55 protein-coding genes (2 of these 55 cut by a window edge) are annotated in these 57,671 nt (G+C 29.6%); 43 read left to right on the plus strand and 12 right to left on the minus strand.

Going from position 1 to position 57,671, the window contains the following annotated elements; genetic code table 11:
• From B3B03_RS01205 to B3B03_RS01215, 3 genes are all read left to right on the plus strand, one after another.
• On the plus strand, positions 1-703 hold the 3' portion of the coding sequence (locus tag B3B03_RS01205) for an FRG domain-containing protein (RefSeq protein ID WP_346876270.1). The gene continues 251 nt to the left of window position 1, outside the view; 703 of the gene's 954 nt are visible here — the last part of the coding sequence; the start codon falls outside the window, past its left edge; it ends in the stop codon at positions 701-703.
• A gap of 349 nt (positions 704-1,052) precedes the next feature.
• On the plus strand, positions 1,053-2,621 hold the full coding sequence (locus B3B03_RS01210; RefSeq protein WP_346876271.1) for a hypothetical protein: 1,569 nt from the start codon (positions 1,053-1,055) through the stop codon (positions 2,619-2,621).
• 560 nt (positions 2,622-3,181) lie between these two features.
• Positions 3,182-3,496, plus strand: coding sequence for a TfoX/Sxy family protein (locus B3B03_RS01215; protein WP_346876272.1), 315 nt, complete (start codon positions 3,182-3,184; stop codon positions 3,494-3,496).
• Positions 3,497-3,744: 248 nt separating this feature from the next.
• On the opposite strand, the gene B3B03_RS01220 is transcribed toward B3B03_RS01215, so the two are convergent.
• Positions 3,745-3,906: a hypothetical protein gene (locus B3B03_RS01220; protein ID WP_346876273.1), complete on the minus strand. Its 162-nt coding sequence runs from the start codon at positions 3,904-3,906 to the stop codon at positions 3,745-3,747.
• A 458-nt stretch (positions 3,907-4,364) separates the two neighbouring features.
• Between B3B03_RS01220 and B3B03_RS01225 the strand changes: the two genes are divergently transcribed.
• The 16 genes from B3B03_RS01225 (at position 4,365) to B3B03_RS01300 (ending at position 18,324) form a co-directional block, all read left to right on the plus strand.
• A complete protein-coding gene (locus tag B3B03_RS01225; RefSeq protein ID WP_346876274.1) occupies positions 4,365-4,757 on the plus strand; it encodes a cytidine deaminase in 393 nt (130 codons plus the stop codon).
• Between the two features lie 435 nt (positions 4,758-5,192).
• Positions 5,193-5,999 carry a DUF1189 domain-containing protein gene (locus B3B03_RS01230; RefSeq protein WP_346876275.1) on the plus strand — a complete coding sequence of 269 codons (807 nt, stop codon included), beginning with the start codon at positions 5,193-5,195 and terminating at the stop codon, positions 5,997-5,999.
• A 447-nt stretch (positions 6,000-6,446) separates the two neighbouring features.
• Positions 6,447-8,888 carry a PEP/pyruvate-binding domain-containing protein gene (locus B3B03_RS01235; protein WP_346876276.1) on the plus strand — a complete coding sequence of 814 codons (2,442 nt, stop codon included), beginning with the start codon at positions 6,447-6,449 and terminating at the stop codon, positions 8,886-8,888.
• A gap of 351 nt (positions 8,889-9,239) precedes the next feature.
• Positions 9,240-9,857, plus strand: coding sequence for a DUF6273 domain-containing protein (locus tag B3B03_RS01240; protein ID WP_346848703.1), 618 nt, complete (start codon positions 9,240-9,242; stop codon positions 9,855-9,857).
• 72 nt (positions 9,858-9,929) lie between these two features.
• On the plus strand, positions 9,930-10,406 hold the full coding sequence (locus tag B3B03_RS01245; RefSeq protein WP_346876277.1) for a pyridoxamine 5'-phosphate oxidase family protein: 477 nt from the start codon (positions 9,930-9,932) through the stop codon (positions 10,404-10,406).
• A gap of 265 nt (positions 10,407-10,671) precedes the next feature.
• Positions 10,672-10,884: a shikimate kinase gene (locus B3B03_RS01250; RefSeq protein WP_346876369.1), complete on the plus strand. Its 213-nt coding sequence runs from the start codon at positions 10,672-10,674 to the stop codon at positions 10,882-10,884.
• 33 nt (positions 10,885-10,917) lie between these two features.
• Positions 10,918-11,631 (plus strand): class I SAM-dependent methyltransferase, encoded by a 714-nt coding sequence (locus B3B03_RS01255; RefSeq protein ID WP_346876278.1) that lies wholly within the window; start codon positions 10,918-10,920, stop codon positions 11,629-11,631.
• Between the two features lie 107 nt (positions 11,632-11,738).
• Positions 11,739-11,972: a hypothetical protein gene (locus tag B3B03_RS01260; RefSeq protein WP_346876279.1), complete on the plus strand. Its 234-nt coding sequence runs from the start codon at positions 11,739-11,741 to the stop codon at positions 11,970-11,972.
• 326 nt (positions 11,973-12,298) lie between these two features.
• Positions 12,299-12,853: a sigma-70 family RNA polymerase sigma factor gene (locus tag B3B03_RS01265; protein ID WP_346876280.1), complete on the plus strand. Its 555-nt coding sequence runs from the start codon at positions 12,299-12,301 to the stop codon at positions 12,851-12,853.
• On the plus strand, positions 12,846-14,291 hold the full coding sequence (locus B3B03_RS01270) for a hypothetical protein (RefSeq protein ID WP_346876281.1): 1,446 nt from the start codon (positions 12,846-12,848) through the stop codon (positions 14,289-14,291). Before B3B03_RS01265 ends, B3B03_RS01270 begins: the two co-directional genes overlap by 8 nt.
• Positions 14,292-14,486: 195 nt before the next feature.
• Positions 14,487-14,990 carry a kinase gene (locus B3B03_RS01275; RefSeq protein WP_346876282.1) on the plus strand — a complete coding sequence of 168 codons (504 nt, stop codon included), beginning with the start codon at positions 14,487-14,489 and terminating at the stop codon, positions 14,988-14,990.
• Positions 14,991-15,120: 130 nt separating this feature from the next.
• Positions 15,121-15,738 (plus strand): cyclase family protein, encoded by a 618-nt coding sequence (locus B3B03_RS01280; RefSeq protein WP_346876283.1) that lies wholly within the window; start codon positions 15,121-15,123, stop codon positions 15,736-15,738.
• 292 nt (positions 15,739-16,030) lie between these two features.
• Positions 16,031-16,648 carry a hypothetical protein gene (locus B3B03_RS01285; protein WP_346876284.1) on the plus strand — a complete coding sequence of 206 codons (618 nt, stop codon included), beginning with the start codon at positions 16,031-16,033 and terminating at the stop codon, positions 16,646-16,648.
• Between the two features lie 356 nt (positions 16,649-17,004).
• Entirely contained in the window at positions 17,005-17,562 is a 558-nt protein-coding gene (locus tag B3B03_RS01290; RefSeq protein ID WP_346876285.1) for a class I SAM-dependent methyltransferase, read from the plus strand.
• 42 nt (positions 17,563-17,604) lie between these two features.
• Positions 17,605-17,799: a hypothetical protein gene (locus tag B3B03_RS01295; RefSeq protein ID WP_346876286.1), complete on the plus strand. Its 195-nt coding sequence runs from the start codon at positions 17,605-17,607 to the stop codon at positions 17,797-17,799.
• Positions 17,800-17,973: 174 nt separating this feature from the next.
• Positions 17,974-18,324 (plus strand): DUF2200 domain-containing protein, encoded by a 351-nt coding sequence (locus B3B03_RS01300; protein ID WP_346876287.1) that lies wholly within the window; start codon positions 17,974-17,976, stop codon positions 18,322-18,324.
• Between the two features lie 153 nt (positions 18,325-18,477).
• Here the strand turns inward: B3B03_RS01300 and B3B03_RS01305 are convergent, their stop codons facing one another.
• On the minus strand, positions 18,478-19,758 hold the full coding sequence (locus tag B3B03_RS01305; RefSeq protein WP_346876288.1) for a M28 family metallopeptidase: 1,281 nt from the start codon (positions 19,756-19,758) through the stop codon (positions 18,478-18,480).
• A 297-nt stretch (positions 19,759-20,055) separates the two neighbouring features.
• On the opposite strand from B3B03_RS01305, the gene B3B03_RS01310 reads away from it, so the two are divergent.
• Positions 20,056-20,868 (plus strand): DUF2225 domain-containing protein, encoded by an 813-nt coding sequence (locus B3B03_RS01310; protein ID WP_084178197.1) that lies wholly within the window; start codon positions 20,056-20,058, stop codon positions 20,866-20,868.
• Between the two features lie 140 nt (positions 20,869-21,008).
• Here B3B03_RS01310 and B3B03_RS01315 read toward each other — a convergent pair whose 3' ends face one another.
• Positions 21,009-22,331, minus strand: coding sequence for a sodium-dependent transporter (locus B3B03_RS01315; RefSeq protein WP_346848716.1), 1,323 nt, complete (start codon positions 22,329-22,331; stop codon positions 21,009-21,011).
• A gap of 540 nt (positions 22,332-22,871) precedes the next feature.
• Between B3B03_RS01315 and B3B03_RS01320 the strand changes: the two genes are divergently transcribed.
• A complete protein-coding gene (locus tag B3B03_RS01320; RefSeq protein ID WP_346848717.1) occupies positions 22,872-23,864 on the plus strand; it encodes a DUF4003 family protein in 993 nt (330 codons plus the stop codon).
• A 91-nt stretch (positions 23,865-23,955) separates the two neighbouring features.
• Here the strand turns inward: B3B03_RS01320 and B3B03_RS01325 are convergent, their stop codons facing one another.
• The 4 genes from B3B03_RS01325 to B3B03_RS01340 all read right to left on the minus strand — a co-directional run bounded on the left by B3B03_RS01325 (position 23,956) and on the right by B3B03_RS01340 (position 26,629).
• Positions 23,956-24,402, minus strand: a complete 447-nt coding sequence (locus B3B03_RS01325; RefSeq protein WP_346876289.1) for a threonine/serine exporter family protein — start codon at positions 24,400-24,402, stop codon at positions 23,956-23,958.
• Positions 24,402-25,184 (minus strand): threonine/serine exporter family protein, encoded by a 783-nt coding sequence (locus B3B03_RS01330; protein WP_346848719.1) that lies wholly within the window; start codon positions 25,182-25,184, stop codon positions 24,402-24,404. Before B3B03_RS01330 ends, B3B03_RS01325 begins: the two co-directional genes overlap by 1 nt.
• A gap of 235 nt (positions 25,185-25,419) precedes the next feature.
• Entirely contained in the window at positions 25,420-25,662 is a 243-nt protein-coding gene (locus tag B3B03_RS01335) for a hypothetical protein (protein WP_346848720.1), read from the minus strand.
• A gap of 325 nt (positions 25,663-25,987) precedes the next feature.
• Complete coding sequence (locus tag B3B03_RS01340) at positions 25,988-26,629, minus strand: undecaprenyl diphosphate synthase family protein (protein WP_035134702.1); 642 nt, start codon at positions 26,627-26,629, stop codon at positions 25,988-25,990.
• Between the two features lie 161 nt (positions 26,630-26,790).
• Between B3B03_RS01340 and B3B03_RS01345 the strand changes: the two genes are divergently transcribed.
• The 8 genes from B3B03_RS01345 to B3B03_RS01380 all read left to right on the plus strand — a co-directional run bounded on the left by B3B03_RS01345 (position 26,791) and on the right by B3B03_RS01380 (position 35,353).
• On the plus strand, positions 26,791-27,468 hold the full coding sequence (locus tag B3B03_RS01345) for an ABC transporter ATP-binding protein (protein ID WP_346848721.1): 678 nt from the start codon (positions 26,791-26,793) through the stop codon (positions 27,466-27,468).
• Positions 27,468-29,999, plus strand: coding sequence for an ABC transporter permease (locus tag B3B03_RS01350; protein WP_346876290.1), 2,532 nt, complete (start codon positions 27,468-27,470; stop codon positions 29,997-29,999). Before B3B03_RS01345 ends, B3B03_RS01350 begins: the two co-directional genes overlap by 1 nt.
• A 41-nt stretch (positions 30,000-30,040) precedes the next feature.
• Positions 30,041-30,736: a response regulator transcription factor gene (locus B3B03_RS01355; protein WP_346848723.1), complete on the plus strand. Its 696-nt coding sequence runs from the start codon at positions 30,041-30,043 to the stop codon at positions 30,734-30,736.
• 3 nt (positions 30,737-30,739) lie between these two features.
• Positions 30,740-31,759, plus strand: a complete 1,020-nt coding sequence (locus tag B3B03_RS01360; protein WP_346876291.1) for a HAMP domain-containing sensor histidine kinase — start codon at positions 30,740-30,742, stop codon at positions 31,757-31,759.
• Positions 31,760-31,960: 201 nt separating this feature from the next.
• Positions 31,961-33,175 carry a NupC/NupG family nucleoside CNT transporter gene (locus B3B03_RS01365; RefSeq protein WP_346848725.1) on the plus strand — a complete coding sequence of 405 codons (1,215 nt, stop codon included), beginning with the start codon at positions 31,961-31,963 and terminating at the stop codon, positions 33,173-33,175.
• A gap of 363 nt (positions 33,176-33,538) precedes the next feature.
• Complete coding sequence (gene trxA, locus B3B03_RS01370) at positions 33,539-33,850, plus strand: thioredoxin (protein WP_035134706.1); 312 nt, start codon at positions 33,539-33,541, stop codon at positions 33,848-33,850.
• A gap of 57 nt (positions 33,851-33,907) precedes the next feature.
• Positions 33,908-34,771 carry an NAD(P)/FAD-dependent oxidoreductase gene (locus B3B03_RS01375; protein WP_346848727.1) on the plus strand — a complete coding sequence of 288 codons (864 nt, stop codon included), beginning with the start codon at positions 33,908-33,910 and terminating at the stop codon, positions 34,769-34,771.
• Positions 34,772-34,921: 150 nt separating this feature from the next.
• Positions 34,922-35,353, plus strand: a complete 432-nt coding sequence (locus B3B03_RS01380; RefSeq protein WP_346848728.1) for a MarR family transcriptional regulator — start codon at positions 34,922-34,924, stop codon at positions 35,351-35,353.
• A 131-nt stretch (positions 35,354-35,484) separates the two neighbouring features.
• Here B3B03_RS01380 and B3B03_RS01385 read toward each other — a convergent pair whose 3' ends face one another.
• Positions 35,485-36,786: an alpha-L-fucosidase gene (locus B3B03_RS01385; protein ID WP_346876292.1), complete on the minus strand. Its 1,302-nt coding sequence runs from the start codon at positions 36,784-36,786 to the stop codon at positions 35,485-35,487.
• 210 nt (positions 36,787-36,996) lie between these two features.
• Between B3B03_RS01385 and B3B03_RS01390 the strand changes: the two genes are divergently transcribed.
• The 3 genes from B3B03_RS01390 to B3B03_RS01400 all read left to right on the plus strand — a co-directional run bounded on the left by B3B03_RS01390 (position 36,997) and on the right by B3B03_RS01400 (position 40,383).
• On the plus strand, positions 36,997-39,012 hold the full coding sequence (locus tag B3B03_RS01390) for a penicillin-binding transpeptidase domain-containing protein (RefSeq protein ID WP_346876293.1): 2,016 nt from the start codon (positions 36,997-36,999) through the stop codon (positions 39,010-39,012).
• A gap of 31 nt (positions 39,013-39,043) precedes the next feature.
• Complete coding sequence (locus tag B3B03_RS01395; RefSeq protein WP_346876294.1) at positions 39,044-39,502, plus strand: GNAT family N-acetyltransferase; 459 nt, start codon at positions 39,044-39,046, stop codon at positions 39,500-39,502.
• A gap of 80 nt (positions 39,503-39,582) precedes the next feature.
• Positions 39,583-40,383: a MerR family transcriptional regulator gene (locus B3B03_RS01400; RefSeq protein WP_346876295.1), complete on the plus strand. Its 801-nt coding sequence runs from the start codon at positions 39,583-39,585 to the stop codon at positions 40,381-40,383.
• Positions 40,384-40,454: 71 nt separating this feature from the next.
• On the opposite strand, the gene B3B03_RS01405 is transcribed toward B3B03_RS01400, so the two are convergent.
• Together B3B03_RS01405 and B3B03_RS01410 are read right to left on the minus strand one after the other, a co-directional pair.
• On the minus strand, positions 40,455-41,336 hold the full coding sequence (locus tag B3B03_RS01405; RefSeq protein WP_346848733.1) for a nitroreductase family protein: 882 nt from the start codon (positions 41,334-41,336) through the stop codon (positions 40,455-40,457).
• A gap of 174 nt (positions 41,337-41,510) precedes the next feature.
• The gene (locus tag B3B03_RS01410) at positions 41,511-41,711 is read right to left on the minus strand and encodes a thioredoxin family protein (protein ID WP_346876296.1); all 201 of its coding nucleotides are present in this window, start codon (positions 41,709-41,711) and stop codon (positions 41,511-41,513) included.
• 584 nt (positions 41,712-42,295) lie between these two features.
• On the opposite strand from B3B03_RS01410, the gene B3B03_RS01415 reads away from it, so the two are divergent.
• A complete protein-coding gene (locus B3B03_RS01415; RefSeq protein ID WP_346876297.1) occupies positions 42,296-43,612 on the plus strand; it encodes an HAD hydrolase family protein in 1,317 nt (438 codons plus the stop codon).
• A 207-nt stretch (positions 43,613-43,819) separates the two neighbouring features.
• Here the strand turns inward: B3B03_RS01415 and B3B03_RS01420 are convergent, their stop codons facing one another.
• A complete protein-coding gene (locus B3B03_RS01420; protein WP_150845295.1) occupies positions 43,820-44,002 on the minus strand; it encodes a hypothetical protein in 183 nt (60 codons plus the stop codon).
• Between the two features lie 385 nt (positions 44,003-44,387).
• On the opposite strand from B3B03_RS01420, the gene B3B03_RS01425 reads away from it, so the two are divergent.
• The 7 genes from B3B03_RS01425 to nifJ all read left to right on the plus strand — a co-directional run bounded on the left by B3B03_RS01425 (position 44,388) and on the right by nifJ (position 54,493).
• On the plus strand, positions 44,388-45,107 hold the full coding sequence (locus B3B03_RS01425) for an accessory gene regulator B family protein (protein ID WP_346876298.1): 720 nt from the start codon (positions 44,388-44,390) through the stop codon (positions 45,105-45,107).
• A gap of 41 nt (positions 45,108-45,148) precedes the next feature.
• A complete protein-coding gene (locus B3B03_RS01430) occupies positions 45,149-45,883 on the plus strand; it encodes a LytTR family DNA-binding domain-containing protein (RefSeq protein ID WP_346848737.1) in 735 nt (244 codons plus the stop codon).
• Positions 45,870-47,099, plus strand: coding sequence for a sensor histidine kinase (locus B3B03_RS01435; protein ID WP_346876299.1), 1,230 nt, complete (start codon positions 45,870-45,872; stop codon positions 47,097-47,099). Before B3B03_RS01430 ends, B3B03_RS01435 begins: the two co-directional genes overlap by 14 nt.
• 235 nt (positions 47,100-47,334) lie before the next feature.
• Positions 47,335-48,138: a hypothetical protein gene (locus tag B3B03_RS01440; RefSeq protein WP_346848739.1), complete on the plus strand. Its 804-nt coding sequence runs from the start codon at positions 47,335-47,337 to the stop codon at positions 48,136-48,138.
• A gap of 13 nt (positions 48,139-48,151) precedes the next feature.
• Entirely contained in the window at positions 48,152-49,285 is a 1,134-nt protein-coding gene (locus B3B03_RS01445) for an ATP-binding protein (RefSeq protein WP_346876300.1), read from the plus strand.
• A 6-nt stretch (positions 49,286-49,291) separates the two neighbouring features.
• Positions 49,292-50,695, plus strand: a complete 1,404-nt coding sequence (locus tag B3B03_RS01450; RefSeq protein WP_346876301.1) for a VWA-like domain-containing protein — start codon at positions 49,292-49,294, stop codon at positions 50,693-50,695.
• Between the two features lie 279 nt (positions 50,696-50,974).
• Complete coding sequence (gene nifJ / locus B3B03_RS01455; protein WP_346876302.1) at positions 50,975-54,493, plus strand: pyruvate:ferredoxin (flavodoxin) oxidoreductase; 3,519 nt, start codon at positions 50,975-50,977, stop codon at positions 54,491-54,493.
• Between the two features lie 213 nt (positions 54,494-54,706).
• Here the strand turns inward: nifJ and B3B03_RS01460 are convergent, their stop codons facing one another.
• Positions 54,707-55,627 carry a type II CAAX endopeptidase family protein gene (locus B3B03_RS01460; protein ID WP_346876303.1) on the minus strand — a complete coding sequence of 307 codons (921 nt, stop codon included), beginning with the start codon at positions 55,625-55,627 and terminating at the stop codon, positions 54,707-54,709.
• A 238-nt stretch (positions 55,628-55,865) separates the two neighbouring features.
• On the opposite strand from B3B03_RS01460, the gene B3B03_RS01465 reads away from it, so the two are divergent.
• The 3 genes in view from B3B03_RS01465 to aroA are tightly spaced (at most 11 nt apart) and all read left to right on the plus strand, a layout consistent with a single transcriptional unit that may run on beyond the window.
• Positions 55,866-56,234 (plus strand): arsenate reductase family protein, encoded by a 369-nt coding sequence (locus tag B3B03_RS01465; RefSeq protein WP_346876304.1) that lies wholly within the window; start codon positions 55,866-55,868, stop codon positions 56,232-56,234.
• Positions 56,203-57,264: a 3-dehydroquinate synthase gene (gene aroB / locus B3B03_RS01470; RefSeq protein WP_346876305.1), complete on the plus strand. Its 1,062-nt coding sequence runs from the start codon at positions 56,203-56,205 to the stop codon at positions 57,262-57,264. The genes B3B03_RS01465 and aroB overlap by 32 nt, the downstream gene beginning before the upstream one ends.
• 11 nt (positions 57,265-57,275) lie before the next feature.
• Positions 57,276-57,671, plus strand: the start of a protein-coding gene (aroA, locus tag B3B03_RS01475; protein ID WP_346876306.1) for a 3-phosphoshikimate 1-carboxyvinyltransferase. Its footprint extends 888 nt past the window's final position; 396 of the gene's 1,284 nt are visible here — the first part of the coding sequence; it begins with the start codon at positions 57,276-57,278; the stop codon falls past the right edge of the window.

A 57,671-nucleotide genomic window follows, 5' to 3' on the forward strand; every position in this document is an offset into this window, starting at 1 on the left:
GTTTTATAAACTAGCAAATGATGTTGGATTGAAAGTACATGGTGGAGAATTGATGAACAAACACTATTTTGATGAAATGTCGCCAGAGTTTTTGTTTCAACATGAGTGTAGAGATTGGATATATTCAGAAATTACTGAATTGGCGGCGTTAGCACAGCATTATGGAGCTTTAACAAGGTTACTAGATTGGTCTGATGATTTATTTGTAGCTCTTTATTTTGCATGTGTTGGAGCTATGAAACGTTTAATCGATAATAAGGATGAGTTTTTTGTTATCTGGGCATTAAATGCTAAACATGTTCAAGTAAATGAGCAACAAATTTATACAATGAAAGTAGATGATTGCCCATTAAAACTTGTGGTTCCATCATATTATTCAAATCCTAATTTAAAGGCTCAAAAGGGAGTATTGTCTTATTGGAGAATAAGTTGCAAAATGAATGATGATAAAGTGGTTGATAGGACACCTTTAGATGAACTGATTACTACGTTATCATGTCATAGAGGTGAAGGAATATTGTATAAGTTTAAAATTCCAAACAAATATGCAGGCGAATTATACGAATATTTAAAAAGGGTAAGTTACAACGCTTCTAAAATTTTTCCAAGTTATAATGGGGTAGTGCAACAAATGCAGGAGGACAAACTATATATAGAAGTTACTGAAAAAGTAAAGGGTAAAACGCTTGTTAGTACATATTAATGAAATTAGTAAAAAGTATATATGTAAGTATGTCCAAGATTATATATAGGTTAGGAATGATAATAAGTTTTAGTGTATTGTAGAGTCATAAAGAATACTAATAGATAAGATAACTTACTAATGTATTTAAGTAACTAAGGAGAACCAAATTCATATTGAGAAGGTTCTCTCTTTTATGTTATTAAAAAAGGATATTAATGAAAATTTTTGAGAATGTAATTATTAATATATAGAGGAGTGTCTACTATATACAGACGATATTAAGGTATAATCAAATTTTAGAGGACAGCATTATAAACAAAATTAATATTTATAAGGGCAGTGTGAATTTAGAAATAGGAGAATTGTTATGAACAAATATGAAGATTATTTAAATATATTATTTAATAATCAAAAGAAATATCTTTTAGGAGGAGAAATAAAAGATATTTTAATACAAAAGTTTAATTGCAGTGAGGTTTATGCTAGAAAAATTATTGAATTAGCAATTAAGAATCACATAATACAGACGAATAAGGAATTTACTTTTGGAAAGGGACAATATGTGTATTGGGGAATGAGTTATGACATAGATGAAGATGTACTTAAAGGCAAATTTAAGGATACTAGACCTAATATATACAGAGTTTTAAATCGTTTTGAAGATAATAAGGGAATAATTTCATACTTTGAGATATACAAGATAGCAGCATGTACCACTGAAAAGACAAGTTCAAAAATAACACAATTTGAAGAAATAATAAGAATTATTAGTAAAATTAAGAATGTGCAGACAATGGAGGATCAAGGAATCAAGTATATTGCTGAAATTCATTCAGAAAATAGAAGTATAAATTACATGAAAAACTATTATCTAGAGATGAAGATGGAGTGTATATTTCTTCCTATAATTTTAAGATGGCTACAAAAAAATAATATTGTAGATAGTAAAGATGCATTATATAGAAATAAGAATATGCCTTGTAATGGAGTTATCATTAATAGTTTAGTATGGGATGCATGCGTATATACTGGAGCGGTTGGCTTTAATGATAATATAGTTAACAAAGAAAAAGAGAGCAAATCATTTGTACCTATAGAGATATGTATTAGTAGAGAATATACTTATACTGATTTAAAAGGTTTTTATGATAGATTGCAAGTTTTTAGAAATAGTGTAAAGGAAAAAAAAAGAAAAATAATACCTATAATTTTTGCATCTAATATATCAGATAGTGTAAAAAGAGAAATTAAAAATTTAAATATTATATGTTTTGACGCAAAGGTGATTTTTGGAGAAAAGATAGTAACTATTTTAGAAAATTTGAAAATAATCTCATTGCTAAACATATGTGAACAAGAACATGATAACAATGAGATAACTAATAAGATAGAAAATTCATTAGAGACATTGGCAAGTACTGGTCAAGAAGAAAATCTGCAAAATTTAAAAGGTGATTTTTTTGAAGCATTAATGTATAAGGTTTTTTCGAAAATATTTAAGGGTAGTATTATTAGACAAAATTATGTGTTAAATTATACTGAAAATGAAGAAAAATATACGTATGAATATGATTATATTATAGAAACTGATGATGAAAAAGTTATATGTGAACTAAAAGGATATAAGAAAGGTAATATAATAAAGCTCGGGAAGTATATCGAAGAAGAAAAAAAGCCAGAGAAGAATACTATAAAGTGGTTTTTTGCTCATACTCTTAATAAAGCGCAAGAAAGGCTACAAGATCCAGAGAGAAGGATAAAAGCTTGTTATATAACTACAGCTAATATAGAAAAAATTGCTATAGAAAAAATAAGTCAGATGGGAAAATTAAAATCAGATAACCTTGATATTTATTATGACCGTGAAAAATTAATAGCATTATTAAATAAGCATAAATGTGAACAAGAAGTTAGATTGATAGAACAATATTACTAGTAAATTGGTAATAATCATTAGTAGTTTAATTATTTATATAGATAATGAATAAGAAGAAATTTAGATAGATGATGGGTTTCGTATCTTTTGTTTCAAAAATATACCGCAATAGTTATTGATTATAATTCAAAATCTAACAAAAAAACATTCAGTGTATCAATAAAATTTAGTAACCTTATATATTCAGTAGAATCAACTTATTTCATATTTCTTATTAAGTTATCAAGTGTTTATCTATAATATATAATGGAGCTGTAGATATTGTGAATACAATGATAAAAAAACCGCACTTGCAACTGTTACGGAGAACCGTACCATAAGTAAGCCTCTAAATCTTTGATTTAGTTAGGCGAACTTACTCAGCGAACGAAGTGAGTCGAGTTTCCTTTAAGACCAAGTGAGGTTTTAAACTTAGGCATTTATATTACTTGGTTAAGGCTGTTTTTGTAGGTGAAAAGACCGTATCATAAGTAATTAAAATTTAACAAAATATATTATAATATAATTAAGAATAAATTTGAGGAAGAGATAAATAGTAAATTTGTAAGGTGGGATAAGATATGGCTTCTAGTCAAGAGTATTTAGATTTTATTATTGGGCAATTAGATATGCTGGACGATATTTCCTTCAGAAAAATGATGGGAGAATATATTTTATATTTTCGAGGAAAAATTTTTGGTGGAATATACGATGACCGGTTTTTGGTTAAGATAACCAAGACAAGTAGACACTTGATGCTAGGAGCAATTGAAGAGTTGCCTTATGATGGGGCAAAACCAATGTTTTTGGTTGACGATGTTGATAATAAAGAGTTTCTATATCAACTGATTACAAAAATGTATGAAGAACTTCCTGCTCCAAAAGTAAAAAAGTAATTTTTGAATTCTAATTTATGTGTTAGTTAAAGATTTTTAAATAGAAAAAATTATTTAGGTTTATTTTTGATAAAAATTTGATATAATATAAGTAAGATTCTAAATCTATGATTTAGTTAATCGAACTTATGCAAAGCTAAATAAGAAAAGCTTAGTGCGTCAACACTAAGCTAAGTCTTAGAACATTTATTTTGTTTTAGGGCTATTGGATTTAATTTATTTAGTATAAATTATTAGAAAAAGCACAACTATTCTTGCTGGGATGGAGTGCTTTTTTCTTTGCTTTTAACTTCTATATCAAGACCTAGAAACTTAATCTTAATTTTTAAGTAATGTATAAAAAGATTATGTTTTAAAACTAGTTTAATCACATAAATGATTGATACACACTTTATAAAAGTATTAAACATATCCAATACCACCTCCTAAGCTATAGTGAAATTATTCACCAATAGCCCGTAAGGAGGATAAAACGTTCAAAACCCCCGTAGCCATCCTTCTACGGATTTCAAAATATTACTTTAGAATTATACCATAATTATGTAGAATATATACACAAGAATAAAATGGAAAAACCTCACTTTGAGTAGTTACGGAGAACCGTATCATAAGTAAGCCTCTAAATCTTTGATTTAGTTAGACGAACTTACTCAGCGAACGAAGTAAGTCGAGTTTCCTTTAAGACCAAGTGAGATTTATAGCCTTAGGCATTTATATTATTTGGTTAAGGCTATTTTATAAGTAAAAATACCATATCGTAAGTAAGGATATATTTACAAAATATGTTATAATAAAATTAGGAACAAATTTATGTAATAGACAAATAGTAATTTGTCGCCGTAATGAATCGGTGATTGAGGAGGACAATATGGAACCAATATGGGAAAAACTTTATAAAGAAGCTATGAATGTAATAAATCCACATGAAGTCTCAAACACGATGTGGGTTGGAAGTGTTGCTTCAGCTGTGTTAACAAAAAAGGGAAATATTTATGTAGGTATCTGCGTCGATACAAATGGTTCATTAGGAATGTGTGCGGAGAGAAATGCTTTATCAACAATGCTCACGCATGGAGAAAATGAAGTAGATAAAGTCGTTTCTGTTTATAAGGATGGAAAAGTGATACCTTCTTGTGGTGCGTGCAGAGAATTTATGATGCATCTTGGAAAAAATACAGATAAAATTGAAATGTTACTTGATAATGAAGGAAAGACAATCAAGCTAATTGATTTACTTCCAGAATATCCAAGATATAAATAGCTTTATCATAGTTTGAATGACAAATTCCAATTTTATATTATTCAGATTAAGATTATTAAATAGAAAAAATTATATAGGTTTATTTTTTATAAAAATTTGATATAGTATAAGTAAAATTCTAAATCTGTGATTTAGTTAATCGAACTTATGCAAAGCAAAATAAGAAAAGCTTAGTGCGTCAACACTAAGCTAATCCTTAGAACATTTATTTTGTTTTAGGGCTATTGGATGAAATTAATAAGTTTAATTAAGAAAAGGTGCTAATCTTGTGAGGATGGAGCACTTTTTTCTTTGCTTTTAACTTCTATATCAAGACCAAGAAATTTAATATTAATTTTTAAATGATGGAGCTCTTTTCTAATCACAAAGAGGAATTGTCCTAAAATTATCGAATAAATATATAATTAGAAATATTTATATATTTGGGAGGATTTTATGGAAGAGAATACAGAAAAAATAAAGTTAAGTTTTTGGAGGAAAATAATAGGTAGCATTCAAGGAATAGAGCATTATGAGAATGTGTTAAAAGAAACTACTGGGAAGGCAGTACTATATTTACTATTAATATCGCTGTTTCTTGGAGCTATTGGATCTATAAGAGGATCTATTGAGGTTAATAATGGCATATCAGAGCTTATACAAATATATAATGACAATTGTCCAAACTTTGAGCTTATAAATGGAGAGTTAAGTGTTGAGGGCAGTATGCCAATGGTTTTATCAGAAGATGAAGATAATTATATTATTATAGACACAACTAACAGCACAAATCCTGATGTTTTAAATTCTCATAATAAAGGTATTTTAATACTAAAAGATAAAATGATTCAAAAAGAGAATGAATTACAAACACAAGTAACCGAATTCAAATCATTACAAGGATTAACCATTAATAAAGATATAATATATAGCTATTTACCTTACGCGAAGATTATTATACCATTTATTTTTATTGTAAGTATTCTTGGATATTTCTTGGGTGGACTCTTAAGTGCTCTATTGTTAGCTCTATTTGCTCTTATAATCAATGGAATTTTTAAAACAAAGTTGAAATATGGACAGTTGTATAGATTAAGCATTTATGCACTAACTACTCCGCTTATAATAAATACAATCTTGAAAATTTTAAGTATAGAACATTTTAGTTTCTATTGGTTAGTATATCATACTATAGCTTATATTTATATTGGCTTTGCACTGAACAAACTAAAAAGTTCTAAGAATAATATTTCATTAGATTAGGTGTATAAATCAAATAAAAAGGTTAATGTCATAAATATTACGGTCAATGGTACCGTAAGTAACCATGACTCTCTATATTATATATGTTTAGGGTATTGAAATTCCCTTTATGATATGCAATGAAAAGTATATTAAGGTTAAAAAATGAAGCTACAGATTGTATAAAAATCTGTAGCTTTTTCTACGTTAATCAGAATTGAAGATATATAGTCCATATTGTAATCGGATTTACATTATAGTTATCTCATAACCAGTCAATATATTATATAGAAAAAACAGTGGTTTGTCAATATAATATGTTAAAAAGCTTGAAATAATGAGTGTTAAGTAGATAATATATATGGATCCTATTTGGATGTATTTTGTACATTTGTAATAACTAACCTAAATGAATATAATTAATTTCGTTGGTTAGGAAATTTGTAAATTGAAATTGAGGTGTTGATTATGTTGTCAATATTAGCAGACTTAAGAGAAAGTGACAAGATACAGTATGGTGCTAAAGCAAGTGCGTTAGGAGAGTTAATAAGAAGCGGAGAAAAGGTTCCAATTGGTTTTGCATTATCTTTAGAATTTTTCATGCGGTTTCTTGAATATAATAATTTTTCCTATAGTGCTGGAGACTATTTAACTTATAATGCAGAAATATGCAAAGTAATATTAAAAGGTTCATTTTCTCCTGATATGGAGAGGGGTTTACTTAAATTTTTTAATTTTATACAAGGCATGGGACTGAAATATGTAGTAAGATCCTCTGCTCTGTGTGAAGACAGCGATAACTATAGCATGGCAGGAATGTTCGATTCATTTATTAAATTGAATACTTTTGAAGAAGTTAAGACTGCAATAAAGAAGTGTTATGCTTCATTGTTTAGTGATAAGGTAATAGCATATTTCATAAAACAAAATTTAAATTTGGATGAGCTAAAAATGTGTATAATAATTCAGCAATTCGTTGAAGGTTGCTATTCTGGAGTAAACTTTTCTGTGGATACTATTGATATGGATGAAGAAGTAATGCATATTAATGCTGTAAAAGGCTTATGCGAAGATTATGTTAACGGTAAAGTAAATTCAGCTTTTTATAAAATCTATAAAAAATGTGGAGCCATACTTGAAGAGAAGCTTCCGAAGGGCAGTAACGTTCTGCCAAAGAATTTAGTAAATGAACTATATGAGTGCACATTAAGAATTGAGAAAACCTTCGGTAAATATCAAGATATCGAATGGACTATCAGAAATAAAGAGATATATATTCTTCAAGCTAGGCCTATAACAACTTTTAAAGAAAAAAAATTTGAAATTATTTGGTCTGATAAAAATGAGGGTAATTATACTTGGCATAGAGAAGGGGAAAAACCTTTGGAATTGTTAATCAATGAGATTAACATAATCCTGGGAGAGGCATTAAATAGAGGATGTTATGACACTGGACTTGAAGAATTTTATACAGAGTACTGTATTCATAATGGATATTGGTATTATCGAGATAAGGAAATGCCAAATCATAAGGTACAAGAGCAAAGCTTTTTAAGTTCATTAAGTAAGTTTTATGTTAAAAATCAAAATATATTCCAAGATGTAGTACTGCCGGAATTATTGATATTGAAAGAGGAACTGGATAAATATTTATTTAGAGACTTGTCTCAAAGGGAAGTAGCAGAGTTCTTGGACAAGTCCTTACAGTACATGGAATACTTAGCAGAAAAGCATCAACCAGTTACTCACGGATGTGATTATTTAGAGGATTTTATGCAATACTGCAGAATAATACAAAATGATCTTAGTGTAGAGGAGTTATATGATTTAGTTTTTAACATCAGTATATTAAATAAAGAACGAGGATTCTATATTGAGATGGCAGATGAGGTGAATTCAAATCTCGTATTAAATAAAATCTTTAAAGACTGCAGGCATGATGAACTTTTGTATGCTAGGCTTAAAAATATCCCAGAGAGCAAAAAGCTGCTTAAATTAATAGATGATTATATTGCTTTGTACGGAATTTGTAATTTGGAATGTGATATCAATAGTCACTATCTAGAGCCTATATTAATGGAAGCGCCGTACAAAGTAATAGGACACATTCGTAGATTTCTAAAGTTTAATAGTGACAGCTTTAAAAGGTCTATTGAAAGATCTTTAGAAAATAAAAAAAGGATTAAATCCATTATACTAAGCCAATTAGGAGAAGAAGATTCTCAAGAATTTCTAAGTAAGCTTGAATTAGCAGAAAAAGCATATTTAGCAAGAGATAATCATCATTACTATTTTGAGCGAATGATAAGATCATATCTTCGATTGGCTATTACTGAGGCTGAAAAAATATTATTAAGAAATAAACAAATTCAGCATAGAGGAAACATGTATTTTCTTACCATAAATGAATTGAAGGAAGGACTAATACAAGGAAGGGATTATAATAAGCTTATTAATGAAAGAAAAGGGTTATTTAATTATCAAAAAAAGCTGTTAGCACCTCCTATTATCGGAAAAGCGCCTGTTGAAAAGGCAGATTATAAAAATCAAAATGATGAAAATGGCATAGGAAAATTACGTGAACAGGATATTATTTTAAAAGGGATTCCAGGCCTAAGAAAAAAGGTTAAAGGAAAGGTTAAAATCGGATTGCCCGTTTATTTAAATGAAGATAGCATTTTAGTACTTCCATTCACAAGATGCGGAGAACTTGAGCCCATAGTTGGCCATGTAATAGGCATAGTTGTAGAAGTAGGGTCGCCTTTTGAGCATATAGGAATCCTTGCTAGGGAGCTGAATATACCAGTGCTATATAATGTAGAAAATGCAATGAGCATCTTTAGGGATGGAGATGAAGTTCAGTTAGATGGTTTTACAGGTGAAGTTAAAATCATAAAATCCGAGCTGTAGAAGTAAATTAATTATTAACATAGTTGAGAAATTTTTCTATTTAAATGATTTACCAAATCATTTATGTGAGATATAATAATTATTAATCAATTCTTAGAAAATATAAATTAATTAAAAAATGAGTTAACTCAAGCGATAAATATGATAATGATTGGATTCCCAACGTTGAACATCGTGGAAACGATTGCGGGGAAAGGATTTGAAGAAACGTTGAATTTTTATAATTTTGCATAAAAGGAAGGTAAAATGGAAGATTTACAGCTTGATTTACTGTTTCCAATTAAGGAGAAGGTTTAAGAATAAGTTCTAAGGGTAAGGCAGATTAACTATTACAAAGAAAGAGGTGCTTAAATGGAAGATATTAAAATCGACTCAGCATTATCATTGGTCGGTTATAATTGGCGTGTGCTTGACATACAAAACAATACGGCTTTGATTATAACCGAAGATATTATAGAACAACGCCCTTACCATGATGCTTATAAAGATATAACATGGGCTGACTGCGCGTTAAGAAAATATCTTAATGGTGAATTTTATGACAAATTCAACGCAACTGATAAATCAAGGATAATTCCGGTAATAAATAAAAATCTTGATAATCAGTGGTATGGTTCAAAGGGCGGAGCAGATACGGAAGACAGTATATTTTTATTAAGCATTGAGGAAGTGTGCAAATATTTTGGTGATAGCACTTCAAAACTGTATAACCGAGGAAAAAATCAAAGATATTGGTTTCAAAGAAAAGATGAAAACAACAGTAAGCGAATAGCAAAACTTCTGGGTAAAGAAGGGAGTTGGTGGTGGTGGCTTCGATCACCCGGTCGCGTTAATGTAAAAGCCGTGTACATCTTCGGGACTGACGGTAATATAGGTATACAAGGCAACAATATATTGAAAGGTAACATCAGTGATGGCAAATGTACAGGCGGTGTTCGTCCTGCTTTGTGGCTAAAGCTTGAATTGTAAATCTTGGGTCACTTTTAAAGTGGCTTTACTATAATTACAGAATAGAATAATTAAATTTAAAGGAGAATTAAAATGAGCAAGTATGAAAATGCAATGAAACTTATGGAGGAACGTTGTGGAAATGGCAAAGAGGAAGTTATTGCCCTTGCGACAATATCACTATCCTCGAGCGCTGCCGGTAATCCTCGTCCTGCTGTCCGTATGGTATGTGCTTATTATGAAGATGGTGTATTTTATGTTTCTACGGATGCAAAAAAAAGTAAAATGCTACAAATTGAGAAGAACAACCAGGTTTCTGTCTGTGGGTTAGATTGGTATGCGTTCCAAGGTACGGCTGAAAATCTCGGTTGGGTCAAGGACGAGAAGAATGCGGAAATCAGAGCGAAATTCAAAAAAACTTTCGATTGGTTCGATGAAGTTGGCGACGAAGACAATCCTAACTCAATCGTTCTGCGTATCTCTCTCACAGAGGGTACGATTACTGACAATGAAAAAAAATATGGTGAACATCAGTATGAAATTGATTTTATCAATAAAATGGCGAAATAAGTGCATAAAGAATAAGCAGTTTCTAACTTGAGAGCAAAAAAACGTCACCACTTGACTATAAATATTCAATTAAGACCAAGTGTGGTTTATAGCTTTAGGCATTGATATGAATGGCTAAGGCTATTTTTGTAGGTGGAAATAATGTATCATAAGCAATACTAATTTACAAAATATGTTACAATTAAAGAGGAAGAATAATTTATATATGTAAGACAAACAAGAATCTTGTGTTAAGGAGATAAAATAAATATCAAGAGGAATTATTATTTTTGGTTCATCTGGCTCTGGAAAAACAACATTAGGAAAATTGGTTGCAGAAAAACTTAAATTCCCTTATTTTGATATAGATGATTATATTTATGCACAATGGGCTAATACGTTACCTTGTAAAGTACTTCTGCTAAATGGAGATGAGGACTTAAATAAGAATGTTCAAATAATAGTACATGAATATTTGAAACAAAATTCTCAAGGATAAATTTATGAAGATGGTAGAAAAAGGAGTGATAATGTGCGGATTATTAAAGAGAACCTTAGCAAGTTTTATGGAGGAAAGATTTTAGATGTAGGAACAGGACGAGGAGATTTCATCAAACTTTTGAGTGAAAATCTTAGGGGGTATGATAAGATTGTTGGAATTGATAGCCATGAAGAAATATTGGATGCAACTAGGGAAAAGCTTCATACAAAGAATGTTGAGTTAATTAAAATGGATGGAGAAAATATGGATTTTGAAGATGAAAGCTTTGATGCAGTTTGTCTATCAAATACTCTACATCATTTATCAGATAAAACAAAGGTAATTGAAGAAATGAAGCGGGTATTAAAGACTAATGGGATTTTTATTATAAATGAGATGTTCTGTGATCATCAGAACGAAGCTCAGATGTCACATGTTTATGTACATCATATAGGTGCAGATATTGATATGATTACTAACCGAATGAATCATAATTACACCTATAGAAGAGAAGAAATAAAGGAAATTATAAGATCACAGGGCATTAAAATTCTTGATGCTTTCGAATTTAAATATAGTGATGAGATTAATACAAATATAGATGAGTTTGAAGAAATATACACTGCTGTTGGGAAAAGGATAGAAAATATAAAGCAGTCACCAAGGTATGAAGAAATAAAGAAACGTTTTGAAGACCTGAAGGAATGGATGAACAAGTATGGTTTAGCAGGAGCCACTCAATTAATGATTATTGGAAAAAAATAGACGGATATGAACTTCACATTTGTTACATAAAGCGCTACTATCAAAGGAATATAATCATATTGTTAAATTGATTTAGAAATTTAGATTGAGGAGGCAGATATATAGAAATGAAACATATAATTCAAATAATATTTACAGTTATAGTGGTGTGTACTATTGTTGTTACAGCAATAAAAGTGATGAAGAAAAACCATAAGGAAACTTATATGTCTGAAGGTATGATCCTTGGCTTTGTAATCGGCGCTATTTCTGGTTATTATATAATGAATGCACTTATATGTATGCCTATAGGAATGTTTTTGGGTATTGAAGTTGGAAAAAATATAAGAAGAAATAGTTAAAATGATATTTCATTAAATAAATTATATTAGGAGTTTTGTTAAGAACCATACCGTAAGTGATGCTCCGGATCTTTAATTTGGAGAGCAGAACTTATACACCGTATAAATAAATGTGAAAAATAGCTTTAGCCTTTGACATGAATTGGCTAAAGCTATTTTTATGACTAAATGCTTTATCATAAGTAATATAAAATGAGAAATGTAATAAACCGTTATATAATAATTATAGTAAATCAGAAAAAAACTTTTAATATAAAAATGTCGCAAATTTAAGTTTCATTCGTTATATTAGTTGAGAGTACTCTTAAAGGATAAGGAGTGATTAAGTGAAAGCTTCGTCAGATGAAATTTTTCAAAATAACATGTTAGAACAGCTTTATGATTCTTACGAATATAAAATGTATGGCATTGCATATTCAATTTTAAATAATGAAGGTCAAGCAGAAGATGCAGTTCAGGACGCATTTATAAAGTTAATTCCACACCTTGAAGATATTAATAGTGTAACAAGTGTAGAGACAAAACGATTAATAACATACACAATAAAAAATGTTGCAATTGATATATATCGTAGGAATAGGAAAGAATCTGAACTATTTGCTAAAGGCGTAGACGAGCCAGTGATAAATGAAAATCAACAAGGAGTTGCTTATGTAAAAACAATAGAAGATAGACAAATCGTAGTACAATTACTTTCTAGTTTACCATCAAAATACCGTGAGATAATTAGGTATCGTTGTTATTACGAACTTAGTTATAAGGAAATATCACTATTATTAAATATCAGTGAAAAGGCAGCAGCTAAAAGATATGAACGTGGAAGAAAGTTGCTAAAAGAACTGATGGAAAAAGAAATGATAGGAGATGAATTGTATGGATAATAAAATTGATATTGATAGAATGGCGTATCTTATAGGTGAAGAAGATGCTATGGAAGAATTGGATAAATTTACAGAACCACATGGGTTCTCAAAAAAGTATGAAGGTGAGAAGATGAAAATGATTAAAAAGGTAAAAAATATAGAGCCTATTCCTATATCAAATAGAAAAAGGAAAGGAATGACAAAGAAAAAGACTATAGTACTTATTGCAGCCATTACAGCAACTTTAGCATTATCTGTAACAGCCTATGGAATAAACAAAGGAATTATATTTACTACAAGTAGGAACGAAGAAACAGGAATTACTACTGTTGAGGCACAATCAGAAGTTCCTATCAAAGGAATACCACTAATAAATATAACTCCAGGCTATCTTCCAGATGGATATGAACAATATGTAGGAGACAATTCGAAGTATTTCCTTAATGGTGACGCTTCTGCAGGAGGTGGCGAGATATTAATATATCAATCCGATTATGTTTATCAACCACCAAAATATAAAAGTATAGAAAAAACCACTATTGGTGGTGTAAAAGCACTGATTACAACATACGAAGATGGAGACAGTACTATTGATTTATGTTATGAAGAAGATGGACAAATTATTAGAGTTGGCGGACTTAATAGTATTTCTTTAGAAGAACTTAAAAAGGTAGCAGAAAACATTAAATATGAAGTAATTCCAGGAAAATTCATGGTTCAATATAATCCAGTTACTGGTGAAACCATTGATATAACAGGAGACACTACTGACCTATCAATTCCTGCTGATGGAATATGTGCTATGGGACAAGAAATAACTGGTAAAAAGTCTGCTAATGGTGAGCTAAGTTATATTGTAAAAGACGCTAAATTTATGGATAAATTACCTACATTAGATAAAAGTAAGTTCTATAACTATGATGAGTATTCTAAAATGATAAATGAAGACGGAACATTAAAGGATTATGAAAGAGTTTCTGTTAAATGGGAAAGCAATGAAATGAAAAATGTTACTGAAACAGCAAAATTAAAGTTTGCTTACGTAACTGTAATCATGACAAATCATTCTGATACAAAGTTAATAAACGAAATTATTGATCCAAAAGTTGAGCTTAGGACTAAAGCAGCAAATGGCACCCTTGAAGCTTTTACTAATAATAGTGATTTTATTAGTGATCTTGCAGCAGTTAGAGAACCAATATATTTTGATAAATTTAAGAATGAAGAAACTAAAGAATCAGAAATTGATCAAACAGAGCTTGATAAATTAGGCTTTAAAAATTATGCAGAGTATATATCTTTTTATGAAGGGATGGAATTTATGCTGTGTGATTTTGAACCACATGAAACTAAAGAAGCACATTTTATTTATGTAGTAGACGCTGATCATATTGATGATGCTTACATTCACATGCCTGTTGGTACTCCTCTTGGAAATTATGTTAAGCTAAAGTAATTAAATTAAAATCTATGAGGGCTATCTTAAAAAATACTTTGAGATAGTCCTTATCTTAAGTAGTATGAAAAATTATTTTAATATACAATTTTCAATAAAATGGTATAATGAATAGTAAATAATGTTTATACAATCTATATTTTTAATATATGGAATAAAATGTTAGTTTAATCAATTTGAAAGGGAATATAATAAATGGATAAAGAGGTTAAGTTAATAATACTAAGAGGTAATTCAGGAAGTGGTAAAACTACAACAGCAAAGGCATTACAAAAGAAATTTGGGCATGGTACCATGTTAATATCACAGGATGTAGTTAGAAGAGAAATGTTGTTTGTGAAAGATGGTCCTGATACAGAAGTAATTAAATTATTAAATGAACTTGTACTATATGGGAAAAAGCATTGCAATATTGTAATTTTAGAAGGTATTTTAAATTCAAGGTGGTATAGAAAACTATTTGAAAATTTACATAATGAGTTTGGTAATCAAATTTTTGCATATTACTTTAATATACCTTTTGAAGAAACTTTAAATCGTCATAAACAAAAACCTAATGCACATGAATTTGGGGAAAAAGAAATGAGAAAATGGTGGAATGAAAAAGATTTAATAGGTATGATTCCAGAGATATGTATACATAAAGAATTAAGCTTAACTGAAATAGTTAATATTGTTTATCAGGATGTTGTAAAGTGAAGGCTATAATTTTAAACTCCGTACCAGGTGTTAGAAAGACTACCTTATTGATGCTACACAAAGAGGGGTTGAAGAGATTAGAGATTTGTTTGTAGATTCTATATTAGCAACTTTAAAGGGGAGTAGGTAGATGGCTAAATATATTGATTTAAGTTATACCATAGAAAATGGACTAAGTACTCATCCTTACGATGAAGAACTAAAGCTATATCAAAATAGATTTTTGGTTAAAGACAAATACAATGACACGAAACTAGAAACTGGTATGCATGTTGGAACTCATATTGATGTTGTTAGCCACATGTTAGATAGTAATGTTTTAATAGATGATTATCCAGCAGATAAGTTTATTGGAAAAGGATGTTTACTTGATGTTAGAAACCAAGATGTTATTAAAATGAAAAAGATGTATTTAGATATTGTAGAAAAGGATAGCATAGTGATTCTATATACCGGCTTTGAAAACCAATTTGGATGCGATGATTACTTTACTAACCACCCCATAGTGGAAAAAGAGTTAGCTGAATTTTTTATAGATAGAAATATTAAGATGATTGGCATGGACTTGCCATCTCCAGATAAATACCCTTTTCAAGTTCATAAAATGCTACTAGAAAAAGATATTCTTATTATTGAAAATATGAAAAATCTCGGAAGTTTATTGAATGTAGATGAATTTGAGATTATTGCATTGCCTCTTAAAATAAAAGCGGAAGCATCCCCTGTGAGAGTTGTGGCTAGGATTTAAATTTAAGAATACTAATTCAAAAAATTGATAGTACAACGATATTGAGAACTCTACTATAAATAAGAAAAATAGTATTAATATGCTATGGTTACAAAATGTTAAGGAAAATAATCTGTTTCTGCATCAAAACCAATTAGCTGAAGAAGTTATGGAGGAATTTATGCTTTTATAGATTAGATGAGGTCGTATTATATATATGATTTCATCATATATAGTTTTATCCTATAATGCTTTGGAATTATAGGATTTTTTGTGTAAAATGTAGACATAACAGTAGATAGGAAGTGAGAAAATGAACCATAAAATACAAAGAATTAATAGCTATGAAGATGATAGGTTTGATAAAACTATTTTAAATCAACATGGTGCCTTTATTGTTGATGAAAAGTATAAATGTAGTTTTAAGATAATAAATAAAGATTCTGCTATTGTATTATTTGATAAGGAAGTTGATATATTTCAATTGATAGATGAATTTAGATTTTATTCTGAACACATTATTAATTTCTATGAGGAAAATATGGAATTAATAAAAGCTTTTACCCCCAATAATATATTTCACATAACTATTAAGGATATTCAGCCTTCACAGTTTTTCGTTGATATAGACAAAGTTAAAGCCATAGAGTCTTTCATAAAAAGTGAAGAAGATATTATCATTCCTCTAACAAAAATCAATGATTCTTTTATATCTTTGGATGGACATACTAGACTTTATTATGCAGTAAGTAAGGGATATTCTAAGGTAAAAGGCTATTTGACAGAATCAGGTGATTACCTAGAGGGCTTTGTAGAAGAAGCAAGGAAAAGAAAAATCTATTCCCCATATGACCTTAAGTTAATATCCCATGAAGAATATAAGTTAAAGTGGGATAAGTTTTGTGATGATTTTTTTAGTGAGAGGGAATAAAAGATTGAAAGCTTTACTGTATTGAATAGTAGTTAAAAATAGAGCAACTAATTAATACAGAATAGATGTTATAATTCTATATAATATTATGTTATAAATTGTTTTTATTAACATAACTTACATGATAAAATTTATATAAACAACTTGAATTACAGAAAATTAAAACTTCAAAATTATTTATAGTATTTAGAAGAGGTGGGACTCATTATGAGAAACAAACTAGGTAACTACTCAGTGCAGTTAATATAATCTGATAGCAGATTGTGCTGAGGTAATAAGATATTTGTTATCAGTTAACTGCATTACTTTTCAAATTAAATTATCATATTTAGTATATTATGAAAAGGAGTAGTTAAATGAATAGAGGAGAGTTTAAAAACTATTTAAAAAGTGAGGAAAAGAAAGGTTTTAAGGGATGGGATTTCTCATATCTTGATGGTAGATGGGATGGAGAACATATACCATGGGATTATAAAAAAATCTTATTATCTTATTTAAAAGCAGAGCATAAGCTTTTAGATATGGGAACAGGAGGAGGAGAATTCCTACTTACTTTGGACCATCCAGTTTATAACACGGCTGTAACAGAGGCATATCCACCTAATGTTTTAATTTGTCAGGAGAAACTAAAACCACTTGGTATAACAGTTAGGCAGGTATTTGATGACGCAGTATTGCCCTTTGAAGATGATTCTTTCGATATAATAATTAATAGGCATGAATCCTATGATATTAGTGAAGTTAACCGGATCTTAAAGACAGGTGGGCATTTTATTACTCAACAAGTAGGTGTAAAAAATAATGTTGATTTATCAGAAAAGTTAATCAATAATTTTAAGCCATCATATCCTCCTCATGACTTGAAGCATAATATTAAAGCTTTTAAAGATAACGGATTTGAAATTCTTAAGTAAGAAGAGGCTTTTACTCCTATATGTTTTTATGATACAGGAGCGTTGGTATACTTTGCAAAGATAATAGAATGGGAGTTTCCTAGTTTTTCCGTTGATACTTGTTTTGAAAACTTATGTAAAGTAGAGAGAGAACTCAATGAAATTGGGTATATAGAAGGAACAGAGCATAGATTTCTTATTGTTGCTAAGAAGTTATCAACATCTAATGAGACAGGAAATTTTAGATATAATTATTAGAATAAGATGAGTTATAGATTTTGAACTTGGGTGTGATAGGATAAATTGTACCATAAATAAATGCTAAATTTACGAAAGTCAGTAATAAATGATGTAAAAATGTAACTCCAATCTTTTAATAGGTTGGAGTTTTTTGTGATATAATATAAAAAATTATATAAGGGAGTATGCGATATGAGTAAACATAATATCTATACAATGAGTGTAGCAAAAATCTATCCTCTTTTGGTTACAAAAGGGGAGAAAAAGGGACGTACTAAAGCAGAAGTAGATGAAATCATCCGTTGGCTCACAGGATATAGCCAGGAAGAGTTAGAAGCTCAATTGGAAAAACAGATAGCCTATGAGACCTTCTTTATGGAAGCTCCTAAGCTGAACCCAGAAAGGGTTTTAATTAAAGGTGTGGTTTGTGGTGTACGAGTGGAAAATATTGAAGAACCAATTATGAAGGAAATTCGCTATCTGGATAAGCTCATCGATGAGTTAGCAAAAGGAAAATCCATGGATAAGATTTTGAGGAAATAATGATTAAAGTGAAAACAAAAAATACTAATGATATTTTGTAGAACGTGATGGATGAGATTGCCTCGTTATTTACGCGGGGTGAAGAATATCACAAGTAACATAAATTATATAAATAAAGAAGCTTACATCTCGTGATGTAAGCTTTTTTCCCTATTATTTCTTTTCAGATGTTTCTTCTTTTTTAGGGTCTTTATCAAAGTATTCATCTAATTTCTTTCTCATGTTCTCTGGAACCTTTTTCTCTATTGGGAAGGCTACTGAATTTATAACTGATTCACTGAATTCTTTAGTTATAATAGTAGTCAATTCTAAGGCTTCAGCACTTAAATATTCCATAACATCATTTCTTGTGTGGATGAAAGCTCCACCCTGTGGTGCAAAACGACAGAAGGTAAGAGATGGAATTCCTTCATCAGCAAAGGCTGTAGAATCACTTGAGTATATGTCTTGTTCTACTTTAAGTGGGAAACCTTTAATCTTAGCCATTTGATCAATATAATCAACTAAACTTTGCTCTGCAGTAACTAGAGCCATTTCTTTTCCAAGAATAGAGCCAGCCACGTCTACGTTAATCATTAGAAGGTGTTTCTTAAGCTCTTCCTCATGGTCTTTTAAGTAAGCTTTACTTCCAAGAAGCCCAACTTCTTCAGAGCCATACCACATAAATTTTACAGTTCTCATTGGTGGATTTTCTTTAAAGTGTCTTAGAAGTTCCATTATAATAACTGAACCAGCTCCGTTGTCATATACTCCAGTACTGTAAGGAACACTGTCATAATGAGCACCGAAGGAGATTATCTCCTCAGAGTATTTAGTACCTTCTAAAGTTACCACCACATTTTGAGAAGTTAGATCTACATCTTCCATGATTAGCTCTACATGGATTTTAGAAGCTTTGTTCTTAACCATATGGAAGCAATCTTTCATACGCATGTTAATTGTAGGTATTCTTCCATGCTGTGTATTCTTTTCACGGATTCTAGCTATAGAAATATCAGTTTTATCGTCTTCATCCATGGCAGTACCAGACATAGTTATATATCCAGCAATACCAGCATCCATAAGTTTCTTATAAAGTTTGGGATTTGGACGAGTATTTATTAGTACAAATTTTCCTTTAAGATCAACTAAATTTACATCCAAACCATCTTCAATGTATACAAAATCTGCAGTTATTCCACCTTCAGATGTACCAATTGAGCAGTTATATGGTGCAATCTCATATTCTTTTTCAAAGGGCTCTACAACCTTTAGTGTAGCTTTTTTAATTACAGAGCTAGGAGCTTTGAAAGACTCTAAGTGTCCTTCACAGCCAATTGAGGATATTTCCTCTAATAAAATGTTAGCAGCTTTTAACTCTTCCTCTGAGCCACTGGTTCTTACAAAACCGATTTTCTTTAGTAGTTCAAATTCTCTTTCAGCATTAATCTTCATTATATTCCCCCCTTATTTGTCCATCTAAATATATTATACTAGAGTTGTATGAAAATTGAAAATATAAATGCAGATATATAGTTGAAGAGGGGAAAGCCTAACCTATTGAACCTAATGTGATTAGAAACACCTGCTAAATCCATAATAAATTGAAATAAACCTTTATTTTCTTATATAAGTTTGATATAATATGAAGTTATGTTAGTAGAATTACATATATTTAAATACACTTGTTAGTATAGAATGCTATAGCGTATGATAAATGAAGAACATTACTAAAGTAGGGGGCAACTTAGTATGATTAAAATTTTTTCTTCGTTAAAAGGCTTAGGACTTAATTATGAAGACGATATAGAGTTATATACAAAAAAAGAAGATAAATACGATGAAGAAACAAAGGATAAAAAATCAACAAAAATTGATATTAATACATTACTTTATGATAAGAAGGTTACTTGTCCAGTTTGTTTAAAAGCTTTTACATGTAGAGTTGTAAAGGCGTATGTTCCTAAAGTAAAATCAAAAGATACAGATGCTTTTATAAGATATGAGGGGGTAAATCCATACTTTTATGAAGTATTGGTATGTCCAACATGTGGATATGCAGCATTAAAAAGTGATTTTCAGAAAATACAATCCTATAAACGTGAAGTTATACTTGTAAAGATAGGCAATCAATGGCAAGGTAAAGAATATCCTCAAGTTTATAATGAAGAAATCGCAATTGAACGTTATAAACTTGCATTACTAAATGCAGTGCTAGGAGAATTTAAAGATAGTACAAAGGCAATGCTTTGCTTGAAAATTGCATGGATGTATAGACTTCTAGAAAATAAAGAAGATGAGAAGGCATTTTTAGAAAGAGCACTTCAAGGATTTGTTATTGCTTATGAAAATGAACGAACTCCAATATACGGATTAAATATTTATTCTTTACAATATATTATAGGTGAGTTATATAGAAGAATAGGGGATTATACAAATGCTAAACTATGGTTAGGAAGAGTAATCGTAAGCAAGACGGATCAAAAAATAAAAGATAAAGCTAGAGACATGAGAGATTTAGCAAAAGATCTAGAGATAAAAGCAAATGAAGCTACTTGTGAATAGAGATATATGATTGTATATTAATGAGGTATTTAAAAGACTTGTGGTCATCTACTATTAAGTATATAAATTTTAGCTAAGATTATAATAAAGCCTATAGTTTTCTTTAATAAAATAAACTATAGGCTTTATTATATTATATATTAACCAATACCACCGTATATTAATCCTAAAATTATTACAATAATAGTTGTTGGCACAAAAACATATTTTCCAAAATTCATAAACCATATACCAATTTTACATTTTGAACCTAAATTTAACTGAGATAGAGTCTCATCTCTATCAAGTATGTAGAAGAATATAACAGCAGTAATTAATGCCCCCAATGGAGATAGAACTATGGTAATAAAGTTTGTGAAGTTGTTAAATAAAGAACTACTTAAACTTAATGGTATAGCTAGTATAAAAGCCGATATAGCTGTAATATAAGTGGTTTTCTTTCTACTCCACTTAGTTAAATTCATAATTGCTTCTACAGGTCCCTCTAACATAGCTATGGAAGATGAAATAGAAGCAAAAATAATACTTAAGAAAAATAAAGAACTTAGTACTTGTCCTAATTTCATAGTCTTGAATATACTTGGTACAGTTACAAATAGTAAAGCAGGTCCAGAGGTAGGGTTTAGATCTAAAGCAAATACTGCAGGCATTATTACAAAGGCAGCAAGTATAGCTGCAAGAGTATCAAACAATGCTGTAGATATAGCACAATTAGGTATATCAAAATTTTCGTCTGTATAGCTACCACACATAACCATACAACATCCTGTTAAGGATACAGTGAAAAAGGCTTGTCCTAGAGCCATAACCCAAGTACTTGGATTTAAAAGGTAGGACCAATCAGGAGTAAGGAGATACTTCACACCCTCTATCGAATTGGGTAGGCTTAATGATTTGGCAATTAGAAGTATAAATATAATAAATAACAAAGGTATAATGATTTTATTTATTTTTTCTATACCCTTAGAAATCCCAAAACTAACTATTACTAAAGTTATAAGAACAGCTAAACCATGCCAAAATACTGTAATATTACTATTTATAAAAGTAGTGAAGTAAGACTCTATATTTATAGTTAATATCTCACCAGTTAAACTTATGAAAAAGTATTTTAATACCCAACCAATAACAACTGTATAGAACATAAATATACCAGTTAGTCCTAAGGTTGGAATTATAGATATAATAGAGCCATGTTTAATATTTCTTTCTTTAAATATCTTTTGAAGAGCACCCATTGACCCTGTTCTAAACTGCCTACCAAAGGAAAACTCAGCAATTAACCCAACTGTTCCTAGTAGTGCTACGAAAATAAAATAAGGTATTAGGAATGCAGCCCCACCATTCTCACCTAATCTATAAGGGAACATCCATATGTTTCCTAACCCAACGGCAGCACCAACACATGAAAGAATGAAACCAAAGTTACTAGAGAATTTTTCTCTTTTTTTAGTATTTTGCAATTTTAATTACCTCCTAGAAATATGATATAAAATATTTATAATAATAAAAAAGACTCATAGATTACACTATGAGACCCTTAACCTAGGATATAAAAAGGCCTCATAGTTTATCTATGAGGCTAAATTTATTGCAACATAAACTCTTTAGCTATCATAGATACAAAACACTCCATTGGTGTGGTTTGTATCTATGATAATTGATATATAGACACAAACCTATCTAAAAAAGCTAAAGAAAGAGTTATTATTTAATTTTGAAATTGATAGGTTCGTTTTTAAATTCATAATCTTATCTCCTAATACGATATTTTATGTTATGTATCATATCATTGAAAAATATAGAAGTCAATAGATAGATACAGAATATATATTACTATAGTTATACCTATGAATAAAATATAGAAGAGTAGAGTTAAAAATGATATAATAAATTATATGGAAATATAGTAATTATTTACAAAAAATGTTATAACAATTTTATTATAGAGTGGGAAGTAGGATTATAGTCAATATGAGAAATTAAAGGAGAAGATTAAAATAATGAATACTAGAATTGAAAACAGATTAGATATATTTGTAGATTATACAATGCAATTAGGTAAAGTACTGAAATGGGATTATAAACTGTCACATATGTTATGCTCAATGCTATATACTAATGAGGAACGTATATTAGATGCAAATCGTATAAAAGAAATGAGAGAATACATTAAGAAGAATACAGGAATATTTTCTAGCTTTAAAGGGACTACTCTCCCAATAATAGCAACAATGCTATCTTTAGATGAAAATCCAGAGAGCTTATTTACGAAAACTCAAATTTTATATGATAAAATGAAACAACAGAATTTTCGGGGTTCCGAGTATCTTACCATTGCGGCAATGCAGGTTGCTAAAATAAAAACTGAATCTGAATACAATAGAATTATTAATCGTATGAAGGAATTTTATGATAGATTACGTAAAATACATCCATTTTTAACAAGTACAGATGATTATATTTATGTTGCAATGGTGGCAATGACAGATATTGATTTGGAATTGGCAATCAGACGTGTAGTAATAATAGAAGATAGATTAAGGCCAACTCTTGGTGGAGGAAATGATATGCAGGCATTGGCACTTGTGTTACTTCTTGCAGATAATGACGATGATGAATTATGTAATAAGGTTTTACAGTTATATAAGTACTTAAAGGATAAAAAGTATAAATTACGTTATAACGGAACAATGTCAACTCTTGGAGTTCTTGCCATGACTTCTAATGATATGAACCTTATAGCAGAAGAATTAGTGAATGGTGCAGAATACCTAAAAGATAAAAAAGGGTTTGGAGCATTTTCCATTAGCAAAGTGCAACGTGCTATGTTTTCTGCAAATTTTGTAGCACTTCAATATATTGGTGATATGAAGAATAATCTATTAGAAGGAACCATATCTAATAATATTACTAATATTATTATTGCACAACAGATGGCAACCGTTGCAGCAACTATGGCAGCAACTTCAGCAGCGGCTAGTTCAGCAAACTAGAAATATAAAAAGTCTATACACATAAAAGTCCGTTGAAGTAAATAATTAACTTTAACAGACTTTTTTATTTAAAAAATTTTTAGTATGTAATTTATATTTTACTGCGCTTACATTTATAATTGGTTAAATGATAGACAACAATTGAAACCACAATAATTCCAACAGCAATCCCTAAGGAGGTTTTAAGTGTATTAAGAGCATAAAAATCAAATTTTATTTTATTTCCCGCTAAAGCATAACTCATAGAATAGTATAAGCTACCACCAGGTACAAGAGGTACGATAGAGGGCAATAAAAATACAGTTGTAGGTGCTTTATGAATTCTAGCTAAGAGTTCAGAGTATGCTGTACCTAGAATCGAAGCTATCATATTAGATATAAAAATATCATTCCAATAATAAAAAGAAATTAAATAGATACACCAAGTAATAATACCTCCAATAGATGCATAGAGTATTCTTTCCTTTTTTATATTAAATAATAAGGCAAATCCTAGGCTACCTATGTAAGCAGTAATGATTTGAATTAAATACTTCATTATTGCAATATACCTCCTAATATAATCAATGAAATTGCAAAACCACAGGCAATAGCTATGGCAATTAATATGGATTCAGTTAATCGTAATAGGCCAGCTATAATATCGCCACAAAGCATATCACGAACGGAATTTATTAATGGAATTCCGGGAATAAGAAGCATAATATCTCCTATAATAATTTTATCAACATTAGCTCCTATTCCTATTTTAGTAAATAAAATTGCAGCTAGTCCAGTAATAATTGAGCAAACAAAAGTATATATTAATTGATTAATGCTTTCTCTTTTGATAAAAGTATCAATAAAGAATATAAGGATACCAATGATTGCAGCCGCAGTAGCATCTATGAGATTACCACCAAAAAAGATAGAAAATCCACTAGAAGCTAGTATGTACCCTAGGCAGGAACTCCACCTTATACTGGGCTCACTTACTGATAGTTCTTGTATTTTTCCCTTTATTTCATTGAAAGAAGGTTTAGTTTGACATATATATCTAGATAAGGAGTTAAGCTTCTCAAGTTGACTAAGGTCTGTTCCATAGGAGTAAATCCTTCGTGTTTGTGTTAGAGTTTCTTCATCACTAGTTTTTATAGTAGCTATAATTAATGATCTTATTGAGAAAACATCTATACGGTCAATTTCATAAACCTTACAAATACGAATAATTGTATTTTCAACACGATTAGTTTCACCACCAACTCGTAGCATATGTTCACCAATATCTAAGGAAAGGCTTAGTATTTTGGACGCTTCAATTGTGATTTCATTCTCCTTCATAAATGTCTCCTTTAAGTTAGTTTATATTCCCATATTTATAATATTAGAATATAAAGATTATTACAATGAGATAATTCTAATAAGTTCGATTTATGTATTTTAAATACAAATAGATGTTAGTCAGAAATAAAATGTTAAAGAGAAAAATCAAAACACCTGAATAGTATTTTAACTAATCAGGTGTTTCTTTATATTGATTTATGAATTACCACAAGGGTGAAAATTCCTTAAGTTACTACCAGAATAATCCACGTCTACAGCAGTTGTTTCCAAAGCCACCAAAACCGCCACAACCCAATAATACCAACCATATTAGCCATTGGTTATTACCACAATCACAACCAAAATTAGAATTACAATTACGGTTTGTAAATCCTGTACAACAGGAGGTTGGACATCTGTCACAACATGGCTGTATATTACAACAACAGCAGCAATCACATTTGCAATTAGAATGACGTCTTCTATGACTACTCATATATATTACCTCACTTTTTATATTTACTCCTAAGATTATGTTTTGGGAGTATGTAATATAAAAGGAATTTGCAATACACTAATATAAATATATATGATTTATAAAGATGTATCTCACTATTATGATATGAAGATATTGAATTTAAGTTACAGGATAATAATGATTAAAGTTGACATGTGTAAATGATTAAGTTGAAGAGCGAGTTGTTATATATAGAGCGTTTTTTAATTAAAATAGATGAAAATATGTTATTTCTATATTTTCATCTATTTGATTTACTTAATGAATACCACCCATCAGTAGTTATGATTTTATTGAACTCATTTTAACCACCAAGGGTAACATCTTGTTCATTGTACCAGTCTAAAGCATTGTAGAAGTCTGTAGAAGTAAAATCCGGCCAATAGGTGTCTATTACGTAAAAATCAGAATAAACAGACTGAATTGGTAAGAAACCACTAAGTCTTCTTCTACCTCCCCATCTTATTATTAGATCAATTCTAGAAATATCCTCTGAATGTATGTAGGGTAGAATATGTTTATTAGAGGATTTGGATTCTTTTAATAGATTTAAGTCCCACTCCCATCCATAATGGATTAGAAAGTTTACCTTAATACCACCATTACCAAATTTTTTTCTAGTTGTAAAGGGAATTAAAGCCTTAGGAAAAGCACTTGATTCAGTATTTCCAATAACCAAGATTTCACAATCCTCCTTTGTTAAAAGCATGACAGAATCAATACAAGCTTGTATAAAAGCAAGCTTTTGCTCAGAGGGACGTTTGGTATTGTCTATAGTAAAACCGTAAAATGTTAACTCTTTTATATTTTCTTTTTGGCAAAGTTTAAATACTTCAAGACCAGGATTTATGCCATGTTCATATCCTTTATCTTTGGTTAGATTATTAAGTAAAGCCCAGCGTCTGTTGCCGTCAGGAATTATTCCAATATGATTTGGTATTCTCATATGATCTCAATTAACCTCCGTAAAAATTAAAATTATAATACTATGTTTTCCATAAAAATATAAAATAAACATAGATAAAAAATACTATTTTGTAAGAAGGTTGTAAGAAGTTAATGCTAATATACAATATATAGGAAATAATTATTATGGAGTGATTAAATATGAGTATGTTAAGAGCAGATAAACTAATCAAAATTTATGGAGAGGAACCCAATATAGTTAAAGCACTAGATGATGTAAGTATAGATATAAATGAAGGGGAATTCATAGCAATAATAGGCACATCAGGCAGTGGTAAGTCCACGTTGCTTAATATGCTAGGGGGACTAGATAGACCTACTAGTGGTGATGTTTATATATTAGAAAAGAAATTAAGTGATATGAAGGATGAAGAACTTACAATTTTCAGGAGAAGAAATATAGGATTTATATTTCAAAACTATAATCTAGTTCCAATTTTAAATGTTTATGAAAATATAGTTCTCACTATAGAGTTAGATGGAGTAAAGATTGATAAGGAATATGTAGACTCAATTATTGATACGTTGGGTTTAAAAGAAAAACTTACTAATATGCCTAATAACTTATCTGGAGGACAGCAGCAGAGAGTTGCAATTGCAAGGGCATTGGCAACAAAGCCAGCAATAATATTAGCAGATGAACCAACAGGAAATCTTGATAGTAAAACAAGTATGGATGTTATTGGACTTTTAAAGATGACTAGTAATAAGTTTAATCAAACCATGGTTATGATTACCCATAATGAAGAGATTGCACAGCTTGCTGACAGAATTATTAGAATAGAAGATGGTAAGGAAGTAGTAAGAGGTGATAAGTAATGATGTTTGAAAATAACAATAAGGAAGTAGTTAAGAGAATAACTAAGAGATCTCTTAAAACTAATAAAACAAGAAATATATTTGCAATTGCTGCTATAATTTTAACTACCTTTATGATTTCCACAGTTTTTAGTATAGGCATTAGTTTCGCTAAAAACTATAGGGTGCTAAATTTACGTATGCAAGGTACAACGGCTACTACAACTTTAAAAGGAGCAACAAATGACCAATATGAAAAATTAAAGAAACTAGATATATTTAAAAGTTTAGGATATGAAATTAATGTAGGTAGGGTTAAGGCAGATTCTTTAGAGAAGAATAAAACAAAAATAAATATGGAATATCATGATAAAGTAGATTGGGAAAACCAAATAACTCCTTGTATAAGCGATATTGAAGGAGAATATCCTAATGAAGAAAATCAGATCATGGCATCTACAAAAGCATTAGAATTTTTGAATTTAAAAGATGCTAAAATAGGGGACAAAATAAAGGTTTCCTATGAAACAAAGGGTGGGGCAAAAGAGTCGGAATTTTTGTTAAGCGGGTATTATACTAACTATGATATTGTTCAAGATACAGGATATTTAATGGTTTCAGAAGAATTTATAAACAAAAACAATCTATCCTTGGAGAATGATGGAATTGCTCTTATGACTTTAAAGAGTAGTGAAAAGGATAATGCACCGGATATTTTAAGTTCTAAAATTCAGTGTAAACAAGGACAAGAGTTCCAATATAGCTATGATATAAGTGAAGAAGCATCAAGTGCTGCAATTGCAACTGTAATTACAATAATAATAATAGCATTATTTATAGTGCTAAGTGGATACTTACTTATTTACAATGTTATGTATATATCCGTAATCAAGGATATTAATTTTTATGGACTTATGAAAACTATAGGAACATCACCACGACAAATAAAGAAAATCGTTAAGGGGCAAATTTTAAGATTATCTAGAATGGGTATTCCTGTAGGCTTAATACTAGGAGCTATATTTTCTTTTTTTATTGTACCAATAGCTATGGGTGCTCTTAAGAATGGAAGATACAATGAAAGCGCAATGCCAGCTAATATATCCTTTAATCCTCTAATTTTTGTTGGAGCGGCACTATTTGCACTATTAACAGTAATACTAAGTTGTAATAAGCCAGCTAAAGTTGCTAGTAGTATTTCGCCAACGGAAGCTTTAAGATATTCTGGAACAAAGATAAAGAAACAAAAGAAAAGTAGAAAATCAACTAATGGAGGAAAGCTTTATAAAATGGCTTGGTATAACGTTTTCCGTGATAAAAAACGTGCGATAGTTGTATTTCTTTCATTATTCATGGGTATTATAACTTTTCTCAGTATCAACACATTTCTAGATAGCCTTGGGGTAGATAATTTTATAAATAGGTATAATAAAAATGATTTTGAAATTCAAAATATTAATACTGATAAGGAGAAGTTAGATAAACATTTAGTAGATAATATTAAAAGTTTGCAAGGAATTAAAAATGTAGCTATAACAAAAGTAAGTATGGGTGAGTTAGACATGACTAATAACTTCTTTTTACCTTTAATTGAAGAAGAACATATAAAAAGAGGAATATCTCAAGAAGAATTAAACGCATTTTTAAATAAAATTAAAGAAGAACCTAATGTATATTCTAGTTGGATTCTTGGAATAGATGATGAAATTATAGAGAGATACAATGAATATGCTGATTATAAAATAGATATAGAAGAATTTAAAAAAGGGAGCTTGGCTTTAATTCAGCCAAGATTTTATGATGGAAAGGATAAGTCACTTTATACTGAATTAAAAGGTAAAAATTTCAATCTGAAAGATAAAGATACAGGGGTTACTGCTAGATATAAAGCACAAATTATCAGTGATGCTAATGGAGACTTACCTTATGGCTTAGGTGGAGTAGTGGGTGCACCAACAATTTATATTAGTAATTCAGCTATGGAGAAATTAGATAAAGATGCAGTATATTACTTATTACAAATAAATGTTGAGGATGCATATGAATCTGAAATTAAACAAGAATTAAAGACATTAACTAACAATCGTGGTTTATGGTTAGAATCCAAAAGTGATATTAGAGAAGAATTTAGTAGTACATCAATGGTAATGAAGATACTTGGGGGAGGAATTTCTGGTATTCTTATATTAATTGGAATTTTAAACTTTATAAATGTAATGATTACAGGAGTTAATGTTAGACTAAAGGAATTTGCGGTGATGGAAAGCGTGGGTATGACTAAGAAACAAATTAAAAAGATGCTTACTTTTGAAGGAGCATATTATGCAAGTATAACTACTTTATTTATTTTCACTTTGGGAATAGGAATTATATACGGAATAGCAGAGTTAACAAAGAAAATTGCAGATTATGCAGAGTTTGTATTTCCTACAGTGCCACTATTAACTTTAGTAGTATTTATATTTTTAGTATGCTTAATTACACCTGGCGTTGTATTTGAAACATCTTCAAAGAAAAGTGTAATAGAACGTATAAGAGAAACAGAAAATTAATTTTAGGTGGCAGATTTATACAATCTGCCACTTTTGTTATAATGGAAAAAAGAGGTGGTATGATGAGGACAATTCTAATAATTGAAGATGATAAAATTCTTAATAGGGGTGTTACCTTTGCATTAAGAAAAGAGGGATATAATATACTCTCGGCTTATACAAAAGAGGAAGGCAAGAATTTAATTTTAAATAAAGATATTGACTTTTTATTGCTTGATATAAATTTGTCTGATGGCAGTGGACTGAAGCTATGTGATGATATTAGGGGTAGTGCCAACTTTCCTATTGTATTTTTAACTGCCAATGATACAGAGGAGGATATGGTTAAAGGTTTTGAAAGTGGTTGTGATGATTATTTAACAAAGCCCTTTTCCTTGGAAATATTAAAGCATAAAATTAATGCCATATTAAGAAGACAGTCAGCAGAAACTAAAGATACTTTTCAGTATGAAGATTTAAAAGTAGATTTTAATAGAAAATCTGTTTTTGAAAGAAAAAATGAAATTAATTTAACTAGTACTGAATATAAGCTTTTAGAACTACTTGTTAGAAATAAAGGTAAGGTGATGACTAAGGAAATGCTTCTAGAAAAGCTTTGGGATGTTAATGGTAATTTTGTAGATGAAAATACTTTAAGTGTAAATGTAAGACGTATACGCAAGAAAATAGAAAAAGATTCTAAAAACCCTAGGTATATTATTACTGTTTTTGGTATTGGCTATATGTTTGGAGAGTAGCATATGAAAAGTAATTTTTATAAGATGAAAAATATGATTCAAATATTAATTATATTAATTTGTTCAGCATTTACTGCATTTATAACTTTTTCAGTAAAAAATTTAAACGTAACTATTATCTCAACTATTTTTTCAATAATAATTATTTTAGGATTTTATATGTATGAAGGACTATTTAAAAGTTATATGATAGAAATAATTATAAAACTTTCGGATATGTTAGCCATAATGACTGATATGAAGGAAAAAGAAGTGTTTTCTATAGTTGAAGATTCAATTTTCTCAAAGCTTCAATCTCAAACTATTAAGTTAACTAGAATTTTGAAAGCTCAAAATAAGCAAATAGAAGATGATAAGAATGAAATAAAGTCATTAATTTCTGATATAGCGCATCAACTAAAAACACCATTAACAAATTTAAAGATGTATGGTGAGTTTCTTCAATATGATAATTTGACAGAAGAAGAGAGAAGAGATTTTCAAGAAACAATTATGGTTTCTTTAAATGAGCTAAGTTTTTTAGTAGAAAGTATGATTAAAATGTCTAGGTTAGAAAGTGGTGTAATTCAGTTAAAGCCATGTTATGAAAGCTTAAATGAAACTATATTATTAGCAATAGGTCAAATACGCAAAAAGGCACAATTTAAAAATATAATTTTAGAGCTTAATGAAAAGGAAAAAGTTACAATTTTACATGATAGAAACTGGACTATAGAGAGTGTATTTAACATTCTAGAGAATGCAGTAAAGTACACAAAAGAAAACGGAGTAATTAATATTTCTATACAAAGTTATGAAATATTTGCAAGGATAGATATTGAGGATAATGGTATAGGGATTAGTGAAGAAGAACTACCTAAAATATTTAGTAGGTTTTATAGAGGAAAGAATGTTGGCGATGTTGAAGGTATTGGTATAGGACTTTATTTAACAAGGGAAATTATTTCAAAACAAGGTGGATATATTAAAGTAAAATCAAAAAAACAGGGAACTGTATTTTCAATATTCTTACCTATTAAATAAATTAATTATCCCATAAGATAAATTGACATCTTTAATGATTCAACATAAAATAGTTTGCGGAGGAAATGGAGTGTTCTAATGCGAACTATTTTTTAATTTATTTTGTAGGAGGTTAATTATTAAATATTTTTACAAATGAATAGTAGATTATATTGAAGATAACAATATAATAGAAAAATTACAAAGGATAAAGGTGATTCAATGGACATATTAAATAGCATTATAGGTATTATATTTATTTTTATAGTAGCATTCTTACTGTCAAATAATAAAAAGAAAATAAACTGGAGAACTATTATTATAGGATTTTTAATTCAATTGTGTTTTGCAGTTATAGTTTTAAAGTCAGCTGTTGGGAAGAAAGCCTTACAGAAGGTAGCCACAATGGCAACTTCAATTATCGGGTATGCAAATGAAGGAATAAATTTTTTGTTTGGAGCAGCTATACCTACTAATGGAGGAATGGTTTTTGCTTTTCAGGTATTAACTGTTATTATATTTATTTCATCTTTAGTTTCTGTATTATACTACTTTGGGATAATGCAATTTATTGTAAAGATAATAGGTGGGGCTTTAGCAAGACTCCTAGGAACGTCTAAACTTGAAACTTTATCAGCAGCTGCAAATATATTTTTATCGCAAACAGAGTCACCTCTTTTAATAAAACCATATATCAATAAACTGTCTACATCAGAATTATTTACTGTAATGGTTGGAGGTGTAGCTTCAGTTTCAGGTTCTGTTTTAGTTGGGTATTCACTTATGGGGATTCCACTAGAATATCTTATCTCAGCAAGCTTTATGGCTGCTCCAGCAGGACTGATAATGGCTAAAATGATATTTCCAGAAAGTGATGCAAAAGCCTTAGAAGATAAAATTGAATTAGGAAAAGATGGTTCAGTTAACGTGGTAGATGCAGCATCGAAGGGAGCATCAGAAGGGTTAGGTTTAGCGCTAAACATAGGTGCCATGTTACTTGCATTTATTTCTCTTATAGCTTTAGTAAATGGAATAATAGGATTTATTGGTGGACTTATTGGAATAGATGGATTAAGATTAGAAATGATATTTGGATACATATTCTCACCAGTGGTTGCAATTATAGGAGTTCCTTGGAATGAGGCTTTAACGGCTGGAGCTCTTCTAGGACAAAAGATAATTTTAAATGAATTTGTTGCCTTTAGTAAACTAGGACCTATAATAGGTGACCTTTCGCAAAAAACTGCAGCTATAATGACTTTTTCACTATGTGGTTTTGCAAACATATCTTCCATTGCTATTTTAATCGGTGGAATTGGAGGAATGGCACCAAAGAGAAAGCATGAAGTTGCAAAATTAGGATTAAAAGCTGTGGTTGCAGGCACTTTAGCGAACCTTTTAAGTGCAACTATTGCAGGACTTTTAATAGGATTATAAGATTATTAGTCATGTTGTAAATATCACAGAAAAGTTGATATTTTTATCTCATTTTAAGATAATTATATTTTCTTGAAATGAGATATATTTTTATTAGATATTAAAATAGATGTTAAAAACTTCATAATAAAAATATTATTATAATAAATAAAACCTATTTAAGTATGAAATAATATAATTAGAGGGTTTACTATTATTAAATTTTAAAACATAAGATTTCATTATGTAATTATATAAAAATATTTTTAAAATGACTTGACATTTAATATATAAACATGTAAATTAGTATTAACAAATTAAATTGAACAAAATTTAATTTAGATAAATAATATTTTGGTAAATTGATTTTAGGAGGAATAAAAGATGGCAAAGATAGTTAATTCAGCTGAATTTAATAATGAAATAAAAGATGGTGTTGTAGTAGTAGACTTTTTCGCAACATGGTGTGGACCTTGTAAAATGTTAGCTCCAATATTTGAAGAATTATCAACTGAAATGGAAGGCAAGGTTAAATTTATAAAAGTTGATGTGGATCAATGCCCAGACATATCAATGCAATATAGTGTAGCATCCATTCCTACAATAATAGTATTTAAAGATGGAAAAAATGTAAATACTACAGTAGGGTTTGTACCAAAAGAGAGAATAAAAGAAATTGTAGAAGCTTATATATAATAAAAATATAGGAGGTTACTCCTATATTTTTAATCTGTAAATTTGGAGGATAAAGCTATGAGTGAAAGATATGATATTGCAATAGTTGGTAGTGGACCAGCAGGAATATCAGCCGCTTTAAATGCAAAAATAAGAAATAAGAGTTTTATCATATTTGGTAATGATGAACTTTCAAATAAATTAGTAAAAGCTAATGAAATTAATAATTATTTAGGTTTCCATGGTAAAAGTGGTAAAGAGATACAACAAGCCTTTATCAATCACTTAAGAGCTATGGATATAAAAATAACAGAAGAAAAAATAAATAATATATATGCTATGGGAGATTACTTTGCTTTAATGGTAAATGATAAAACCTATGAAGCAACATCAGTAATATTAGCTACAGGAATTCAATATGGTAAACTATTCCATGGTGAAGAAAAACTTCTAGGTAAGGGTGTTGGATATTGCGCTACCTGTGATGCACCACTTTATAGAAATAAAGTAGTTACAATAATAGCCTATAGTAAAAAAGAAGAGGAAGAGGCAAACTTTATTGCTACTTTAGCATCAAAGGTATATTATATTCCTATGTATAAAGAGTTTGTAAATGTTCATTCATCTATAGAAGTAGTAAATGATATACCAGTAGAAATAATTGGTGAAGGTAAAGTGGAAAAGCTAGTTTTAAAGAATAAAGAAATTAATACTGATGGTTTATTTATACTAAGAGATAGCATATCTCCAGGTCAATTAGTTCCGGGATTAAAAATCGTAGACAATCATGTAGAGGTTGATAGGCTAATGCAAACGAACTTAAAAGGTTGTTTCGCAGCAGGAGATATAGTAGGAAGACCTTATCAATATATAAAGTCTGCAGGGGAAGGAAATGTGGCTGCATTATCAGCAGTTTCCTATGTAGATTCAAAGGAAAAGTAAAATAAGAGATATTTGTATGAATTATTTATAATGTTATTCAAATTATTTGTTGTATTGACATATAAATTTTAAAATTGTAAAATAATCTCAAACAATGTGGTTTATTAAGAATTAATTTTAATAAGTCATTCTGTGAAATGGAGAATTTATATGAAGAATTGTGAATGTATTAAACTAGAAAATCAAATATGTTTTTCTCTATATGCAGCATCTAGAGAGGTAATAAAGTTGTATAAATCCATTCTTGATAAGCATAATCTTACTTATACACAATACTTAGCTATGTTAGTGTTATGGGAAGAAGAAAAGATGACAGTTAAGGACATTGGTAAAAGACTACACTTAGACTCAGGTACTTTAACTCCATTATTAAAAAAATTAGAATCTATGGGGATAATTACAAGACATAGAGACGTAAATGATGATAGAGTAGTCATAATAGAGTTAACAGAAGCTGGCTTAAAGCTAAAAAGTGAGATTTTAGATGTGCCAGGAGAAGTATTTTGCAAATTGAATATATCTAATGATGAAGCAAAGGAGCTTAAACGTAATTTAGATAATTTATTACAAAGTTTAGAATAGTGCAGCAAAAGTTTAATAACTATAGTAAATATTCATACAAAGTTAGTTATAGGAAAAATTATGGATAAAAACCTCTTTAGATTTTAACTAAAGGGGTTTTTTCATGAGTTAAGCTTGAACTTTAATAGAGCTTATAGTAGTTCTAACTCTACTACTGTATCTTTTTCATCAGGAAGAATTGCACTAGGCAAGTGTATAAAGGCATCAGCTTCAAATTCTTCTGCCATCCATGGAAACTCTACTTTAATTTCAGAACAGTCTTTAAGCAATCTAGCTTTTTTTATTTTGCCCATTAGATTGTTCAGATTAGTGTGACCGATTCCTCTATCATAAATATGAGCATAAAGTAAATTCCCCTTTTGGGTATATCTTCCCCATTCTGGTTTTGGTAGGTAGCTACCTTTACAACCATAGATACTATCTCCATTATCTGCAAGCCATTCTCCTATTTCTCCTAGAATCACTGCAGATTCTTTGGGAATTTCACCCTTTGCATTAGGTCCTACATTTAAAATCATATTACCATTTTTGCTAACACATTCAACTAAGCTCCTAATTATTTGTTTTGAAGATTTATAATCTTTGTCCATAGAAGCATAGCCCCAATTATTATTGAGCGTAATACAAGCTTCCCAAGGTACAGGATTTCTATTTTCATTAAGTACGCCCCTTGGAGGAATAATTTGTTCTGGTGAGTCAAAGTCACCGGTATAAGTAGAAAGGTTAGCTTTTTTAATACTTTTTTTATCATCTAATCTGTTATCAATAATTATATCAGGTTGATATTTCCTTATCATATCTACTAGTTCAGTAGCTTTCCATTTTTCACCGGTCATATTATCATAAGAAAAGTCAAACCACATTATATCAATTTTACCGTAGCCAGTAACTAATTCCTTAACTTGATTATGAAAATACTTAACATAATTATCGAAGTTATGAATTTTATTTTTAAAGGCTTTGTTATTTCTCATTGGATGGTGCCTATCACCATAGGCTGGATAGTCTTCATGATGCCAATCAAGAAGTGAGTAATAAAGACCAATTTTAATATCTTCTGTTCTGAAAGCATCTATGTATTCTTTAATTAAATCTCTTCCAGCTTTTGTATTAGTAGATTTATAGTCAGTATAAGAACTATCAAATAAGCAAAAACCATCGTGATGTTTAGCAGTCATAACTGCATACTTCATGCCGGCTTTCTTTGCAAGTTTGGCCCATTGTCTAGGGTTATATTTGGTTGGATTAAATTCAGCAAAGTATGGTTTATATTCTTCAACAGTCATCTGTCGGTTAGTCATAATCCATTCACCTGCAGCAGGTATACTATATAATCCCCAGTGTATAAACATTCCAAATCTAGCTTCTTGGAACCATTTAGTTCTTTCTTCACGTTGAAGATAAATTTTGCTTTCATTTTCAATATCTATCATGATTTCACCAATCCTTTCTATTTTAATTATACATTAATATTTTAAAAAATTTGTAAAAGATTCACTTTTATTTTTAAGAAAATTCATTGAATAAAAGTATATATAAACTTACAATAGATGTAGTAGTTTATTTATTGAGTAGAATAGATAAGCTTGTATTTAAACTGTGAAGTACCCAGTAAGAAAATACATTTTATAAGGAGGATAGTAATGAAAAATAATTTAAAGAAACTAAGCTTAATTATTGGAACTATAATTATAGGTATATCTTTATTTACAGGTTGCTCTAAGAAAGATGAAATAAAGGATGCCTTTAACATTTATAAAAATGCTTGGATTAAGCAAGATTTTAAAAGTATGTATAATATGCTTTCAGTGGAATCAAAAGCATATATAAACGAGGAAGAATTTTTAGAAAGATACACTAATATATATAGTGCTATTGTAGCTAGTAATATGGATATTCAAATAGTAGGAGAAAAGGAAAGAGATAAAAAGTCATTAGAAATACCATTTACTATGACTATGGATACAGTGGCAGGAAAGGTAGATATCAAAGATTATAAAGCAACTTTAGTTAAAGAAGAGGATGGGTATAAAGTAAAGTGGAATGAGAGTTTAATATTTCCTCAAATGGAAAAACCAGATGATAAAGTGAGGGTAGAAGATTATTACTCTAAACGTGGAAGTATATTAGATAGAAATGGGAACTTTTTAGCACAAGATGATATAGTAAAGTCTGTAGGAATTCATCCAAGTAAATTTGAAAATAAAAAGTCAGAAAAAATAACAGCTATGGCAACTATATTAGACATAAGTGAGTCATATATAGAAGAACAGCTAGCAGCTAATACTAACCCAGATTATTTTGTACCAATAGTATCTGTACTTCAATCTGATTCTGAAAAGTTAAATAAGCTTTCCACTATTGAAGGAGTTCAAATAAACAATAAAAACTCCAGAGTTTACACCGGAGGAGAAGCTTTTGGAAATCTAATAGGATATGTGGGAGCCATTACAGCAGAAGAAATAGAAAATAATAAAGATAAGGGTTATTCACAAATAAGTCTCCTTGGAAAAGCTGGTCTTGAGAAGGTTTATGAAGATATATTAAGGGGCCAAGATGGTGGAGAAATATACATTGAAAAGGGAGAAGAAAAAATAACTTTAGCTAAAACAGAAGCAAAGAATGGTCAGGATATAAAACTATCAATAGACCCAGAGCTTCAAAGTAAGATATATAGTGAAATGAAAGGTGAGAAGGGAGCATCTACTGCAGTAGACCCTAAAACTGGAGAAGTTTTAGCTATGGTAAGTTCACCTTCCTATGATCCAAATATATTTGTAACATATAAAACAAAATCCTTAAGTGAGCAGTGGAAAAAGCTTGATGGCCAGCAGTTTGACAATAGGTTTAATAATGTATACGCACCAGGCTCTACAATGAAGCTAGTTACAGCGGCTATAGGATTGGATGCAGGCGCACTTAATCCAGGAGAAACTATGGATATTAAGGGATTAGATTGGCAAAATAATTCATCATGGGGTGGATATAAGGTTACGAGAGTAAAAGATCCTGGTAAGGCTATAAACTTAAAAGAAGCTACAAAATACTCGGATAATATTTATTTTGCAAGAGTAGCATTGAATATAGGAGCAGATGCCTTTATAAGTGGAGCTAAAAACTTTGGTATTGGAGAAGAGATAACTTTTGATTTCCCAATGGAAACTTCTCAAATTAGTAATGATAATACTTTAAGTGAAGAAATACTTCTTGCTGACACAGGATATGGTCAAGGTGAGGTGCTTATGTCACCATTAGATATTGCATTATCATATAGTGCATTAGGAAACAATGGAGATATAATGCAGCCAAGACTTAACATTGGAAAAAATCCAGAAGCAAAAGTATTGAAAAATGCTATAAAGGCAGAAAAAGTACCAGCTTTAGTAGATGCTTTCTCAGCTGTAATAAATGATGCAGATGGAACAGCTACCACTGCAAAAGTAAATGGATTTAATATAGCTGGTAAAACTGGAACTTCAGAGATAAAGAAAGATCAAAAAGATGAATCGGGTAAAGAAAATGGATGGTTTGTAGCTGTAAACACAGATGATTCTAAAATTGCCATATCTATGATAATAGAAGATGTAAAGGGTAGAGGCGGTAGTGGAATACCAACAGCTATGGTTAAAAATGTTATGGAGTTTTATTTGAAAAAATAGATATTTATTATAGTTAAAGAGGGTGTCTAAAATGCTAAATATTGAAATTATTTCAGGCTCAAAGGAACTATTAGAATATGTAAGTCCACTGTGGGATAAGCTTAATAATCATCATAAAAATAAATCTATAAATTTTAAAGAAAAATATGAGAAGCTCTCATTTAAGGAAAGAAGTAATGGATTCCTTATTTACAAGAAGGACAATATAAATATTAATCTAGTTAGGGACAAAGATAAAAAAATATATGTGGGATATTGTATTTCTACAATAAATAGTGGTCTTGTAGGAGAAGTTAGTTCTTTATATATAGAGCCTGAATATAGGACGTATGGGATTGGTGATGAACTTATTAAAAGAGCCATTAAATGGCTAGATGATAACAAGGTTAATAAAAAAATAATTGGAGTAGCTGTAGGAAATGAGGATGTACTTAAGTTTTATGAGAGGCTTGGATTCCGGAGTAGAACTATTATTTTAGAGCAGTGTTAACAATGGGAGGCAGTAATATGTCTCCTATTTTCTTATAAGGTTATAATTTAATTTTATTTAATATATGAGGTGAAAACGAAGTGAAATTTAGTATAGGTGAAATGGCTAAACTACATAATATAAACATACAAACTTTAAGATACTACCATAATATTGGATTATTAGTTCCTGTAGAAGTAGATTCTAAGTCAGGTTATCGATATTATGATAGTACTTCTAGTCAGAGATTGTGGAAAATAAAAGCATTACAGTCTACGGGATTATCTCTTAGTGAAATTATGAAGGTTTTAAGTGGAGATATATGTGAAACAGAAAAATTGTTTAATAATTTGAAAAATGTAATTGATGAAAACATAGAGAACTTAAAAAAAGTTTCTTGTTATGTAGAAGAGCAATTAAAAAATATAAATGATTTAAGGGAAGGAAATTATTCTACAGAGCCGAGAATTATGGTATTAGAAAGAAGGGAAGGATATTTAATAGACGTAAATGAAAATAGCACTATAGATAATGTAATAAGGTCTTTGGTAAGTTTTGATAGAAATTGTAGTATTAGTGTAGAAGTTATGTTTAAGCCGTCAAGGTTAATAAATATTAATGATAAAGGAGAAACTCATCTTAAAAGTTATCTGGCTCTTAGCAAAGAAGAAAAGCTAAATGATTCTAAGAATAAATACACATTAAAAGAAGGGGTTTATGGAGTCATTGACCATATAGGTAGTCGGGACAGTTTAAAAGAAAGTTATGATAGCTTATTAAAATATATAAAATCTTCTAAAATGGAATTACAAGGAATCGGTATAGAAGAATTAATTATAGGGCCAAACATATCTGATAATAATGAAGAATGGGTGAGACAGATTCAGCTATTATTGAAATAGTAATTATCGTGAAATATTTAAAGGATATAATTGGTAGTTTATTGACTAATTATATCCTTTAATTTTAAAATTTATTTGTCACCAGTAGGAAAGTCCTCTCCCATAATCCATGTAAATCCATATGCCTTAAGAGCTTCTATAAAATTCTTATTTCCTATACAAGACCAATTTGCTTTATAGTGAAGACCAAAGTATCTTTGGGCCATATTAATATAACCTTGCTGTTCTATAGATGTAATAATCTTATTACTGTAATCTTCGCCACCTATATCTAAAGTCACTTCTTTCATTGATGCCATATTAGTTGGACTAAGGGGAAATTTTTTAGAATTGTATTTTTCATTTTGTAGTTTTACTAAAGTGTCTATAGTTAAGTCTTTATAGCTTTCCTCATGAACTATGGCTTCTATGCCTAACTTTGGAGCAGGAATTAAAGGTTGATTTGGATATCCAATACTTAAAAGAACTACAGGGAATACGCCTTCTGGAATATTAAATATAGATTTTAATTCCATAAAACAACTTTCTACTGTGCCTATATATACAGAGCCTAAACCTATAGAATCAGCAGCAGTACAAATATTTTGAGCACATATTATTGTATCTTGAAGAGCAATCCAAAAATGTCTATAACTCTTGGTAGCTACAAAAGGAGCATCAGAGGCTTCACACCAACGTTGAATTCTTCTCCAGTCAATACAGAATAGAAGATTAACAGGTGCATTTTTAACTAGTGATTGCATATCGCATTCATTAACTAAACGTTCCTTAGTATTATCATCAGTTATCTTTATTATAGAGTAAGGTTGAAGATTTCCTCCAGTAGCAGCATGTAAGCCGCAAGATATAATCTCATTCAATAGTTCATCAGGAATTTTCTTGTCTAGAAAGCTTCGGCAACTTGCACGTTCACATAATAATTTGATAGTATCATTTAAATATTCTTTATTCATAAAATCATCTCCTAAATTCAATATTTTATATTTCAAAGGTTAAACCCTATAGGGACTATAGAGTCAAGGAAGTTTATACAAATATAAAATAATTTTAATAATTATTTTAAGTGAAGATATAAAAAATACCTTTTAGTTATTATATAAATTACTAAAAGGTTGAAAAGGATATTATTAAAATATTAAACTATAATATCTATTTATATTTTTATCTAACTCATTCATGACAATGAATCTAGATTCTCTTAGGGTTTCTTTTCCTTGAGTAAAAAGTAAAATTGTAGGTGCTGTAAAAACTGAAAATTCTGCACACAAGGAAGGAAATTCATCAATACTAATTTTTATAGATTTAACCTTAGGATAATTAGTAAGCAAGTCATCTACTTTACAAAGCAGGTCATCATTTCCTCAAAAACATTTTCCAGTAAAGAAGCATAAAAGTAAATCCGTAGTATCAATTAGTTTTAAAAGGTCTTCTTTAGAATTTAAGCTATTCATTTATGAACCTCCTATTAAGTTTATATATTTATATTATCTTATAAGATATAACTTTATTCATTATAAAAGTCAAATCAAAACTTAGATAAATACGTCATTTAAATATCTTATTAATAAGTAGAAAGACACCAATTCCCAGACAAAGAAATATAATCATAATAATTATAGGTATGAGTTTAAAAAATTCAAGCATGAGTTTCTCCCCCTTAAAATCCTATATTTATACTTATTTTATAAAGGTAATGACAACAAATTCCATATAATTGGAATAATTATATATGGAAAACATGATGAATGTCAATATTAATTATGTATGTAAACTTCAGAATAACTAAAATTCATTAGATTTTAAAGAATATTTGAATATTTATATGTAAAATTAGAATACGTTTAAATATAAAAAGTTATAAATACTCATGATATAATGTATTATAAATTATTAGTTAAAGAAGGGGATTTTAATGCCAAGGATAGGAATGAGGATTATAAAATCAGCAGTGGCAGTCTTTATATGTTTTTTAATATATTTAGTAAGAGGCACAGGAATGCCATTCTATTCAGCAATAGCGGCAATTTTATGCATGCAACAAGGTGTGGAGAGTACTAAGCAGGTTGGTTTAAATCGTACCATTGGGACTTTAATTGGAGGTGCCTTTGGAGTGATAGTGTTATTATTAGAAAGAAGATTTATACCTGAATCTATGCCACAACTAAGATATCTATTAACATCTGTAGCTATCATACCTTTAATATATACTACTATATTACTTGAAAGACAAACAGCATCCTATATTAGTTGTGTAGTATTTTTAAGTGTGGCTATAAATCATGGAGATGATGTAGTTCCTTATGCATTTACTATTAATAGGATTATAGACACTTTAATTGGGATTTTTGTAGCGTTAGGGGTCAATGCTATGAGGTTACCTAAGAAGAGAAATACCAAAATTTTGTTTGTAAGTACACTAACGAATACTTTAATGGATTCTAAAAATCAAGTTAGTGCTTATACTAAGGTAAAACTAAAGGAAATGATAGAAGAAGGAGCACTAGTGACATTAGTAATAGATAAAACTCCAGAAACTGTAGCACCTATAGTTAGTAGTATGGATATTAAGTTACCAGTAATTACAATGAATGGAGCAGCAATATATGATTTTAATAAGAAAAGCTATGTTTACCATGAAGGAATAAATAATGAAATAGCTGAACGAATCTTAAATATATGTGATGAGTTATCTATAAATACCTTTACTCATACTATAATTAATAATGTGATGCACATTTATTATGGTAATTTTACTAATGAAGAAGAAAAGAGATTTTATAATTTAGAGAAAGTACTTCCATTGAAAAATTATATATATAGTAAACTACCACAAGGGCTAGACGTAATTTGCATCATGGTTATTAACAAGATAGATAAAATAGAAATACTACATAATAGGCTTAAAGGATGTAGGGATTATAAAAACATCAAGGTTATATATGAAAGATATAACGAAGATTACTATATTTTAAAAGTGTATAGTGGTAAAACATCTAGAGGAAGCGCTTTGATAAAGTTAAGAGAGATGATTAAAAGTGAGAAAGTAGTTGTATTTGCTGGTGTAGAACAGGATAGTTCTATGCTTGAAGTAGCAGATGAAGGATATGTAGTAGAAAATGCATCTATTACAGTTAAAGAAAATAATTCACAAATCATAGGAGATAATGAAAGTGATTCTGTAGTAAAGACTATTAAAAAAATATTTTATTCAAAAGTAATTAATTATTAAACTAATATATTAAATTTAAAGCTTCATTATTTTTATTTATCAACAAAAGGAAAACACGGTAAAGTGCTAAAAGATTAGAAACTTTACTGTGTTTTCTTTTTTATATAGGGGACATTGACTTTACACTTTATAGTCACAATTACAATTAAATTGGTTAATTACATATATTAAGTTAAACTATTGAATATAATCTATTATAATAATAACCTAATTATTACTATGAATTTTACGCAAGTTACATATAAGGAGTAGTAATACACAAATACCTAAAAATGCAATGGTAGTAGGGTCAGATGTCTTTATTAATCTAGGTACTGAAAATAAGAAAATCAATATAGCTATAATAGAAGCTATCAAATCTAATTTTAAATCTTTTCTGATAGATTTCATCAGAAGCACCTCACAATAAAAGATTCTAAATATAAATATAAATATAAGTTTAGTATAAAATGAATATAGAGGTGCTTTATATATATTAATGAAAGGAATTTGAGATTATTATTTCTATTAATATTTTACTGGTGTTGTAATTAAACCACCTCTATATAAGTGTGTTATTCATGTATGATTATAGCTTAAAATAATCTTGTAGTGTGGTTTTTGGAACGAAAGGTTAAATATCGAACATGTAAGTTAAGAATTAATGTAAAATAAAGTTTAAGTGTGAAAAATAAGGAATTTTAGGTATGAAATAAGTAATTTCATGAAAATTCAAAATAAAACATATAGCAATGGTGTATAATTTTGTTAAAACTTGAAATTAAGAAGGGATTTTATGATTAGTATTTTAGTAAAAAAAATTGTGAATTTTATTGCTACAGAATCTAATATAGAAGATATATATTATCTTGATAGAATTAGATATGGGGTAGAGATTTTTATAAGTGAAGGGATCAAATTCTTTATAATACTTTTAATATCTATTATGCTTAAAAGATTACCTGAATTTTTCATAATTACAGTATTAATTTTAGGGGTTAGAACTAAACTTGGAGGTGGGCATTGTAAAAGCTTTGCAAGATGCTTTATAAAGACTACAGGAATATATTTAAGTATGTATTTTTTATCTTCTATAATAATAATACCAAGATTCATAAGAGTTTTAATATTAGTATCTGTTATAGCTACAATTTTTACTGCTAAATATAGAACTAAGATTAAAGCAATAGAAGATCCTAAGGTAATTTTAAAATTAAAATTAAAGACAAGCTTCATATATTTATTTACATATACTTTAGTAAGAGTAGTAAATGATTCTGTGTACATAAATCTTGTATTATTATTTGGAACATATATGATTTATGAATATTATATGAATAACAGGGGGAAATCTGTAATGAAAAATTTAATGAAAAAATTCGACTTAAGAAAACTTATGAGTGGTGTATTAACTAATGCTAGTATAGGAGTAGGAGAAGCAGCACTGAAATCTTCTTCTATATTCTTTTGGGGAGAAGTTGAATTACCATTAGAATTAAGAGAAAAAAGAAAGTAATAATTATCTAAAATGTGCTATAATTGTTAGGGGTGATGAAGATGCAATTATTGTTAATAGAAGATGATATTATTCAAAGTGATAATTTGTCTAACCTAATTAAAGAAAGCTATAATAATGTGGAGCTCCTAACGGCACATTCATTTAAAGAGTCATTAAAAGTCATTAGTGAAAAAAATGTTGACTTATTCTTTATTGACATTAACTTACCAGATGGATCTGGGATAGATATAGCTAAAAAAATTAGAGCTATGGAAGGCTATGAATTAAAAGGAATAGTATTTATAACAAGTCAAGGTTATCAGATGGTAGATGCATTTAAAAATATACACTGCTATGATTTCTTAATAAAGCCTTATAGTAAAAAAGATATTAAAAGAATCATAGATGTGTTTATGAAAGAAAATGTTAAAAAAAATGACAATCGAAAGTATAGTATGATAACTATAGAAAATAAAATAACCTATAAACTCTATCATGATGATATAGTTTTTGCTGAGTATATACCAAGGAAGTGCAAAATTGTAACAGTTAAGAATGGAGTAATTTATGCAAAATTATCTCTAGGGAAGCTTTTAAGTATGATTGAATCAAATAGTATAGTACAATGTCATAAATCCTTTATTGTAAACACTAAATATATAAAAAGAATAGACAAGATGTATACTAAGTTATGGAAAGTACATTTTGTTAACATCAGCGACATTATTGACTTATCTATAAGTTACTGTGAAAAAGTATTTGAAATTTTAGGGTATGAAAATGAGTATAAATAATTTTTTAGAGTTGTTTACATTAGGTATGATTTGCAATATTTTATTTGATAAAATTAATATTAAAAATGTTTTAATTTCTATTATATTAGCATATGTTTTTGGTATTGTTATAAAAATACCAGTAGTTACTATAGGAGCTTTAACTATAATATATGCATTCATAAATAAATTTTTACATAATGACACTTTTTATAAATCACTAATAAAGATAACTATATCGTTATTAGTTTTAATGATAGCAGAAAGTATTGTTGGAATTATAGTAGGTATATTAGATATTAATACAGAGAGTATAAATTTAACCTTAACATTAGTGGGTGTATTTACAATTACCTTAGGTACTATATATTACTTTACTAAATATATTAAGGTGAATATTTCAACTATACCTAAGATAAGTACTAAAATTATCATAACAGGAATAGTTAATTTATTTCTAATATTAACTATATTAATATTTATAAATGATAGTCATTTTATAGGCAGTGGATTAAGAATTGGATTATTTTCAGCATTGTTAGTATTCATTGTAATAACCATGATTTTGTGTAGGGATATATATAAAATTATGAAGGAAAATGAAATATTAGAAATTCAAAATAAATATAATTTGATTTTAAATGAGTATATTGAGAAGTTAAGGGCTAGTGAACATGAATATAAAAATCATTTAAATGTGATATACTCAACTCTTCAGGTGGGAAATTATGATGAAGTTAATAAAGTAATAAAGAAGTATATAGAAGATATAACTTATAAAGATACTTTAACAAAGCTAATGGCAATAGATAATATAATTTTAAGAGCTCTTATTTATAGTAAAATTTGTGAAGCAGAAAAAGCCGATGTAAGCATAAAGTGTAACATTAAAAATAGCTTGAATAATATAAAGATTAGTCAATCAGATATGGTAATTATATTAACTAATTTACTAAATAACGCTATAGAAGCAGCTAAGGAGAGTCCAAATAAATTAGTTGAGATATATATAGATGAAGATTATTCTACCAACGGTAGATATGTTATCACTATAAAAAACACTGTAAAAGATATGAATAAAATAAATATATCCTCAATGTTTAAAGAAGGATATTCAACTAAGGGTTCTAGTAGGGGCTATGGACTACATAATGTTCAAAAAATAGTGAGTGGTAATAAAGGCAATATTTTAATAGAAACAGACGACGATATGCTTTCTGTTGAAATACATATTTAAAAACATAGAAAATGGATATCAATTAATTTTGATATTCATTTTTTGATAATAATCATATATACCTTGAAGAAATTATAATAAAGTTATTGAAAAAAGCGCTTTTAAATATACTATAAAATGATATAATTAAATGGAGAATTATTATTACTTAATAAAGTCATTGTTTAGTGAAGGTTATGCAGTTATAAGATTTTATAAGTCTTATGTGTGCTATGAACCTAGGAGGAATATGGTTATGGATTATAATAGAGCTATAGAAATGGTAAAGAGGAATCCAATTATTATAAAAACTATAAAGAACCCAACAGAAGAAATGAAGCTTTTGGCCGTAGAGAAGGATGGAATGTCTCTACAGTACATAAAAAATCCAACAGAGGAAATGAATATAAAAGCATTGAAGAGTAATATAAATGCTATTGAATTTATAGATGAGCCTACCTTAGAAATGAAAGAGTATGCAGTAAAGGAAAGCTGGAATACTTTAAAATATATAGATGCTCCTAGTGAAGAACTAGTAAATCTAGGGATTGAACAAAAGGGATGGGCTATTCAGTATATAAAGAATCCTAGCTGTTATCTTCAGAGGTTGGCTATTGAGAAAAATTATGATTCCATTAAGTATATAGAAAATCCTTGTGAAGAGGTGCAGCTAGTGGCTGTAAATATTAGCTATGATGCCCTAAGGTATATTAACAATCCTAGTGAAAAAGCTGAGATATCTGCCATTAGAAATAATGAAGCTGCTATTAAGTTTGTTCATAATCTAGATAAAGAAAAGATGATAAAATTTTTAAAAGAAAATATACTAGTAATTAAGTATCTTATAAAAGATATTTCTATAGAAGAGCTCGAAGGAGTATTAAAAGAAAGATTATCTAGTGAAGATATAGAAGAGAGATATGTAAGAAATTTTATCAATTGTGAAAGTATAAATAAAAAGTATAATAATATTTCTATGGATAAGATTATATTTATTCATAAGTATGGAAGTAGTAGAGCAAAAAGAGTTGCTATAGATGAAAAGCTAAAGATTATGTAGGAGGATAATGCAAATGAACTTTAATGATACATTAAAAAGTGTAGAGCTTGTAATAGAAACTAATGAAGTACCTCTTATTGTAGGAGAGAGTGGAATAGGCAAGACTGCTCTTGCAAAGACTTTGGCGAGACAAAGAGAATGGAGTTTAGTTGTTATAGATGGAAACCTTTTAAAGGAGGGTGAAATAGGTGGACTCCCTACAGTGGAAGAATATACTATTAAAGATGAACATGGAAGAGTAGTAAGTAAAAAGACAACTATCTATGCTATTCATACAAAGCTTAGAGAAATAGATAATCTTATTTTAGAAGGTAAAGATGTACTTTTATTTATAGATGAAATAAATAGGTGTGAGCATAGTGTACAACAAGAGCTTATGAATTTGATATTAAATAGAGAGATAAATGGATATAAGCTTCATTATAAAGTAAAGATATTAGCTGCAATGAATCCATCCAGTAAATACGGCTCAGACTTTGATTATCAAGTAGTAGATATGGATGCTGCCCAAGAAAATCGATTTGTTTGGCTTAACATGGAAAGTGATGCAAAGGGTTGGATTAAATGGGCTTCGGAAAATAAAGTTGATAGAAAAGTAATAGAATTCATATCTACTTTTCCAGAGCATCTACACAGTATTAACGAAGATGATATAAGGGCTACCCCACGAAGCTTTGAAAGAGTGTCTAAAAGTTATAAGTTATATAAAGAAAATAAAGATAGTATACCAAGAAGAGTATTTTTAAATGTTTTAAGGGGGAATCTTGGAAGAATTATTGCAGAGCAACTTATGGATTTTATGGAGTCGGATAATACTGCTTTAATTTCTCCAGAAGAAGTATTTGAAGAAGAAGTTTTATCAGAGCAGGTTAAAATTAGGATATCCAATGAGAGCCACACTAGATTATATTTAACAGGAAGTAATATGATAAATTATATTAGCAGCAAAGTTGAAGAGCTAGAAGTAGCAGCTATAAAGAGAGTTATAGATAGATTTGTAGAGTTTCTTAGCTTTTATCCAGTAGATTTGATGATTGGAATTATGCAGGATATGAGAGAAAGTCAAAAAAAAATATATAATTTCATATTAGAAAATGAAGACTTTGTAGAGAATTACTTTGCAACTTATACTGAGATAAAAGGGTAGATAGGCATGAGTAAGAATTTTGAAGAATTAAGGGTTGAGCTTTATAATAGGGTAACTAATATAGTTAATGGTGGAGAGATGTTTAAAGCCAGAAGAGATGGCGAAAAATTTGTAGTAGATATGCCAGAAGACTTAAAGTTGGAGTTTTATAGACTAGTAGATAGAGTAAATCTAGCCATGATGGAAGAGAAGGAAAATTTCTATGGATACTTTTTATTTCAGGTAAAAAGAGAAATAAGATATGATATAGCTACACCTACAGCCATAAGTTTTAAGGGAGCTAAATATATTGTTTATTTTAATCCTTTTATATTTTTACAACTTAATTTGAGTCAGATGCAAGGGACTATAAAACATGAAATACATCATATTTTAGCATTACATTTAGTAAGGGCAAAGGAATTAAGAAAAAAATACAGTACCTTAGCTGTTAATATGGCTATGGACATAGTTGCAAATCAATATGTTAATTTCTTACCTGCCTATGCAACTACCTTAGAGTGGGTAAATACAAAATATAATTTGAAGTTAGAACCATATAATTCTATGGAGTACTATGTGAGAGAAATTCAAGGAGAATTGGATTTGTTAGAAGAGGACAAAGAAGGAGAAGAGGATGATTCTAAAGGTGATACTAAGGATGAATATGATCCTAAAAAGACTCATGATACCTGGGATGAATCTGATGATATAGATGATAAAACTCTGAAGTCTTTTACGGAGAAATTTGCAGAGCTTTCTAGTAAAGGAAAGCTTCCAATAGAGATAGAAGCTATGCTAAACACTTTAAAGGGAAGTGAAAATGAAATCCCATGGAATATTTATTTAAAAAAAATAATGGGAACCTTAGAGAGTAGTAAGAAGAAAACTGTAACAAGAAGAAGTCGAAGACAACCTAATAGATTAGATTTAAAAGGGGAGTTAAGAGGTCATAGGGCTAAAATTGCTGTAGCTATAGATATAAGTGGAAGTATAAGTGATGCTGAGTTTATGCAAGCTATGAAAGAAGTACTTTCAATAGTAAAAAATTATAATAGTGAAGTTACTATAATAGAGTGTGATAGCAATATTAGAAGAACATATAGGGTTAAGTCTGTAAAGGATATAAGAGAAAGGGTTACTAAAGGGGGAGGAACACAGTTTACTCCTGTATTTGAATATATAAATAACACTGACACTAACTTACTTATATACTTTACTGATGGTAAAGGTGAAGATAACTTAAAGGTTACTCCAAAAGGTTATAGAACTTTATGGATAATATCAGGCAGAGGATATAAATTATCTTTAAAGGAGCCTTATGGAGTAGTAAAGAGGCTTAAGGCTATAGAAGAGAAGGATGAGTTTATAGATATACATGACGTAAGAAATGATGGTTGGTCCATGAATAGTGTTGAACCTACAATATAGAGTATTAAAAATTATATAGTTTTACCAATGAGGCTTTTACAAAATAGATAGCTCTGTTTTGTGAATGCCTCATTTTCTTATAGTTAAGTAATAAGTCTTTAATAAATTTTAATGCTATACATAATATCCACTTATTTAGCTCAACATATAAATGGTATAAGAGTAAAAATTAAAGATTTATAACTTAGAGCAAAGTAACAAAAGGCTATTGAGGCATTAGATATATGTCTCAATACCTTCATATCAATATATTTAAACTGTAAGAAAAGAGGTAATAACATGAGAAAAATGAAGACTATGGATGGTAATACAGCAGCAGCACATATATCCTATGCATTTACAGAAGTAGCTGCTATATTCCCAATTACACCATCTACACCTATGGCTGAGCTAGTAGATGAATGGGCCGCTAAGGGGAGAAAAAATATATTTGGTCATCCTGTTAAAGTAGTAGAGATGCAATCTGAGGCGGGGGCAGCAGGAGCATTACATGGTTCCTTACAAGCAGGAGCTCTATCATCTACATATACAGCATCACAAGGTCTATTACTTATGATACCTAACATGTATAGGATGGTAGGAGAAAGATTACCTGGAGTTATACATGTTGCAGCTAGAGCTCTTACTACGTCATCCTTAAGTATATTTGGTGACCATCAAGATGTTATGGCTACAAGACAAACAGGATTTGCAATGCTTGCAGAAGGCTCTGTTCAGGAGGTTATGGATTTAGCAGCAGTAGCACATTTAAGTGCTATAAAGGCTAGAATGCCATTTCTTAGTTTCTTTGATGGCTTTAGAATTTCCCATGAAATACAAAAGGTTGAGGTTATAGAGCAGGAGGAACTTGCAAAACTAGTAGACTATAAAGCTATTGATGAGTTTAGAAAAAATGCTTTAAATCCAGATCATCCAGTTACAAGGGGAACTGCTCAAAATCCTGATTTGTATTTTCAAATGTGTGAATCACTTAATAGATACTATGAAGATATACCTACTGTAGTAGAAAATTATATGAGTGAAATAACAAAACTAACAGGAAGAGAATATCACTGTTTTGATTACTATGGAGCACCGGATGCGGATAGGATAATCATATCAATGGGTTCTGTATCTGAAGTAGTTGAGGAAACTATAGATTATCTAAGAGATAAGGGAGAAAAGGTAGGACTTGTAAAAGTAAGACTTTATAGACCTTTCTCTATAGAGAAGTTTATAAAAGCTATGCCAAGTACAGTTAAGAAGATAGCAGTACTTGATAGAACTAAGGAGCCAGGTTCTATAGGGGAACCTCTTTATCTAGATGTAGTAAGAGCACTATTTGGAAAAGCAAATGCTCCATTAGTAGTAGGTGGAAGATTTGGACTTGGTTCAAAGGATCCGATTCCAGCTCATATAGCTGCCGTATTTGAAAATCTTAAAGAAGATAAACCTAAGGATAGATTTACCATAGGAATAATTGATGATGTTACAAACTCATCACTAATGCCAAAGGAGGATATAGATGCTACGCCAGAAGGCACAACCTCGTGTAAGTTCTGGGGATTAGGTTCTGACGGTACCGTTGGAGCTAATAAGAGTGCTATAAAGATTATTGGAGATCATACAGACATGTATGCTCAAGGATATTTCTCTTATGATTCTAAGAAATCAGGTGGAATAACTGTTTCTCACTTAAGATTTGGTAATAAACCAATTAAATCTCACTATACCATTGACAAGGCAGATTTTGTTGCTTGCCATAACCAATCCTACGTATATAGCTATAACTTATTACAAGGATTAAAGAAGGGTGGAAAATTCCTTTTAAATACTCAATGGACAGAAAAAGATTTGGAAGATAGATTACCAGCTGACTTAAAAAGATATATATCAGAAAATAATATAGAGCTCTACATCATAAATGCAGTTAAAATAGCCCAAGAAATTGGGTTAGGTGGAAGAATAAATATGATAATGCAAGCTGCCTTCTTTAAGATAGCAGATATCATACCTATTGAAGATGCAGTAAAATATTTAAAAGAAGCAGTTATAACTTCCTATGGTAAGAAGGGTGAAAAAGTTGTAAATATGAACCATGCTGCCATTGATTCAGGAATAAATTCTATAGCTAAAATAGAAGTTTCAAGTAAATGGAAGGATGCTAAGGATGATAAGTTAGATATAATGAAGGATTATCCTGCATTTATTAAGGATATTGTAGAACCAATGAATAGGATGGAAGGAGATGATATTCCAGTTTCTACATTGGTTAGAGAGGGAGTAGATGATGGTACCTTCATGGCAGGTACTACTGCCTTTGAGAAGAGAGGAATAGCAGTAAATGTACCACAGTGGATTTCAGAGAACTGTATTCAATGTAACCAATGTTCATATGTATGTCCACATGCCACTATTAGAGCCTTTCTATTAGATGAAAAAGAAAAAGAAAATGCTCCAAAGGATATGAAGTTGCTAGAAGCCAAGGGTCTTAAAACAGAAGCTCCAATGTTTTTCCATATAGGAGTTACGCCTTTAGATTGCACTGGATGTGGAAACTGTGCAGAGGTTTGTCCAGCTAAAGAAAAAGCTTTAGTTATGAAACCACAGGATAGCCAACATGATCAAATAGAAGTCTGGAATTATGTTGTAGAAAAAGTTGCAAACAAGAAGAATCCATTGAACAAAAATACTGTGAAGGGTAGTCAATTTGAGCAACCTCTCCTTGAATTCTCAGGTGCATGTGCAGGATGTGGAGAAACTCCATATGCTAAACTTGTAACTCAATTATTTGGAGATAGAATGATGGTAGCTAATGCTACTGGTTGTTCATCAATTTGGGCAGCTGGAGGACCTTCAACAGCCTATAGACCTAATAAAGAAGGCTATGGACCAGCATGGGCTAACTCACTCTTTGAAGATAATGCTGAGTATGGTTTTGGAATGTTTATGGCTGTTAAAACCATAAGAGAAAGAATTGCACAGAATATAAGAGAAGCTCTAAGTGGCAATATCTCAGAGGTAGCTAAGCCTGTGTTACAGGATTGGTTAGATAACATAGATAAGAGTGAAGGTACAAGAGATAGAGCAACTAAGTTAACCCAAGTTCTTCAGAAAGAAAATAGTGAAATAGCTAAGAAGATACTAGAAGATAAAGAATTCTTTGTTAAGAGATCTCAATGGCTATTTGGTGGAGATGGATGGGCTTATGATATAGGATATGGTGGCCTTGACCATGTATTGGCATCAGGAGAAAATGTAAATGTATTAGTCTTTGATACAGAAGTTTATTCTAATACAGGAGGTCAATCATCAAAATCAACTCCAACGGCTGCGGTAGCTAAGTTTGCAGCATCAGGAAAACGAACTAAGAAGAAGGATTTAGGAATGATGGCTATGAGCTATGGTTATGTATATGTAGCTCAAGTATCCATGGGAGCAGATAAAAATCAGACTATAAAAGCTATTTCAGAAGCTGAAGCTTATGATGGACCATCATTAATAATAGCTTACTCTACATGTATTAATCATGGTATTAAAGCTGGAATGTCTTATTCACAAGAAGAACAGAAGAGAGCAGTAGAGTGTGGATATTGGACTTTATATAGATATAATCCAGATTTAAAAGGAACTAAGAATCCATTCTCCTTAGATTCAAAAGCACCAAATGGAAGCTTTAAAGACTACTTATTAGGTGAGGTTAGGTATGCATCTTTAGCCAAGGTATTTCCAGAAGTAGCAGAGGAATTATTTGCAAAGACAGAAGCAGATGCTATGGAAAGATATAATAACTATAAGAAGTTATCAACTCAAGAATAAAAAATTAGAAGACCATTTCATAGTTATGATATGGTCTTCTATAATTTAGATACATTATGAGTTTTTATTAATATAAATTTTTAAAGCTTTAATGATAAGTACCAGTGCATAAATACCTAAACCCCAAAACAATAAAATTATGGGTAAAATAATTAACATAGGAATAAAAGCAAATAAAGTCTCCATAAAAGCCTCCTTATAATATAATATAATTTAATATGATTCACTTGGTGATGTAGAAATAGATTTTTTGGGAATAAACACCACAAGCAATGTAGATATAATTAATACAATTGTACAAGCAAGACCACCCTCAGCTCCGAAGTTACCACCAGATAGTAAAGAGTCACTAAAACTATTAACTTTCAAAATAGAAGGTCCTATGTTCATTCCACTAACAAGAATTCCATATATATTACCTTGAGCAAAGTTCCACATGGTATGAATTGCACATACTCCAATAATATTATCTGTACGATAGGCATAAACGGAAAAGAATATACCAACTAAAATAATATTAATCATTGGTAGTATAGAAAATCCTGAATTAAAAATGTGGAGAAACCCAAATAAACAGGAGTTCAAAATAATACCGAGAATAATTCCATTTTTAGCAGCAATTGAAGTTAATAAAAAGCCTCTACATAGAAATTCTTCACTGGCACCTTGTATCATAAAACCAATAAAGAAAATAATAATTAGAGGAAGAGAAGACAGAGTAACCTTAACAAAGGATAAGTGTCCAGAAATCATTAGAATCAATACAACAGCACTAAACATAACAAGCCCTACTATTAATCCAATGACATATTCTTTAAAAGCACCTTTTTTTATTAACCCCATGGAGCGAAGATTTCTTTTTTCACTAAACTTGCAATATAAAATACAGAGTATAATTAAAAATCCAGTACCAAATAAATTTATAAGAGTTAAAGTTTCATTATCTATGGTCATAGATAATCCATTGGATTTAATCACACTTATAAAACCTATTATTGCCATAGGAATCACAAGTATAAATTGACTTACTAAAATAAGAACTAAGGATATAAGTAAGTTGAGAAATGGATTGTGTTTCAGTTTAGCTTTTTTTGCTTCCTCAATCATAACGGAATGTGTGTTAAAAAATTTCATAAGAATCCCCCAATTAAAATTATAAAATATACACAGTAATGTATATGTAACATTATATTATATTTTACACTATATATATTAATTCACAATATATATAATATAAAAGGAGTAATTTAATACATAGGTTTCTATTAATGAATTCATATGTGAAAATATAATTCATTAATGTATAATAATTAGTAATAAATATTTTATAATAACAGTAAGTAACTATTTAAAATAAAAGGAGAGAACATATATGAGCATATTATTTATTCAGTATCCAAAGTGTACTACATGCATTAAGGCAAAAAAATTTCTTGTTGAAAATAACATAGAATTTCAGGATAGACATATAGTGGAGAATAACCCAACGAAGGAAGAGTTAGATTTATGGCTTGACAAAAGTGGACTTGAGATTAAGAAATTCTTCAATACCTCAGGAAAGCTTTATAAGGAAATGAATTTAAAGGATAAGATTAAAGACATGTCAAAGGATGAAGCCATAGAACTTCTTTCTACTAATGGAATGTTAGTAAAGAGACCTATACTTATAGATGGAGATAAAGTATTAGTGGGATTTAAGGAAGATAATTATGAGAAATTTACAAATAAACCTTCTCAATAATCAATATGAAATTCTCATTAAATCAGGAATTATAAACAGTATAGGTGAAGAGATTTCAAATATATATGAAGGAAATAAAATAGCTTTAATTACTGATGAAAATGTAGATAAATTTTATGGAGATATAGTTAAAAAGTCTTTAGAGGATAATGATTTTAAAGTTTTAAAGGTGGTTTTGAAACCTGGTGAAAGGAGTAAATCAATAGAATCTTTAATGAAGCTATATAATGAACTTTTAGATTTTAAGCTAAATAGGGGAAATTTAATTATAGCTTTAGGGGGAGGAGTCATTGGAGATTTAGCAGGCTTTTGCGCAGCTACTCTTTTAAGGGGAATTCCATTTGTTCAAGTTCCAACATCACTACTTGCCCAAATCGATTCATCTATAGGAGGTAAGGTTGCTATAGATTTACCTAGGGGAAAAAACTTAATAGGTAATTTTTATCATCCTAGGGCAGTATATATTGATCCTCAGGTGCTTAAAACCTTAGAAAAGAGATATGTAAATGATGGATTAGGTGAAGCTATAAAATATGGATTAATAAAGGAGAAAGAGCTCTTTGAAAAGTTTGAAAGTATAGAAAGCTATGAAGCTTTATTTGAATATATAGAAGATATAATATATAAATGCTGTAGTATAAAAAAACAGGTAGTAGAGCAGGATGAAAAGGACAAAGGAGAGAGGATGATTTTAAATTTTGGTCACACCATAGGCCATGCTATAGAAAAGCTTGAAAATTATAAGGGTGTTTCTCATGGAGAAGCTGTAGCTATAGGGATGTACTCTATAGCCCTTAGATGTGAGGAGTTAAATATATGTAAGGATGGAGTTGCTAACAGAATAAAAAGTCTACTAGATAAATTTAACTTGCCCTATGATTTCCAAGTAAAGACCAGGGAAGATATTATTAATGCTATTTCAGTAGATAAAAAGACAATAGGAGATTTTATAAACCTTATTCTTATTGAAGACATAGGTAAGGTTTTTCTTCATAAGGTTACTCATGAAGAATTAGAAAAATTTATTTAGGAGGAAAAGCTATGGATAAAATTATAATAAAACCCAAGTTACTTAAAGGGAATATAGTTGTTCCTTCTTCTAAAAGTTTAGGGCATAGGGGGATAATTGCAGCTGCTCTAAGTAGAGGGATATCTAGGGTGGATAATATACAACTTTCTAAGGATATTGAAGCTACTATGGAGATAATGAAGGAGCTTGGAGCAGTTGTTAATATTGAAGATCAAAACTTATATATTGATGGAAGAAAGATGTTTTCCTATGAAAAGAAACTAGATTTAAGATGCAGAGAATCTGGCTCAACTCTAAGATTTCTAATTCCACTAGCTTTAACCAAAGATGGTGACTATATATTTCATGGAGAAGGAAAGTTAATTTCAAGACCACTAGAACCATATTATGAAATCTTTGAAGAAAAG

The organism is Clostridium sp. UBA5712 (assembly GCF_002419845.1).
Lineage (GTDB): Bacteria > Bacillota > Clostridia > Clostridiales > Clostridiaceae > Clostridium_J > Clostridium_J sulfidigenes.

Excerpts from the sequence above, each read along its gene's own strand:
- B3B03_RS01210 (WP_346876271.1), top strand. The coding sequence starts at position 1,053 with ATGAACAAATATGAAGATTATTTAAATATATTATTTAATAATCAAAAG.
- B3B03_RS01215 (WP_346876272.1), top strand. The coding sequence starts at position 3,182 with ATGGCTTCTAGTCAAGAGTATTTAGATTTTATTATTGGGCAATTAGAT.
- B3B03_RS01220 (WP_346876273.1), bottom strand. The coding sequence starts at position 3,906 with ATGTTTAATACTTTTATAAAGTGTGTATCAATCATTTATGTGATTAAA.
- B3B03_RS01225 (WP_346876274.1), top strand. The coding sequence starts at position 4,365 with ATGGAACCAATATGGGAAAAACTTTATAAAGAAGCTATGAATGTAATA.
- B3B03_RS01230 (WP_346876275.1), top strand. The coding sequence starts at position 5,193 with ATGGAAGAGAATACAGAAAAAATAAAGTTAAGTTTTTGGAGGAAAATA.
- B3B03_RS01235 (WP_346876276.1), top strand. The coding sequence starts at position 6,447 with ATGTTGTCAATATTAGCAGACTTAAGAGAAAGTGACAAGATACAGTAT.
- B3B03_RS01240 (WP_346848703.1), top strand. The coding sequence starts at position 9,240 with ATGGAAGATATTAAAATCGACTCAGCATTATCATTGGTCGGTTATAAT.
- B3B03_RS01245 (WP_346876277.1), top strand. The coding sequence starts at position 9,930 with ATGAGCAAGTATGAAAATGCAATGAAACTTATGGAGGAACGTTGTGGA.
- B3B03_RS01260 (WP_346876279.1), top strand. The coding sequence starts at position 11,739 with ATGAAACATATAATTCAAATAATATTTACAGTTATAGTGGTGTGTACT.
- B3B03_RS01270 (WP_346876281.1), top strand. The coding sequence starts at position 12,846 with ATGGATAATAAAATTGATATTGATAGAATGGCGTATCTTATAGGTGAA.
- B3B03_RS01275 (WP_346876282.1), top strand. The coding sequence starts at position 14,487 with ATGGATAAAGAGGTTAAGTTAATAATACTAAGAGGTAATTCAGGAAGT.
- B3B03_RS01280 (WP_346876283.1), top strand. The coding sequence starts at position 15,121 with ATGGCTAAATATATTGATTTAAGTTATACCATAGAAAATGGACTAAGT.
- B3B03_RS01285 (WP_346876284.1), top strand. The coding sequence starts at position 16,031 with ATGAACCATAAAATACAAAGAATTAATAGCTATGAAGATGATAGGTTT.
- B3B03_RS01290 (WP_346876285.1), top strand. The coding sequence starts at position 17,005 with ATGAATAGAGGAGAGTTTAAAAACTATTTAAAAAGTGAGGAAAAGAAA.
- B3B03_RS01300 (WP_346876287.1), top strand. The coding sequence starts at position 17,974 with ATGAGTAAACATAATATCTATACAATGAGTGTAGCAAAAATCTATCCT.
- B3B03_RS01305 (WP_346876288.1), bottom strand. The coding sequence starts at position 19,758 with ATGAAGATTAATGCTGAAAGAGAATTTGAACTACTAAAGAAAATCGGT.
- B3B03_RS01310 (WP_084178197.1), top strand. The coding sequence starts at position 20,056 with ATGATTAAAATTTTTTCTTCGTTAAAAGGCTTAGGACTTAATTATGAA.
- B3B03_RS01320 (WP_346848717.1), top strand. The coding sequence starts at position 22,872 with ATGAATACTAGAATTGAAAACAGATTAGATATATTTGTAGATTATACA.
- B3B03_RS01325 (WP_346876289.1), bottom strand. The coding sequence starts at position 24,402 with ATGAAGTATTTAATTCAAATCATTACTGCTTACATAGGTAGCCTAGGA.
- B3B03_RS01330 (WP_346848719.1), bottom strand. The coding sequence starts at position 25,184 with ATGAAGGAGAATGAAATCACAATTGAAGCGTCCAAAATACTAAGCCTT.
- B3B03_RS01335 (WP_346848720.1), bottom strand. The coding sequence starts at position 25,662 with ATGAGTAGTCATAGAAGACGTCATTCTAATTGCAAATGTGATTGCTGC.
- B3B03_RS01340 (WP_035134702.1), bottom strand. The coding sequence starts at position 26,629 with ATGAGAATACCAAATCATATTGGAATAATTCCTGACGGCAACAGACGC.
- B3B03_RS01345 (WP_346848721.1), top strand. The coding sequence starts at position 26,791 with ATGAGTATGTTAAGAGCAGATAAACTAATCAAAATTTATGGAGAGGAA.
- B3B03_RS01350 (WP_346876290.1), top strand. The coding sequence starts at position 27,468 with ATGATGTTTGAAAATAACAATAAGGAAGTAGTTAAGAGAATAACTAAG.
- B3B03_RS01355 (WP_346848723.1), top strand. The coding sequence starts at position 30,041 with ATGGAAAAAAGAGGTGGTATGATGAGGACAATTCTAATAATTGAAGAT.
- B3B03_RS01360 (WP_346876291.1), top strand. The coding sequence starts at position 30,740 with ATGAAAAGTAATTTTTATAAGATGAAAAATATGATTCAAATATTAATT.
- B3B03_RS01365 (WP_346848725.1), top strand. The coding sequence starts at position 31,961 with ATGGACATATTAAATAGCATTATAGGTATTATATTTATTTTTATAGTA.
- trxA (WP_035134706.1), top strand. The coding sequence starts at position 33,539 with ATGGCAAAGATAGTTAATTCAGCTGAATTTAATAATGAAATAAAAGAT.
- B3B03_RS01375 (WP_346848727.1), top strand. The coding sequence starts at position 33,908 with ATGAGTGAAAGATATGATATTGCAATAGTTGGTAGTGGACCAGCAGGA.
- B3B03_RS01380 (WP_346848728.1), top strand. The coding sequence starts at position 34,922 with ATGAAGAATTGTGAATGTATTAAACTAGAAAATCAAATATGTTTTTCT.
- B3B03_RS01385 (WP_346876292.1), bottom strand. The coding sequence starts at position 36,786 with ATGATAGATATTGAAAATGAAAGCAAAATTTATCTTCAACGTGAAGAA.
- B3B03_RS01390 (WP_346876293.1), top strand. The coding sequence starts at position 36,997 with ATGAAAAATAATTTAAAGAAACTAAGCTTAATTATTGGAACTATAATT.
- B3B03_RS01395 (WP_346876294.1), top strand. The coding sequence starts at position 39,044 with ATGCTAAATATTGAAATTATTTCAGGCTCAAAGGAACTATTAGAATAT.
- B3B03_RS01405 (WP_346848733.1), bottom strand. The coding sequence starts at position 41,336 with ATGAATAAAGAATATTTAAATGATACTATCAAATTATTATGTGAACGT.
- B3B03_RS01415 (WP_346876297.1), top strand. The coding sequence starts at position 42,296 with ATGCCAAGGATAGGAATGAGGATTATAAAATCAGCAGTGGCAGTCTTT.
- B3B03_RS01420 (WP_150845295.1), bottom strand. The coding sequence starts at position 44,002 with ATGAAATCTATCAGAAAAGATTTAAAATTAGATTTGATAGCTTCTATT.
- B3B03_RS01425 (WP_346876298.1), top strand. The coding sequence starts at position 44,388 with ATGATTAGTATTTTAGTAAAAAAAATTGTGAATTTTATTGCTACAGAA.
- B3B03_RS01430 (WP_346848737.1), top strand. The coding sequence starts at position 45,149 with ATGCAATTATTGTTAATAGAAGATGATATTATTCAAAGTGATAATTTG.
- B3B03_RS01435 (WP_346876299.1), top strand. The coding sequence starts at position 45,870 with ATGAGTATAAATAATTTTTTAGAGTTGTTTACATTAGGTATGATTTGC.
- B3B03_RS01440 (WP_346848739.1), top strand. The coding sequence starts at position 47,335 with ATGGATTATAATAGAGCTATAGAAATGGTAAAGAGGAATCCAATTATT.
- B3B03_RS01445 (WP_346876300.1), top strand. The coding sequence starts at position 48,152 with ATGAACTTTAATGATACATTAAAAAGTGTAGAGCTTGTAATAGAAACT.
- B3B03_RS01450 (WP_346876301.1), top strand. The coding sequence starts at position 49,292 with ATGAGTAAGAATTTTGAAGAATTAAGGGTTGAGCTTTATAATAGGGTA.
- nifJ (WP_346876302.1), top strand. The coding sequence starts at position 50,975 with ATGAGAAAAATGAAGACTATGGATGGTAATACAGCAGCAGCACATATA.
- B3B03_RS01460 (WP_346876303.1), bottom strand. The coding sequence starts at position 55,627 with ATGAAATTTTTTAACACACATTCCGTTATGATTGAGGAAGCAAAAAAA.
- B3B03_RS01465 (WP_346876304.1), top strand. The coding sequence starts at position 55,866 with ATGAGCATATTATTTATTCAGTATCCAAAGTGTACTACATGCATTAAG.
- aroB (WP_346876305.1), top strand. The coding sequence starts at position 56,203 with ATGAGAAATTTACAAATAAACCTTCTCAATAATCAATATGAAATTCTC.